This window comes from Treponema ruminis (genome assembly GCF_014201975.1).
In the GTDB taxonomy this organism is placed as follows: domain Bacteria; phylum Spirochaetota; class Spirochaetia; order Treponematales; family Treponemataceae; genus Treponema_D; species Treponema_D ruminis.
Genome location: NZ_JACHFQ010000010.1, coordinates 57,672 through 115,342 on the forward strand (window position 1 = coordinate 57,672; position 57,671 = coordinate 115,342).

Genomic DNA, 57,671 nt, shown 5'->3' on the forward strand with positions numbered 1-57,671 from the left:
CCCTGCACGGATGCAGGGTAAAAGCAAGAACAGAATTTCGCAGAAATTCTGTCGAAGTGAGCAAAACAGGAGGTTTTGCGAACGAAGGTGTTTGGGAAATAAGATCTAAATCTTCACCATACACAGGCCGCTTATATTCTCAAAATCACTGTCTGCGGTCACAAGCTCTAAATCGGCGGCAAGGGCAGTGGCGGCAATCCAGATGTCATTTTCGGGAATTGGGCGACCTTTTGCTTTTAGATTTGACTTTATTTTTCCGTACATCTTGGCAACTTCCAAATCAGGCTGCAAGATTTTCATCTGCTCACAAAAACAAAAATAATTTTGCCGGTTAAAATCTGATTTTTTAGACAGCTCCGCACCGTACATTAATTCCCCGACACTGATTGAAGAAACATAAAGTTGTTCCATATCATCAAAAAGAGAAAACAGTTCTGTTTCACCCTTAAAAAAGCGGATTATGACATTTGTGTCGATCAACTTACCATTCATTCAAATCGACCTTGCGGCAATCCCTGACAGCCTCTTCCATCTGGGCAGCTGATTCGGAATCCAACGTACCGAAGAAATCTTTAATTGACTTTTGAGAAGCTTGTTTTGCACTTGTGACCAATCTTTCATATTCCGCGACTGGTAAAACCACGGCTTCCATCTCATTATTGCGGACAATTGCAATTTTATTTAAGGTGCGATTTGAGAGTTCTGTTAAAAATGTAGAAAACTGCCTGACAAGCTGTGTCGCTGAAATTATTTCTTTTCGCTCGAATGCAACCATAATCTCACCTCTACATATTATTATACATCTTATTTTACACATTTCAAGCTATTCATCTCCCAATCTAGCTTTTTCCCTATTTTTCTGATATTCTTCCATATTATCGCATGAAACCTAGAATCTACGACAACAAGCCACTCAAGTCATTTAATCCTCTCGTTGCCTACGCAGGTGTGCTTTTTGGGCCGCCGAGTTTTATTACCAATTTCAAATGTTTTGCAACGATTCTCAAAGAATTTTTCTTTTTGCAGTATTTTGAGAAATTCCATATCCTGCATATTCCGGTCGTGCATGTTGATCATCCGCTCGACAAAAAGATTCCCTTTACGCCCGCGAAAGTCAAAATCTACCTCGACTTCATCAATCTCTGGGTTCGCCCCCTTGCCATGCTGGTCAAAAAGTTCGGTTTCTGGCACGCCAGCCGCCTTACAAAACAGTGGATGCTCCGCTTCCGAAAGCTTTATCAGTGCTGCGGTAAGATTTATCATTTCCGCCTTACAACTACTGACCGGCCTAAATACAAGGAAATGCGAGAGTTCAGGCAGATTCATGCGCTCGACCCTCATTTTTTGTGCGTTCCGAGCCTTCATGTCGCCACAGTTTTTCTTGCGTTCGGATTTTACCGCCATATTTTTGGTACTGAAGATTTTACCGAGACTGAAAAGGCCCTTTGGAGCGAAGAACTTTACAGGGGCGCGCTTGAAATCACTGAGACTGTACTTTATGTTAAGCAGCACTCGGTCAACTGCATTCCGGCAGCCCTTTACCTTGTGACTCAGAATTTTCCTGAATGGATAACACTTGATGATGCCCGCAAATTTATCAGCGAATTGTTTGTGAAACCCGAAGGTTTTAGCGAGGAAGAAGCTTTTCAGGTTCGCGAGCATATCCGTGCAACTTTTGAGCAGTATCTTGTCGACGGTCAGAAAGCCGCAAACTGGTACGAGCCAATCTGGGAATTTCTTGTAAACTACGAAGCATAGCCTTATATATAGAATTTTCTTCAAAAATCGGGTAAACTTTTCTGATGAAGTATTTTTTTGAAACTTACGGCTGCGAAATGAACATCGCAGAAAGTGCAAGCGTCGAGCAGCTTTTGATTTCCCGCTCCTGGGAAAAGGCCGAACGCCCCGAAGAAGCAAATCTCGTTATTATAAACACTTGTTCAGTCCGCGGAAGTGCCGAACAGCGAATCTTGGGCCGTTTGGGCTATTTTGAAGGCGTAAAGAAAATCCGCATGGGCGACCTCAACGCAAAAATCCGCCTTGATGACATGAAATATGCCGCTGAGTTTTTCAAAAAGAACGGTGCGGTTTCACTCACTCTTGTCGTAATGGGCTGCATGGCTCAGCGTTTACTCGACGACCTCAAAAAAGAATATCCTGTCGTTGATTATGTCGTCGGAACTTTCGGAAAATACAAATTCGGTGAAATCATTCAGGCTGTAGAAAAAGGCAATGATCCTTTCAAAATCGAAGAAGAAGAAACTTACACCTTCGCACCGATTTCTTATGAGCAGGGCGCATTCTCGACTTTCGTTCCAATTATGCACGGCTGCAACAATTTCTGTACTTACTGTATCGTTCCTTATGTCCGTGGCCGCGAAATCAGCCGCCGCGTTGACCAGATTCTTGCCGAAATCGACTTTTTGAGCAAGGCAAACGTTAAGGAAATCACGCTTTTGGGTCAGAACGTAAACGCCTACAAGGGCGAAGACGGAACAAACTTCCCCCAGCTGCTCGAAAGAATCTGCCGCCACATCGACGAGACAAAATCTTCTATTAAGTGGATTCGCTTCGAGTCTTCAAACCCTAACGACTTCTCAGACGAACTTATCGAAGTAATCAAACGGAATCCTCATGTCTGCCGGGGCTTCCACATCGCCGCCCAGCACGGAAACAACGAAATCCTCAAGCGCATGAACCGAAAGAACACACGCGAAGAATTTGTTGAGCTTGCCCGCAAATTGCGCGAAGCAGCCCCGGGCACTCAGCTGATTACTGACTTGATGGTAGGCTTCCCGGGCGAAACCGAAGAGCAGTTCAAGGACATTCTTTCTTTGATGGAAGAAGTCAAATTCGAGTCCAGCTTCATGTATTTCTACAACCCGCGTGAAGGAACTCCGGCTGCAAAATACGAAAACCAGATTCCGGTCGAAGAGAAAAAGGCCCGCCTGCAGAAAGTAATCGATTTGCAGTCAAAGCATACCACTGAAGTCATGTCCAAGCGAATCGGCGAAGAAATCGAAGTCCTCTGTGACATTGTTTCCCGCCACGACGAAACCGAGCTTCTGGGCAAAACCGAGCAGAACGAACGCGTAGCCTTCAAGGCCGACAAAAAGCTGATTGGAACTTTCGTAAAAGTAAAATTAGTTGCTTTAAACGGAAATACATTTAAGGGTGAACTATTATAAAACCCCCACAGAGCGATGGAGAGCACAGAGAGTCTTTCTTGTTATGAAAATCTCTCCGTGCAATCTGTGTACGCTGTGAAAAATTTAGAGGAGCGGAAAATGCCAGTAAAATTAATCGGAACAATAATTCTTTTGATTCTCGTTACAATTTTTGCAGGAATAAATATTGATAACAAATGCATCATTGATTTTGGTTTCTACAAGACCCCGGAACTGCCGGTCTTCATAACGGTTATAGCGTCTTTTGTGCTTGGCCTTATCGTCATGTTTCCCTTCACTCTTGGCCGCAAAAAATCAAAAAAATGCCCTAAGAACGAAGAAAAAGCCGATGCAGCTGGCAGGGAAGCTCCTAAAAAAGCCCCTGCAACTGAATCAAAGACTCTTTTTGACTTCAAAATCAAGCGCGAGGCAAAGTCCGCTGATTCCAAAAAAGAAAAAAAGACTCTTTTCGGCGGCAAAAAGAAAGAAGATGCGGCTGCCAAGTCAGAAAACGCAAATTCTTCTGATGCCGAAAGCACAGGCGCACCAGTATAATGCCACGCTGCGTAATAATCGGAGCCGCTCCGATTTCAAACTACAAGAAAATCCGCTCGGTTTTGCGTGATGATGATTTTTTCATTGTCTGCGACGGCGGATTAAATCACATTAAAAAACTAAAAGTCACACCAGATTTAATTACCGGCGACTTCGATTCCCACAAAAATCCCAAACTCAAAATCGAAACGATAGTCCTGCCCCGCGAAAAAGACGACACTGATTCAGTTTTCGCGCTAAAAACAGCAATTTCCCGCGGCTTCAATGACTTTCTTTTCATCGGAATGCTGGGAGCAAGGCTGGACCATGAGCTTGGAAACCTCTACATGCTGGTAAAATGCCACAAGGAAGGCCTTTCCGCCCTAATGATTGACGATTATTCAGAACTAGAGATCGTAGGAAAAGACGAAATTAAAATTGAAGACCGTTACGCCTATTTTTCCCTTCTAAACATCACAGGAACAGCGCGCGGAATCACAATCCGGGGAGCAAAATATCCGCTGGAAAATGCTGAAATCAATCAGGAATACCAGTTCGGAATCAGTAACGAAGTCCTTCCCGGCCAAACCGCCACAGTTTCCGTCCAGGAAGGATGCTTGCTTCTGGTAAAAGTGTGGTAAAGAATTCTAAGCTAAGGACATAAAAAAAAGACGGTCGGAGTCGGAGTTCTGGCACGAAATCGCCTGAGCTATGCTCACTGCGATGTTCGGGACAGGTTTCCGACGGGAGACCGTCTTTTTTGCTTTATCAAATAGACTAAAACTCGATATTCGATCTGCTAGAACTTTGCTTTTCGCAATCGAACTTCTTCAATATTCTCACTGAAGAGCTCGCGCAAATCGTTCAAGCCAAGTGCCATGAGAGCCATTCGGTCGATGCCCATACCCCATGCGAGGACAGGAACGTCTACGCCCATTGATTTTGTAACTTCCGGACGGAAAATACCAGCGCCGCCAAGCTCGAACCAGCCCAAAACAGGGTGCTTGATGTGAACTTCAACAGACGGCTCCGTGAACGGGAAGTAGCCTGGAACGTATTTAACTTCTGTTGCACCAGCGATTTCCTTTGCGAACATCTCAAGGAAGCCGAGCAAAGTGCGCAAGTTTACATCGTCACCAAGAACGATACCTTCTGTCTGGTAGAAGTCGCTCAAGTGTGTCGCGTCTACTTTGTCGTAGCGGAAACAGCGGGCGATACCGAAGTATTTGCCAGGAATTTCTGCCTTGTGGAGCTGGTGTGCTGAAAGGACTGTGCCCTGTGAGCGCAAAACCAAGCGGCGTGTGAATTCGTGGTCGAAGTTGTAGTTCCAGCCACGGCTTCCTGTGTTGCCGCCGTTTTTGTGTGTATTTGCTACATTTGAAAGCCACGGCTCTTCGATTTCTTTTGCGTGAGTCGGGTTTTTGATTCGGTAAACGTCGTGAATATCGCGGGCAGCGTGGAACTGAGGCATGAAGAGTGCGTCACCGTTCCAGAATTCTGTCTCTACGAGAGGTCCGTCGAATTCCTGGAAACCGAGAGAGCAGAGCTTGTCCTTAACGTGCTCCAAGAACTGAACGTATGGATTTGTGCGGCCCGGAATGATTCGTGCCGGAGGAATTGCGATATTGTAACCACGGAATGTGCCGTTTTTCCATTCGCCGGAAGCAAGCATCTGTGGAGTAACTGCACCAAGCTCTTCGCCTGTGATTCCAGCATTTTTGAGGGCTTTTACAACATCAGCACTTGCTGCTTCGAGTTTATAAACAACTGTTTCGCGTTCGATGATTTTGAAAGGAGAATCAGCGGCACCGCGTTTTTTAGCATAGTTTGTGATGACTTTCTGTTCTTCGGCATTCAAAGAAGCATTGTCGAGCTGACCGTTTTCTGCTTTTGCAGCGCGCTCAAACAATTCTGTAGCGATTTTGATGTTTGCCGGAACTTCTGCGCCAGAATATTCAGCCTTCTTTTCGGCATTCATTTTGAGGACACCAGCCTTTGAAAGCTGACCGAAAGCAGAACCAACGTCCTTCTGCTCCAAGCCTGTGCCGGCTGCGATTTCCGGCAAAAGTTTTGCACCGTTTTCCTTTACAAAGTTGATGATTCTAACTTCCGGGATTCCGTCTTTTGCATAAGCGCGGCCGAGTTCTGTAATTTCGTAGAATGTGTGTGGAGTTTTGCTCACAACAGAAAGAAGCTCTTTGCCACCCAGCCAGCTGAATGCCTGGTTTGCGTGACCTTCTTTGTAATCCAATTCTTTCTGGAGCTTTTCTGAAGTTAATTCATCTTTTGCTGTGTAGTTAAGAAGAACCTTGATTTCAAGCGGGTGAAGGTTTTTAATGATGTTTTGAACGTCCATTTTTATATAATCCTAATAAATAATTTGAGCCAGCTCTTATGAACTGGCTCATTGCTTTGCGGTTTGAGCGTTAGCGGTTGAACTTTACATAAGAATGATATGTGGCCCATTTCAGGTTTTTATCATCCTTAAAGTATTTAACCGAATCTTTGCGCATGTATTTGTAGCTGTAGTACTGATTTTCCTTTTGGAAATCCTGAAGGCAGGCAAGAACAGTGTTCATTGCTTCGCCCTGATCGTATGAAACAGCCATACATGTGTAATAGACATGAGCCTCGTCTGTGAGAGGTGTGTATTCAATCTGAACTTTTGCAGTTTTACTTGTTGTATGCTGATCCTCTGGAATGATCAATCGTGTTGAAGTGTCAACAAAATTCGGGTCTTTCTGTAATTCTGCCAGCTCATCAGCAAATGCGAATCCTGCAAAACAAAAGAGTGCTGCAACAACAGCGATAAATTTCTTCATAAAATCCTCCTTGTTTGAGACGTTACCAGAAAGCAACTCTCTGCAAGTAATTTATACTGTTTAGTTAAGACCAAAAAGCTGCAAAACTTTTAAAAAGTCTTATACTCTACTATTTTATCCGTTTCCATAAAAAAATCAAGGGTAACTTTATATCTGCCGGCATCTACACCGATTTTCGGAGGCTGACTCATAAAGACGGTTCCGCTGATTTCCTTGGGCTTGGTCTTAATCCACTTGCGCTCGTAATTGCGGACGGCGTACTTTAATGCCTCTGCACAGGCCTTTTGCAAGCCCTCAAAGCCTTCTGAAAGCGGAGCATAGCCCTCTCCCTTGATTCTCGGATGCAAGACTGATGCCCAGCCCTTGTAAATATGAAGCTGAGGATCCGTGCGGCGGTATTCAACCCAGCAGTTCATAATCGATTCTTTTATCCAGGGCTTTTCATAGTTCACGGCCTGCATTTCTTCTTTTGAAAGCTCATGAACCGGAGTAAATTCAAAATATTCCTGAACGCCACGGGCCTTGTCATAGGGAACATATTCAAATTTCCAGCCATAAACCATGCCAGAAAGAATCAGCGGCGTTATCTCACGGATTTTTTTAACAGGAAGGGCGTAAGCGTCCTTTTCAACCTGCTCAATTCCAGGAAAAGCTTCCATCGAAGCCCAGATGGCAAAACGAACCATCCTCTCCTGGCTGACGTCCTGGGGCCATAAGGGGAGAAGAATCGACATCAGAAAAAGTAAAATTATCTTCTGTAAGCGTCTTTCCATACCCTGATCGGATGCACTCCCATGCGAATCACAAAATAAAGCCAGGCAAAGGCAAATCCAGCAAGATGAGTCATGTGGGCAACATTGCTTGAACCGACAAACTGACTCACGAATTCAATTACTGCATATCCGAGGACCATAAGAGGAGCCGGAACAGGAATAATTCCCCAGATGAAAATCATTGACCGCGGAAAGAAAACCGCGTAGGCAAAAAGAAGACCGTAAATCGCGCCGCTGGCACCAATCAAAGAAATGTAAAAAGTCCATGGCTGAATCTGATTTGCCATCAAAAAGCGGCCAAATCCGTAATAAACGCCCAGTGAAAAAAGTCCGCTGCAAACTCCAATCACAAAATACATGAGCAGGAATTCCCGCGAGCCGATTGCCTTTTCTATGGCCGTTCCGAAAATCATAAGGGCCAGCATGTTAAAGAAAAGATGACTTAAATCACCGTGAACGAACATGTAAGTGAATACCTGCCAGAAATAGTGGCTGTAGACAAAGCCGACGACATTTAAGGCAAAGAAATTCTTGTTGAGGCCAAGGAAGCCAAGACCAAAATGAACTGCAATATTGATTAAAACAATGGCAAAGGCTGCCCTGACAAAAGAATAAGAAAAGGGTTTTCTCAAAAAATTCATTATTTATCCAGTGTTACGTCAGAAATTACCTTTGAATCAGCAAAGGTAACGCGATTTCGGCCGCTTCGTTTTGAAACATAAAGGGCCTGATCTGCCTGATCGACGAGCAATTTTGGCGAGGTCACAGGATTGTGCTGGGAGTCAAAAGTTGCGACACCGATAGAAATGGTAACTTTTACATGCTGGTCTTCGTAGCAAAAATCAAACTGCTCTACTTTGCTGCGGATTCGCTCTGCAACAATCATGGCGTCTTCCATGCGGGTTTCGTTGAGCAGGACTGTAAATTCCTCGCCACCGTATCGTGAAGCCATGTCTTTGTCACGGATATTAGATTTGATGATTTTGGCTACTGTCTGAAGAACATAGTCACCACAGGCATGGCCATAAGTGTCGTTAAATCGCTTGAAAAAGTCAATATCGAACATAATGACCGAAAGATGGCCTTCACTCGCCAGAGCATTATCGAGCTTATCTGTAAGTACATTATAGAAGAAATATTTGAGTTTAAGATGGGTCATCATGTCTGTTGAAGAACGTTCAAGAAGAGCCGCATTGTTGATTGCAATAGAAGCAAGTGAAGCGATTACACCCAGCTGTTCCTTTTCGTAGTCGTTGTAACCGGCATCATCAGAAAGAGTAATACGCTCGCCAAGCAGAAGGATTCCGTTTAAATGGTTATGCTGAACCAGAGGAATGATGAGGGATGGCTTGAGGGTCGTAATCATGTTCAAATCTGTTGAATCAGGAAGCTCGGCAACCAGTTCATCAACTGTATAAACCTTGTTGCTGCTTTCAAGAAGGGAAACGACAGGATTTGAAGTAGGAATTATGTAGGCAATGTTTGGATTTGGATCAATGCCATTGTAGTTTGAGTCAAGATGAAAAGAATCAGCATCAAGCGCATTGAGGACGAAAATTCCGGCACCGAGGACGTGGAACTGGCCCATGCATGTGTAGAGGATTGATTCTATCAATGTAGAAAATTCCAGGGTTGAACAAAGGGAACGCGAAATCTCAAGAAGCTGATTCAAATCGAAAATTCGCTTCTCGTATTCGTTTATCAGATTTTGAGTCTTTTCGCCCTGCGTAACTTCTAGGATTTCATCACTCATGGTCTTTATCAATCTCGCCGATTATAGCATAATTCTTCATAATTTTAAGGAAGAGCTTCCAGTTTTCCTGCTGCTGCTCAATCATTCCAGCACCATCGTGATTTCGTGCTGATGAAAGCAATACCTTAATATTAGAAACCATATCAGACTTGGATTTTTTTGAATCAATAATCAATTCACCAATCTCAAGATAGAGCTGATACAAGGTTTTTGATGTTTCCTGAATCAGCTTATGAGCCTGATTATTTATATTATCGACCATTGTGCCGACTTTTTTTAGGAAATCTGCATTTGTACGGCTGTCCTGAACAAGACCACGAAGTTCAGCCTCATTGTTTTTGCCTCCGCGACCAAAACTTTCCTCAAATTCCTTAATCTGATTGTCGATTTCGTTGAGGGCATAAATGGTAGAAGAAAAATCTGCCTTGTAGTTCTGATTGTTGAAAAATCCTTCGATTACGATATTGTTGAGAACCGTCCTGACTGATGAAGTCATAAAGACTGACATGAAGGTTTTAATGACCTGAAGAGGCGTAATCCAGACGAAAGAATATGGAGTGTTTACGCGCAGGAATTCGTTTGTGTCGGCATTGTAGACATGAATCAGCTCAAGCGGCTCATTTCCGAACAGCTCTTTAATCTCAAATGAAACGGTATAGTCCTTGACTTCGCCCTTGATTCGCTCAGTGTCAGAGGCAAAGCGCTTCTGCATGTATTCGATGAAGTTTTTGAGTGAATTTGAGCGGTATGTTGCAAACTGGAAAGTGATGTTGGTGTCTTTCCGGCCCAGACAGATGAGTTTTTTGAGCACGTCTGAAGTGAGGTACTGTGAAAAGACAGAATTGATCATCTTTAAATTTTTGGAAATGCTTTCCTTTTCGGCTTCGTCCAGACGCTTGCCGTGGAGGATTTGCTTTAAGGCACAGACCGCCCTGACCTCTGCCTGATTGATGTGGAAATTGCCGGTGAGGTAGTACAAGTCCTGCAGGATAGGCGCAAGCGGCTGAGGTGAAACAAAGCCGACAACTCCAAGCGAAGAAGAAGTGAGGCCGTCAAAATCCTGGTCGAAAAGGCGGACGATGTTGATGTAGTTAAAATGACAGATGTCAGCCAGCTGCTTTAATGAACAGAGGGTGTCGTCGATTTTAATGAAGCCCGGAGAATTAAGCTGTTTGAGCAGGGACTCAAGTGAACGCTTTTGCGTTTCAAGAAGCTTGTTCATAGCCGTGTCGGACTCCATGATTTCGCTCTTGCGGTTCTCGTATTCGAGCTTTTCCATTTTGTCCTGAGACTCGGCGTCGAATCCCGTCAAGATAAGCTCGTTTTCAAAGCGGGCGTTTCGCTGAATGTCCTCTGAGCTGATTGTTCTGGAAAGAATGTCGTCGATGGGCTTGGTATTTTCGTAAAGAACACGGAAAATTTCCGCAAAATTTGGCTGAAGCAAGCCATTCTTAATGATTTGCGACGGTAAGATTTTTAACTCGTTTTCAATTTTGTGCATCTCCATTCGTTTTTTTACCTCTGGAGATGAACTTAAAAATATAGATTCAAATAATTCCTTTAAAGCCCGCAAGAATCCCATATAACTATTGTATTCTCTAAATCTAATTTTTACAAGAAAAGGATTTAATTTTTTCTATTTTATGTAAATTCCGGGCCAATTTTAAGGCTCCTGACATGTGCTCACGCGTTCGTTTTGCTTGCTTTTTAAGGATTTCAGACTTATCATTAAAATATGGAATTATATGAAAACATCGCCGAGTACTATGATGAATTATACTCCGCCGGTGATGATGTAAAAAAATTTTATGAAGAAGAAACAAAATCTTTTGCAGCCCCGGTCAAATATCTCAGCATAGGTTGTGGCACCGGTACTTTTGAACACTATCTTGCAAAAGGCAACGCTGACGTCACCGGCCTTGAAACCGTAAACCAGCTCATTGAATCTGCCAACCGCAAAAGACGCACTCAGCTCATGGCACTCCGTTTTTTTCAGATGTCCAGTCTGGAAATGTGCCGCTTTTTGGGCAAGGCCTTTTATGATGTAATAACAATTCCCAACAACAGGATAATTTACACCCACGACACAACCCTCATGGCCAAGCTTTTCTTTGACTGCAAGCAGCTTTTGACTCCAAAGGGCAAACTGATCATAAAGCTTCCAAATTTTGAAAAATTCAAGATTGAACCGTCGGTAAAACTTCCAGTCCGCGAAAGCATCCGCGTAAAACTTTTTACAGGAATCAAGACAAGCCCGGACGGCAAAAAAATTGTAAGCCAGGAACTTGAAACAGGAAACGGCAAGAGGCTGACGGTCACTGAGGGAGCAGAAATCCTTCCGCTCACCAAAAATCAAATCGAACAATACGCAAAAGATGCGGGATTCACGAAATTCACTTTCTACGCTGATTACAAGCGCAACGAATTCACGCCAAAATCAGACGACCTGATTGTTGTGATTTCCTAAAAACTAACTTCTCTTTCAGCAGCTGATTATTTGATGCTCCACTTGCCGTTGTCCTTTACAAAGCGGCTGGCAGGAATTTCGAGCAATCTTCCGTCCTCACTGAGCATGCGCACAATCTGCTTGATTGGATTTACGTCCGTGATTCTGAAATTTGAGCCGTCATAATAGATGTGGAGGCCTTCGCTCGGGAGTTTTTTGCGGGCTTCGGCATACCAGTTGTATTCATAGCTCAAGCAGCAGAGCAGGCGGCCGCACTGACCGGAAATTTTTGTTGAATTGAGGGAAAGGCTCTGCTCCTTTGCCATTTTGATTGATACAGGCGGGAGTTTATCGCGAACGGAATGACAGCAGTAAGGACGGCCGCAAACGCCGAGTCCACCGATAATACGGCTTTCATCGCGCACGCCAATCTGACGCAATTCGATTCGCATCTTGAAAACGCTGACCAAATCTTTGACCAGCTCACGGAAATCAACGCGGTTTTCACTTGAAAAGAAGAACAAAGCCTTTGCTTCTTCAAGAAGGAAGTGGACTGCAACCAGCTTCATGTCCAGTCCGTGCTCGGAAACCTTTTCCTTGAAGACTTTTGCGGCATCAATTTCCTTTTCTTTGAGTTCTTCGATTCTGTTTATGTCGTCGTCGTTTGCCTTGCGCTCAACTTTTACGATGTCACTTGGCTTGAGTCCGACCGGATGATTGGTTCTTCCAAGTACAAGGGCGATATCCTTTCCGTAGCGGGTCGGAATTATGATTCTGTCGCCGCCCTTTAATTCTTCGAATTTATCCGGAACGCTGACGTAAACGCCCTCGCTTGAATATTCCAGACGCACGAGGTAGAGGATTTTGGGGTAAACAAAGTGCTCTTCGCCTTCTTCTTCGTAAGGCTTAAAATCTGCATCTTCAAGTTTTGAGATGTCTTCTTCGCTGTCGTTTATATCCTGTTCAAAAATATCGCTCATTTTTTACTCCGCCAATAAGTCTACTACTAAACCGTTGATTTCTTCAAGTTTCGCAAGAAGCCTTAGATTCGATCCGTGCAAAATCAACATTTCCGCCGCCAGCTGATTCAATTTTTGGTCTATAATTTGAACCTGACAGTATGGATCCACAGGTCTGCCCTTTCTGTTTCTGCCAAATCTCTTTTTCTTTATAAACTCAAAATTGTTCTTTACTATGAATTTCATGAAATGGCCGACTTTTTTGCGGTAATTTTCCATGGAGGCCAGATCCTGCCTGGCTTTAAGCTCATCGCCGGCCATATCCATCTGGTCTTTTAGGAAAACAACCGCTTCCTCGTCAGTCATTCCGGCGAGTTCAAGAGGAAGCCCCTCTGAAAGAAGCTGGGCCCTTTCCTGATGTGCGCTCAAAGATGATGCAAAGGAAGTTTTCTGCTTTTTTTCTGTTTTTTTTGCCTGTTGTGCTAGTTGCTGGGAAGCCGCTTGAGTCGCTGCGAAATAGAGTGACTGGGAGTTTAACTGCGTATTTACGGATGAAAGCTCAGCCATCAAACTGCCTTGCTCCGGATGCTCAGTTCATTTGAGAAGCGTTCCGAAGCCTGATTGAAGTCTTCTTCCTTTTTTAAGGCAATACAGTGTCCGTGGAAAATTACGTTTTCTTCGATTTCGAGATTGCGGGTAAAAATGTTGCCGATTACAGCAGAAGAAGAAAGGAGTTTGATTTGATTGGGAGCATAAATATCACCCAGGACAATTCCGCCCAAAACAACTGACTGAGCCGTGATGTTTCCGTTGATGCGGGCCTCTCGACCAATATCAACATGACCTGTCGATTCAAGATTTCCGTCCACGTCGCCTTCGACGCGGATAAAACCATCGGCATGAACGTCGCCAGAGATTGCAGAACCAAGTCCGATAATTGTTTTGATTGAAATATTATCCGTTAATAGAGCCATATTTTATTTTGAGACTTTGATGTTTACGTATTTTGCAGGGTCAACAACGTCAGAACCAATGTGTACTTCGTAATGAAGGTGAGGACCAGTTGAAATACCAGTGCTTCCGATGTAGCCGATTACGTCACGCTGAGAAACGAACTGACCTTTTTTGACTCGGGTTGAAGCCATGTGACAGTAGCGTGTGTAAATTCCGTGCTTGTGCTTGATGATGACGTAGTTGCCGAAACCTGAATCGTATGCAACCGTTACAACCTGACCGTTTGCCGTAGCAAGGATTGGGTCGCCGCTGCGCCATGTTGAAATATCAAGACCTTTGTGAATGTACCAGTTGCCTGTGATCGGGTGGGTTGTCTGACCGAAAGGCTGTGAGACATGACCGATGCCGCCTCTTACCGGCCAGATGTTAGGAATGTCTGCGAAAAGAGTTTCCTGGCTTTCGAGCATTTTACCGATCTGCTCGATTGGCTGGATTGCGCTCTCCAAATAAGAAGAAAGCTGGCGCATATCAGAAGCTTCTTTTGTGGAACCAGAAACTGAATCTTTTGTATCGAAGAGGGAATTCAAGTCGCTGTCAGAAACCGAAGCTTTTGCAACAGATGATGACTGATTGATTCCGAGCAGGGAAAGTGTCTGTGAAAGTGATGAGCGGAAACGTTTGGCTGTCTGAAGGACATTGTTGTTTTCGTCACGGAGTTCGTCGAAGCTTGCGAGCAAGTCGCGGTTTTCACGCATTGAGCGGGCAAGTTCCTCACGGATGCCTGAATCCTGTTTTTTGAAGTAGATAAAAGAAGAAACAATTCCGACTACGAGGACGATTCCGAAAGCAAGTGCAAAAACATTTGTGCGGAAGTTGATTACCTTACCCTGAGAATGAGGAACGATCATGATTGTGAGCTTGCTGTCACAAATTTTAAAAATTTTTACAAAAATCCGGCCAATACCGTTTGCGAGACTCTGCAGTCCGTGAAGCAAAGCTGAAACTGCATTCTTTTCGATCTTCTTATAGTGTCTGCTTTTTGCCAAGTTCTTACTCCAATATCCGGCTTTCTAAATATTTCTAGACAATCCATAGAAATATATCACACAACACAAACAAGGTCAAATATTTTGCTGATTTTAGAGATTTTTTATCCCCATTTTAGTGCAAAAAATTTGACAGTTGCTATTTTCTCTGTTATTCTATCGGAGTAAAAGAAAAAAGAGTTTAATTCTCTTCTTATATTCACATCTATTTGGAAGAAAGCCATGCAGTTTTTTGATACTCACGCCCATATCGGGCTCATTTATGAGGACCCGATTGAACAGTTACGTGTAATTCAGAAGGCTAAATTAGCCGGAGTTACACGTATTGTAAGCATTAATAATAGTCTCCACGACTTCAAGAAAGTCTATCCTAACATCAAATCTATTCCTGGTGTTTATCATGCCGTCGGTGTTGCTCCGGTTGAGGTCATGAACCCGGGCAAAGACTGGATTAAAACTATCGAGGAAGGTCTCAAGCTGCCTAACGTAATTGCCGTTGGTGAATGCGGTCTCGACTACTACAAGCAGTTCGGTGACAAGCGAATGCAGACTGAGCTTTTCATCACCCAGCTCGAAATCGCCAAAAAATACGACAAGCCTGTAATCATCCACAGCCGCGAAGCCGGAAAAGACGTTTTCGACATCCTCAAAGAGCGAATTCCGCCAGCAGGAGCAATCTTGCACTGTTACGGAGAAGACGCAGCCTATGCAAAAAAGTGTCTCGAAGCAGGCCTCAACGTTTACTTCTCTTTCGCAGGAAATTTGACTTATCGAAACGCACGCAACCTGCATGAAACCGTTTTGAATATTCCTGTAGAGCGAATGTTGATTGAAACCGAGAGTCCTTTCATGGTTCCGGCCGAATTCCGCGAGCGCAAACGGGCTATGCCTGAGTACCTGCCGTCAACAGCACGCTTCCTTTCAGAAATGCTCGAAATGGATTTGGAAGAACTCAGCAAGATTTTGTGGACCAACAGCTGCAAGATTTTCAGACTGCCAGAGTAATCTGAAGATGCCGCTCTATCATCCAGTTCAAATCGGTAAACTTTCTCTATCCGGTAACCTTTTCCTGGCTCCTGTAGCGGGATATTCTGATCGCGCATTCCGTTCAATCTGTGCGGAGTGCGGGGCTGATTTTGCCTACACGGAAATGGTCAGTTCCGAAGCACTCACGCGAAACAACGAAAAGACTGAAAACCTCATGTCACGCGCTCCCAACGAAAAGGCCTATGCCGTCCAGATTTTTGGCGGAGTGCCGGAAACAATGGCAAATGCGGCAAGGATTGTTCTGGAGCGAACAAGTGCTGAATGCATCGACATAAACGGTGGCTGTCCTGTTCCAAAAATCATCAAGTCAAACGCAGGAAGTGCCCTCACCCGGGACCCGGATCATCTTTATAAAATCGTAAGTGCCGTAGTTGAGGCTGTAGAAGGCCGAGTACCTGTCACAGTAAAATTCCGACTCGGCTGGGATGCAGAGCACATCACATGGAAGGAATGCGCCGAATCAGCACTTAAAGCCGGAGCGGCCGCAATCACGATGCACGGAAGAACCCGCGCCCAGGGCTACGAAGGCAAATCCGACTGGAATGCCCTTGCCCAGCTTGTAAAATTCGTTCACGAAAAAACTGACTCAAAAATTCCTGTGTTTGGAAGCGGAGACGCATTTACGCCGGAAGATGCAAAACGCATGCTGGAGCAGACTGGCGTTGACGCCGTGATGTTTGCCCGCGGAGCAATGGGTAATCCGTTCTTGTTCACAAAAACACGTGAATTCCTCACAAAAGGCACAATCACAGAAATTCCTGTGGAACAGCGCATTCAGACCGGCTTCCGGGAACTTGCCTTGCTCGTAGAAGACATGGGCGAACTTGCCGCCTGCCGAGACGCACGCAAAAGATTCTGTGCCTATTCAAAGGGCTTGGAAGGTGGAGCCGCCCTCCGAAAAGAAATCGTCGCAGCCGAAAGCGTTGAAGATTATAAGAAGATTTTTGGCAGCTATTTGGGCTAGGCTATGGAACCCCGAAGTTGCTGCGTTGGTTGAGCGGAGTCGAAACCAATGCAGCAATGAGCGTTAGCGAAGGGTGGAACAGCCGACCCGCTGGCCGTAAGCATAGCTGAAGGCAGCGGGAAGCCCCGGTTTACTATGCCTTGCTAAAACGATTATCCTGCACGCACTTTATTTCACTCACAACCTTGTAGCCGGAATATTCGCTCTCAAGGATTGTTTCGGCGCGCTCGACTGTGGCATGGAAACTTGTGACTCCGTGCAGCGTGATGTTTTTATCACGAACAATCACCCAAAGCTCGTCGATGTGCAGTCCGTGCTCGAAAATCAGCTTGTTTGCCATTTCCTGGGCCAGAATCAGCTCTTCGACCCGCTGCCTGCCCGCCTCTTCGACTTCCGGCGTGATGTTGTTCTTTATAGCGGCAACAATCATTTCAGCAACCATGTCAGGATGTACCATTCCGGTGTTGATTGAGGCATGAATGAAGTCCATGCTGTGCAAATCGTACTTGAAGCAACTCTTATAAAAAGCAACTTTTCGCTTGTCAGACTTTTCAAGCAGAATCTGGGTGGCCTTTTCCGTTTCGATATTCTTGATCTCCATCATGTGCTTAACCCTCACGTCAAAAGGCGCAAGGAATTTAAGCGCTATATGATTTGGAACGTCCCGCAGGAAAAGGAAGGCACCGCGGCCAATGATTACGCAATTTCCTTCCTTTGCGATTTCAAGAACAACCGAACTGAGGAAGTTCAGATATTTATCGCGGTTTTTGGCGAATCGCGCAAGGAAAGTCGGCTTTCGCTCATCGTATTTGAGGAATTCCTCTTTTGGCAGGCCTTTTGCGATAATCCGCCTTTCAATTTCGTGCTTGTCAAAGAAGGTGTAGCCGAGTCTGCGTGCAATAAGCATTCCGATTTCGTCACCGAAGGAGCCGGACTGTCTTGTAAGCGTGACTATTGCCATACCCTACACCTCCGTTGATTCACTGACGAAGCAGGCGATTCCCTCGCCCATGTACTTTTCACGCAATTTTTCGACAATCGCGATGATTTTGCCGCAATCTTCCTCGCTGCAATAAATGATGTACATCATGTTGAGCTGAGGCCAGATTGCATCGCCCAGGCGGGGGTTTGAAAAGCCTGCGCCCATGACGTTGGCCAGTTTCGTGTATTTAAGTCCGACCTGCTGCTCTTTGAATTCAGCGACAAAGTCTTCTTCTACGGCCTGAGAGAAAATGATTTCAACCCTTTTCTGCACGCCGGCATGAATTTTAATGTTCTCAAGATAACCCATTTTTAAACTCCTCCAGGTCTTTAGCCGCTTTTGCAGCCTTTGCTTCGAGTTTTGCGCGTTTCTTTTCTTCTTTTATACGCTGTTTCTCTTCGCTCTTTGTGATTTTTCCTTCCTTAATGAGCTGCTTTCGGCGTTTTTTCTCTGCTTTCTTCAATCTTCGGTTGTTGAAGATGAAATAAATAGTCGGCATGATGAAAAGTGTCATCAAAGAACCGAATGTCATACCGCCGAATACAGTGAGCGAGATTGGCTGCATTGACTGTGAGCCTTCACCCGGGAAGAATGCCATTGGAGCAAGGGAAATTACTGTGGTCAAAGTTGACATGAGGATTGGTCGGAGTCGGTTTCGGGCTGCCTCGACACAGGCCTCTTCAAGTTCCATGCCTCGCTTTCGAAGCAGGTTTGTGTAGTCAACAAGAACGATACCGTTGTTTACGATTGTACCGACCAGAACCAGCATACCCATGATTGTGATGACGTTGAGCTGTGTGCCAGTAAGTCCGTAAATCATGATAACGCCGATAAATGAGAGCGGAATCGTAAGAAGGACGATAAAGGGGTCAAGGAGCGACTCAAACTGAGAAGCCATGACGACGAATACAAGGAAAGCCGCCATGATGATAATCATACCGAAGTTTGTAACGGCCTCAACCATGTCTTCCATTGAACCACCAAGCTGAACCGTAACGCCGTCTTCCTTTGGAATATTGTCTGCCAAAAGCTGGCGGACACCCTGCTGACAGACACCGAGAGACATTCCGTCAACGCGGCTTGCAGTAACGTGAACGACGCGGGCCTGGTTTTCACGATAGATTGTAACAGGGGCAGTGGTCTCGTCGTAGCGGGCAAAGCTTGAGAGCGGGATTCTCTGACCCTGTGAGTTTACGACCGAAATTGAATCCAGGTCATCCAGGCGTTTTTTGTCCTGGGCAGAAAGCCTTACTACAACATCGATATCCTTACCGCGTTCTGTGTAGCGGCTGGCAGTAGTTCCGTTGATGGCCCCGGAAATTTCCGCACCGACTGTGTGGATGTTCAAGCCGAATTCATACATCTTTTCGCGGTTTACGGTAATCGTTGCCTCCGGGAGACCTTCTTCCTGGTCAGAGGTAACTTCCTGAACATATTCCGTGCCCTTTTCCTTGAGCATTTTTTCAACGATTGAAGCGTACTCACGAACCAGGTTCAAGTCGTCAGACTTAACCATGATGTTGATGTCGCTTGAAGATGAAGCGCTGTTTGCATTTGCGGCAAATTTGAGGTCAGCGCCAGGGAAGTCATTGAAATGCTTTCGGAGCTTTGCCTTTGCTGATTTTTCATTGTCGTAGCCCGGCTGGCGTTCTGCTGGAGGATAGAGGGTAAATGTGATTTTACCTTTGTTTGTTTCTGCACCTGAAGAGAACATGCTGGTTCCGCCGACCGTCATGGTGACGTATTTTACGCCGTTAAGTTCCTGGGTAGCGAGATTTTCAAATTCGTGCATCGTGTCATCAGTGATGTCCAGTTTGGTTCCCTGTGGAAGGGTGAATTCAACTGAAACTGTGTTTGCAGCCGAAGCAGGCATGAAGATGAAGCCGATGAATTTAATAGAAAAAATCGAAACGAAGAAAAGGCCGACCAGTGAAAGAAGGGCAATTTTTCGGTGGTGAAGAACAAAGCTGACGCCTTTTGCATAATTTTCATCAAGTTTGGCAAAGAAGTTGTTGAAGGCGCCGTTAACTGCATAAATAAAGCCGGCAAATTTACCCTCGCCCTTCTTGCTTGTGTCAATTTTATCAATCATCAGGTATTTTGAAGTCAAAACCGGAACGAGACACATTGCGACGAGAAGAGAACATGTGAGCGAGAAGATGATTGTCCATGCCAAATCGTTGAACATCTGGCCCATGATGCCCAAAGTCTTTTTGAACATGAGCATAGGAGCGAAGATACAGATTGATGTGAGCGTTGAGCCCGTGATTGACATGACCATTTCCTGAGAACCGAGGACCGAAGCCACGCGGGGTTTTGCATCTTTCTGGCGGTAAGCGTAAATATTTTCGAGGACGACGATTGAGTTATCGACCAGCATACCGATACCCAGCAAAAGACCTGCAAGGGAAACCATGTTGAGCGTGAGTCCCTGGAAGTACATGAACATGAGGGTAATGAATACTGAAATCGGGATCGAAAGACCGACGATGACAGTCGATTTAATTGAGCGGAGGAAGATGATCAGGACCAGGATTGCAAGCAAGGCACCCTGAACAACCGATTTTACAACCTCATTGATTGTCTGCTCGATGATGTCAGTTGTGTTTGAAGTTTCAATCAGCTCAACGTCGGCAGGAAGCTCGGCTTTAATAGTAGGAATTGCCCTTCGGATGTTGCGGGCAGCCGTAACTGAGTTTTTGCCAGACTGCTTCTGAATCGAAAGAACGACACAAGGCTGGCCGTCAAGGTAAGCAAGGGTTGTCTCGCGCTTGTAGCCGTCGTAAACATCAGCGACGTCACGGAGACGGATTGTGCGGACCTGACCTTCCGAAGTTGCCTTGTATGAGATTACGGTATTCTTCAAGTCATCGAGTGACTGATATTTACCGCTTGTTTTAATAGTATAGTTTGTATCACCTGAAGTGATTGTACCGCCCGAAGACTGAATGTTCTGAGCACCAATCAGCTGAGCCACTGTCGAAATTGAAAGACCGTAAGCTTCAAGTCGGTCGCGGGGAATATCAACGTTGATAGAGCGCTCTCGTCCACCCATGACATTTGCCGAAGCGACACCGTCAAGCTGTTCCAGTCGTGGCTGAACGACGTCTTCTGCGTAAGTTCGAAGTTCCTCAGGAGTTCGGCTTCCCTGCAATGAAAGCGACATAATCGGCATCATCGAAGGGTCCATCTTGATTGTCATCGGAGAATTTGCGTCATCCGGGAGATAACTTCGGACAATATCGATTTTATCTCGGATTTCATTGACCGCGGCATCCAGGTTGGTTCCGTAGTTCATTTCGAGAATAATCAAACTTGTGCCCGACATTGAGCGCGACTGCAATTTTTTGAGGCCGGAAAGACCGGAAAGCTGACCTTCGAGCGTTCGCGTAACACTCTGCTCTACTTCCTCAGGACCTGCACCTGAATAAGTCGTAATGACGATCATGTAAGGCAAGTCCATATCCGGGTACATGTCTACCGGCAATTTAAATACACAATAAATACCGAGCAGAACGGACATCAAGAAAACAAGGAATGTCGTCGTCGGTTTATTAACACATCTTTCAGAAATAGTCATGAATCACCTCTTATTTTGTAGAAACGATATTGACCTTTGCACCGTCGTTCAGCAAAGTCTGACCTTTGATAACGACTTCTTCGTTTGCCTCAAGGCCTTTTGTGATTTCAACCTGATTGTCAACCAAAATACCCTTTGTAACCTGACGGATGCTTACAGCGGCCGCATTCTGACCTGACTTCGGAGTAGTTACGACAAAGACATAATCCTTTCCGTCGCGGGTAACGAGGGCTGAAACAGGAAGAACGATTGCATTCTTAACGCTTTCAGTTACAAGCTTGACCCGGCCATACATTCCGACCTTTACGCGGCTGTCTGGCGGATTGAGACGGAGCTTTACGCCCATTGTTCGGGTTGAAGTGTCCAGAACCGGGCTGACCTCAAAAATCTTTGCTCCGAATTCAACGCTTGGATATGCATCGAATGTTACGGTAGCCTTCTGACCGTTAGAAATACGGCTGATGAAGCGCTCGGCGATATTGATTCTGATTTCAAGTTCATCAGTGCGGGCAACTTTTGCAACCAGAGAAGACTGGGAAACTGTTGAACCGACTGTGACCGGGAGAGAGGTAACCCTTCCGCTGATTGGAGCCTTTACCGGGCTGTCGTTATAGACAACGCCTGCTCGGAGAGGGTTTACATAGGCGATTGTGTCACCGAGTTTTACCATGTCACCGACTTTGACCAGAATATTGGTGATTTTTCCTGCCTGATCCGGCAAAACCATGACTTCATTGACCGAAGCCACGTCGCCGCCGAATTCAAGGTAGTCGTCAAGGTTTCCAGCGACTGTTTTGTATGTTGAGACAGCGTAAAGAGTCTCTACTTCTTCAGGATTTGCTCCCTGTCCAGGCTTTTTGGGACCACAGCTCATGAAGGTAAGAACTGCCGCCATTGAAGCGAGTGTGATTGCAGATTGTACATATTTTTTCATATATTTCCTCCAGTTTGTTTACTTAGTAAGGTTTGTGTTCAGTGTATTTTCCAGATCCATCAGAGCAGAGATATACTGGAATTTCTGATTTACGAGACCAAGCTTAGCCTGATCAAGTGAAGATTCAGTATCACGCAAATCAAGTCGCTCAGTAGTTCCGTTTCGGTATGAGCGGACCGTCATGTCGTAAGCTTTCTGTGCAAGAGTAACGTTGCGGGCCATTGAATCAATCTGCTCGCGTGCCTGATTGAGGGTATCAACAGCCTTGCGGACCTGAACTTTCTGATTCTCCTTGAGAGTCTCAAGGGAAAGGTCGAGCTGAACCAGCTGCTGCTTGTAATCCTTTACTTTCTGGCGGTTTGAAGACCATGGAAGCATGTTCGTGATATTCCATGCCAGGGTAAGCGAAAGGCTTCCTGAGTTGTACCATTTTTCGTCCGAACCGACGTCACTTGCAAAGCCGAATGCCTTGGCGTTTGCCGGAAGACCCATTGTTGAGCCGTTAACATACATCGGCTGCCAGCCATAGCTCAAAGAAAGTGTCGGAATCCATGTCGCAAGGTCAGATGCGGAAATTCCCAGTTTGGCGGCAAGCTTGTTTTTTTCGAGGGCCTGAATCTGAAGGTCATTGTCAGAATATTTTTCAAGCAGCTCTTCTGCCGTAACGTCGATATAAAGTGGCTCGATTGTGCTTGTCAGTTCGATTGGAGTTCCAACCGGCATACCAATCATAAACTCGAACAAATCAATCTGCTGATTCAAAGACTGCTCGGCTGTATCAACCTCAGGCTTGGAGTTTTCATAGTCAACCTGTGCCTTCAAATACTGAAGCTCTGGAATCGAACCGTTCTTGAAGTTTGTAGCGGCCTGATTCATTCGCTGGCGGGTATTTTCAAGGGAAGTCTTTTTGATTTTGAGGCTTTCCTGCTGCAAGATAAGGCCGTAATACATCTTTTTGATGTTTGTTGTTGTCTCGCGGAGATTCTGTTCCCAGCTGATTTTTCCGGCCTCGTACTGAGCCTTTGAGATTTTAATCTGAGCGATGTAAGCAGGAGTGAAATTCCAGCTTGCAGAAAGGGCGCCGATTACATCCCAGCGAGATTCCTCGTCAGGATAATCGTTAAGGCCTGCAGCCGCATACTGGGGACTGATTTCTGAAGCCCTTTTCATGGTTCCGCTTGCAGTAACGCTTGGCAAAAATACGTTCCAGGCATTCTTTGAAGCCCTTTCCTTTAATTCCAAATCGATGTCCTTGCTCTTGAGGGTACGGCTGTTCTTGATAGCGTAGTCAACAGCATCATCAATTGAAAGCTTTACGACTTCCTGCGCGAAAGACAGGGCTGTCGCAGTAAATCCAATCAAAATAATTCCAGCAATTTTTTTCATCTATAGTTCTCCAAGTTTTTCACTAATATCTTCGAACGTTATTTTATTCCGTTCAGAATATAATCTATCATCAGCATGTAGCCGTCCATGCGTTTTTCCTCGCTGATATTCTTGCCCTTTGCCTCAACAAGAAAGGCAACCGGAAGACATTTTATCCAGCCGGTAATCACGTCGCTTGCGTAAGGGAAGCCCAGGTCAGGGGCAGTCACTCTTTCCGGAAGCCGTTTTTCCCAAGGGGAAGCTTCACCTTCTTCCTCGCAATCTTCCATCTTTTTTTCTGAGATTTCTTCATCGCCCATCAAAAGCCAGCCGCAAATCGGAATGATGGAAGGGCGGTGAGAAAAATATTCCATTTCGCTCGCCATAAGGATGTAAACGTACTCAGTGAAGTTTTTCGCTTCCACAGAATTTTCGATGATAATTGTTTGAAGAAGCTGAAGCTCCTTATTAATAAGACACTTAATCATCTCGTTTTTGTTACCAAAATATTCATAAAGTGATGATTTTGCCATATTAAGTTCGTCCGCAATCCTTTCGACCGTAACGCCGGGGATTTTGTACTTTTCGATGACGTTTGCAAGAGCCGTGAAGATTCTGTTTTCTTCCGGGAAAGTTTCATGTGGGATTTTACAAAGCTCGAAAATTTCCTTTTTGCGTGATTCTGAAATTGACTCAGGATGAAAGGCATCAGAAGGCTGGGTTGTACCGGAAAGGCCTTCGAGCATGAGGGCAACGACTTTATCACCGAAATTTTCTGAAGGCTTTGTGATTTTGCCCAGATTCATCAGGCGCTTTTGCATGCTGACAAAGAAAAAAATCGACATGCCGCAGAAAACATGCCTTGAAAATTTCTGCATGTCGTTCCGGAAATCCTTGAGGTAAAGATTTTTATCTTCGTGTTCCAGAAATGCAACGCCCCGGTCAAACAATTTGTCAAAAAGACGCTCTTCGTAATTTGGGGTTGATGACATCTGGGCGATAAAGTAATTGACGTGATTGGGATTGGAACCGAAATAATCAACGAGCTCAGCCAGTGACTTTTGTGAGGCAATTTCGTTCTGACAGGTGACGTTTTTCAAAAAGAAAGCCATGTTGTCGACGATGCGGTCTTCCATCGCTTCAAGAACAGCTTCTTTGTTCGTAAAGTGACGGTAAATTGCCGGCTTTGAAATTCCAACCTTTGCAGCCAGTTCGTTCATTGAGAATGAAGAAAAACCTGGCTTTTCCAAGAAGGAAAATGCGGCGTCGAGAATCAATTCTTTTGTTGGCTTTGTTTTTTCGCTTTTGAGCATAGTGTTACCGAACATACGGTAACTAGAATATACCGAACATTCGGTAACATTGTCAACAGTAAATCATGATTTTTGGGTTTTTCGGGCTTAGTCAACAAAATGGCTTCCCGTTGGCAACCTGTCCCAAACATCGCGGTGAGCAAAGCTCAAGCGATTTTGTGCCAGAACGCCAACTCCAGCCATTTTGTTGGTTTGTCGGGCAACTTAAAAAGCGTGATTTACTGTTTCTGCATAGAGGCTGCTCTTTCTTTGAATTCTTCTAGGTTTTTGCACTTCAATTCTTCGGCGATTTTGAATTCGGATTCGGATTCGGTGAGGTTTCCGGAGGCGGCGTAGGCTACGGCCAGGTTGGCGTGGATTACGGCTATTTTGGGTTCCAGGGTGGCGGCTTTTTTTAGATTTTCTGTGGCTTCTAGGATTTTGTTCTGGCCCAGATACATTGCTCCCAGGCTGGCGTAGGCTTCACCTTTCTGGGGATTTAAGTCTACGGCTTTGCGGTAGGCGGCTTCGGCTTCCTGGTCTCGGTTTAAAAGATGGTAAGTCATTCCCAGGGAAACCAGATTGCGGTATTCGGGATGAAGGTCGCAGGACTTTTGCTGGTAAATTACGGCATTTTCCAAATCTTCCTGCTTGAGATAAACGTTCGCGATAAAATTGTAAATCAGTTCGGGAGAATAATTTGTTTCTTCTTCCAGGGCTTCGTTAAAAAGCTTGAGGGATTCTTCGTAATCCTGAGACTGATAGAACTTCATGGCCCGCTGAATCGTCAGGTCGCCGGGCTTGGAGCAAGAGAAGCTTACAATAGAAAATAAAAGAATAAAAATTATAGAAAACTTACGCATAAATCAAAGCATAGCAAAAAATCATTGTAATTCCTAGGATTTGATTTTATAATATAATCTTAACGCACATAAGCAGGAATTCTGAATTCTTTGGAGAATATAAATATGAACGTCACTTCAGCTCTTTCACAAATCAGCTCAATCAACTCAAAGTTTGAATCCATTTTTAATCAGCTTGAGTCGCTTTTCCCGCAGATTGAACATCACAACAGCCATACAAGTTTTAATGAACTGAAGGAAACAATCTCATCAATCGGCGTTTCTCTTTCTTCAAAATCAGCATCCAGCATTACGGATTTCAGCGCAAAGTACACGCCGATTTTTGACAAGCTCAACGAAAAAATCAAGGACTTGAAAGAACTCGACAAAATGATTGCTGAAGTCAAGGAAGACTCCGAGCAGATGGAGCTTATCGCCCTCAATGCAATGGTCATTTCCGTAAAATCCGGCGAAAAGGGTCTGGCATTCAGTAAAATCACCGAGAATTTGCAGCGGCTTTCAAAGGACATGTTCGTTTATTCAGACAAGCTCAGCGGTGAGGAAGCCCAGCTTTTGGAACAGATCAACTCGCTCAAGTCAATTTTCTCGGCCATCATCGAGTCTCAGCGCTCCATTTCATCAAAGGACTCAGAATGCAATTCCGACATTTCACATATGATTTCAAACGTAAATCCGTCAATTTCTGAGCTTTCCGGCAAGGTCAATTCAATTATCCCTGCTATCGAGCGCACAAAATCAGTCCTCTCAAGCAAAAATCAGATTTCAGGCGGCTTAACTTCCATCACAAAAATACTCAGCGACCTCAATTCGGCCTCAGAAGCAGAAGTAAACGCAGGCCGCCAGCGGGCCCTCGACTTAACAAATCAGATTTCAACAAGCTTCACGGAACTCTGCTCGAATTTCGCGGGCAACTGGCAGGAAGTCATCGAAATCATGGAAAACGCCGACACAATGCGCATGGATTTCGAGTCCCGCTTCCTCAACAACCACGCTTTCGGCAACAACAACATTGCCCGCCAGGTTTCCAACATCCTCGAAAAATACAAGGCAATGATTAATGAATTCGGAAATTATATTCTGGTTCAAAAAGACTTGCAGGGAACCTGTCAGAACATCACCAGCCGGGCAAAGACAATCTACTCTGTCTTCGAAAATCTACGCCCCGTAATGAGCCGCCTCCATCACGTCAGGATTTTGCAGCAGATTGAAGTCTCAAAGAACGACGCAATCACATCAGTTCAGGATTCCGTCACAGACATGGACAACCTGATCAACTCGGCAAACGCTTCACTCGACGGAATTCAGGCAATCCTCGAAAGCTTCATTCAGGAAACAGGCAGCATGCTCTCGAACTTCGTGGTTTCAATCACAAAGGACAACGACAGCATGATTACCCTCCGCAATGAAAAGGAAGTTACTTTGGGCGATTTGACCAACAGCCAGGGAATTATCGCCGGCGCCTTCAACAGCTTTGCGGTCTTCCCGGACGACTTCCAGAAGAAGTGCGTGCTCGTCCAGCAGAACCTTCAGGAAGTAATGCGCCTCAACGCCGAACTTTCAGCATTTGCCAGCGAATTGAGCAACTAAATAGTACGCTAATTGTAAAAAACCTAACAGTTTTTCTCATTGATTTTATCGGTTTTGTCCAATATCCTTAAAATATCTTTAGTTATTTGGGGGATTTCAAATGGCAGAATTCAAAATGAAAGATTTTGACCTTACTGGTAAAGTTGCATGGATTACTGGTGCTTCTTACGGTATCGGTTTCGCTATCGCCAAGGCTTATGCAGCCGCAGGTGCAAAAATTGTTTTCAATGACCGCGGACAGGAGCAGCTCGACCTCGGCTTGAAAAATTACAAAGAAGCAGGCATCACTGATGTTCACGGATATATCTGCGACGTAACAAACGAAGAGCAGGTCCAGGAAACAGTCAAAAAGATTGAGAAAGATGTCGGCACAGTTGACATCCTCGTAAACAACGCAGGAATCATCAAACGAATCCCAATGATTGAGATGAAAGCAGAAGAATTCCGTCAGGTTATCGATGTTGACTTGAACGCTCCATTCATCGTTTCTAAGGCTGTTTTGCCAGGAATGATTGCAAAGGGACACGGAAAAATCATCAATATCTGTTCTATGATGTCTGAGCTCGGCCGTGAGACAGTTTCTGCTTACGCAGCAGCTAAGGGCGGTCTCAAAATGCTCACACGCAACATCTGTTCTGAGTACGGCGGAATGAACATCCAGTGTAACGGTATCGGACCTGGATACATCGCAACTCCACAGACAGCTCCTCTCCGCGAGAAGCAGGCTGACGGAAGCCGCCACCCATTCGATTCATTCATCTGTGCAAAAACTCCGGCTGGACGCTGGCTCGACCCAGAAGAACTCGCAGGTCCTGCAGTATTCCTCGCATCTGACGCTTCAAACGCAGTCAACGGACACATCTTGTATGTAGACGGCGGTATTCTCGCATATATCGGAAAACAGCCGTCATAAGCTAAAAATCTTAATATAATGCCTCGCTTAAATGCGGGGCTTTTTTTTAATAAGGAAAAAGTCATGAACGGAAATGTAATTGTCGGGCAGTCTGGAGGCCCAACGGCGGTAATCAATTCTAGCCTTGCGGGCGTATTCAAAACAGCAAAGGACCGCGGCGCAAAAAAAATCTACGGAATGTGCAACGGAATCAAAGGTCTTTTGGACGAAAAATATGTCGATCTGACGGAAAAACTTGATTCAACAATGGCAATCGACCTTTTAAAGCGAACTCCGGCCTCTGCTTTGGGCTCATGCCGCTACAAGCTCCCGGAAGTTTCAGAAGGAAAGGAAATCTACGAAAGAATTTTTGAAATCCTCAAAAAGCTGGATGTAAAATTCTTCTTTTATATCGGCGGAAACGACTCAATGGACACAATCAAAAAGCTGTCCGAGTACGCAAATCTCGTCAAAAGCGACATCCGTTTCATGGGCGTTCCAAAGACAATCGACAACGACCTTGCCGTAACGGACCACACTCCGGGCTACGGCTCAGCCGCAAAATTCATCGCCGCCACAATGAAAGAAATCATCCGCGACGGTCATGTTTACGATTCCCCGACAATCTCAATCGTGGAGATTATGGGACGAAACGCAGGCTGGCTCACGGCGGCAGCAGCCCTTGCAAAATCAGACGACTGCGAGGGCGTAGACTTGATTTATCTTCCTGAGAAAGTTTTTGACGTGGATCACTTCATCAGCAAAATCAACGAGCTTTCAAAAAAAGGAAAATCAATCGTCGTGGCAGTCTCAGAAGGCGTAAAAGTTGCTGACGGAAGATTTGTCTTTGAGCTTGCGGAGCACGTTGAATTCGTGGACGCTTTCGGCCACAAGCAGATGAGCGGAACCGCAAAATTCCTCGCCAACAAAATCACAGCCGTTCTGGGCCTTAAGGCGCGGGCAATCGAGCTTTCAACCTTGCAGAGATGTGCGGCCCACATGACCAGCCGAACTGACATCACCGAGGCCTACAACGTGGGCGGTGCGGCAGTAAAAGCGGCATTTGAGGGCGAAAGCGGAAAAGTCGTGGTAATCAAGCGCGTTTCCGACGATCCTTACATGGTAATCACAGAAACAGCCGACGTAAACAAAATCGCAAACATCGAAAAGAAAATCCCTCTCGAATGGATTACCGATGACGATTATGTAACTCAGGAGCTGATTCACTACATCCATCCGCTGATTCAGGCAGAACTTTCGCCGATTATGGTCGATGGTTTGCCAAGGCACTTGAATCTGACGTTGTAGTAAAAAGAAAAATGTTAAGGACTTAAACAAGTTTTTCCATCAAGAGCTTTATCGTCCTTGCATCTTTTTCTTGAACCCCCGCCTCTTCTGCAAAATTCAGCCATTTTTTGATTCCAGATTCAACTTCTGCAAAAATTGTGCTGATTTCTGCTTTTTTTAGACCTGCAATTTCTGCACATTTTTCGTAGTCTGATGGAATAAAATTTTCGCGTTTACCGTTGATTGTCATCTGGTGGCTGCTTGTCCATTTTCCGTTCGGATTGTAGGCAAAGGCGACATCATAGGCCGGCGAAAGGGACCATTTTCCGGTTTTATCCATTAAAAAGGAAATGTTTTTTACATGATCATCGCAATTTAGGGCCTTTACATTGAAAAGCATTCTCCTGAAGAATTCTTTTTTGTCAGAATGCGGCAGATTGAGAGCGTTCATTACCGTAAATGCCTGTTCGTAACTTGCGGAGCCAGCCTGATTGAAATCAAAATGTGCCATTGCCGCAAGTGACTGCATGTGAAGTTTTTGAGTGCGGCCATTTTTGTCAATGAACCTGTCGAAGCGCTTGGTCATGAAGTGCCTGTTTTTGCCATCGTCTAGCAGGCGGCAGGGATTCATGTTGATGCCACATTCCCTTGCCATTAAATAATAGGCGTACTCAACCAGACCGAAATCGCTTTTGTCGTCACCCTCTTTGTCCTTGTTTTTTGAAAGCCCGCTGAATTTTAAAAGCCAGTATTCAAAACCCTCGGAATTGTCGATTTGCCCCGAACGGACTTCATTTGTCTGAGGATTTAATGAAATTACAGCCTTTGCCCTGGCACCGCCCGCACTTGTTCCAAGCGTAATGATTTTTTGCAAGGATTCGGAAAGGCCTTTTTTGTCAGCCTCATCGAAAACTGCGAAAAGATTTTTGCGGTTGTTCAGGACGATTTCGGCCAATTCCGTTAAATCCTGAATACGGATTGCTTCCAAATCGGAAGAATTTGCCTCGCTCAAGGATGGCCGGTATTCCAAGGCTCCCATTCCCCGCGAGCCGGTGTAGCAAAGCCTCTCAACCGCATTAAAAGACTCCGGCAGGCGGCCCTGTTTTGCAAGATAAACAGAAATAAGCTCGTTACCGAATTTGTCCGGCAGAGAATCGCTTAAAAGCCCCGGCAAGCCATGAAAACTCTCGTAAGAAAGATTGGGAAAAGAAAAAACGCCGGGCTTTAAGGGCATCATAATGGGAGAGACTTGAATTCCGCTTTTTAAAAATGAGGGGCTGTATTCAAAAGTGGCAATTTTTTGCCCTTCATCAAGAGAAATTGCGCCAACACTTGTTCCCCAAAGAGTGATTTCTGCACTGTAAATCATTTATCCTCTCCCCAGACAAAATCTGAATCTGAAGAAGATGAGCCCTTCCGCTTTTTGTAGACCCGCTTGACCTGAGCAAAAGCAGATTTTTTATCTGATATTGCCAGATAATCCATGGGAGAAAGCTCGTAAAGAGGAAAAACGGTATCAAGCTGAGGAAGAGCGTCCAAAGAACGCATGATTTTTATGAGATTTAAAAGCTGGATGCCCTCGCCCTGCTCTGCACGCTCAATGGTACTTTTGCCGACACCGCTGGCAGATGACAGCTCTGCCTGAGTCATTCTTGCGCGGAGGCGAGCCTTTTTAAGTCTTTCGCCGACTTCCTTGAGGATTTGAATATCTGAGCTTAAAGAGTCAATTCTCATTAATGTTAGGATAAACCCATAGGGGAAGATTGTCAATTTAATTCCTCAAAAGTGAAGAATTATCACTATAAAATGCGTTTAATTCATCAAAAATAAAGAATTATTTTTCAAACTATAATTAATGATGCAGAAAACGTCCTATTTTTTTCTTTATAGCCGGGAAAGGACTTTGTTTTGTGTAAGCAAACGAAAGGTTTTGTATCCAGAATGTGAGACGTTTACTGACAGTAAATGAAATGCTTTCTGGCGTTTCTGCCCTCAGTTGTAAAACCCCTTGCAATTCAATAAAATATCTTCTATGAAAACATCTAAATTCTATCTTTCGACACTCCGCGAAGCTCCCAGTGAGGCTGTAATCGCCAGCCACAAACTCATGCTTCGGGCTGGAATCACACGCAAACTTGGAAACGGACTTTACACTTATCTTCCTTTGGGTGTCCGCTCTCTTTATAAACTTGAACAAATTATCCGCGAAGAACTGGACGAGTCTGGCGCACTCGAATTCAAATCAACTGTAATCGTTCCTGGTGAAATCTGGAAGGAATCTGGCCGCTGGGAAACTATGGGTCCTCAGATGCTCAAGGCAAAAAACCGCGGCGAGCAGGACATGGTTGTCTCTCCTACAGCCGAAGAAGCTTACACAGCAATCGTTCGTGACGGGCTGGACTCATACAAGCAGCTTCCTGTAAACCTCTATCAGATCAACACAAAATACCGCGACGAAATCCGCCCTCGATACGGCGTAATGCGTGGCCGAGAGTTCATCATGATGGACGCTTACTCAATGCACGCAACTCAGGAGTCATTGGACGAGACTTACGAAGAGTACGCAAAGGCTTACCACAAGATTTTCAAACGCCTCGGCCTCAAAATCATTCCTGTAAAGGCTGACTCAGGCGCAATGGGCGGAAGCGGCTCAGAAGAGTTCATGGTTGAGTCTCCAATCGGTGACGACACACTCATCATCTGCCCAAAATGTGGATACGCCGCAAATGCAGAGAAGGCTGCCTGTGCACAGGACAATCCTCCTTCTGTCAAAACAGATGCCGCTCCGGAAGAAGTTGCCACACCAAACGTTTTCTCAATCGAAGACATGGAAAAGTTCTTCAACGCTTCTCCAAAAACTTTCATCAAGGCGCTCATTTACAAAGCAACAAACTGTGCGCTTGACCTTACAAAAGTTCCAGGATGTGAAAAATGGGAGCGCGTAAAAGACCCGGCAGGCGATTACTACCCGACGGCATTCTTCTGCGTTCTTATCCGTGGTGATCTTGATGCAAACGAGGCAAAACTTGCGGGTCTTGTAAAGGCAAGCGAAGTAGAGCTGGCAGAGCCTGAGGAAGTTGTTGCAATGAGCGGAGCTTCTCACGGATTTGTTGGACCACGCAAAGTAAACTGCCCGATTATCGCAGACCTTTCAATCATGACTGCAAAAGAAGACGGCACTTTTGAGGCTCAGATTCACGACGCAATCGCAGGAGCCGGAAAAGACGGATTCCATGTAAAGCACATCGAGCCGGGCCGCGACTTTGTTCCATACATGGCAGCTGACGTGCGCCTTGCAAAAGAAGGTGACAAATGTGCATGCTGTGGCGAAACTTTCTACCAGAAAAAGGGAAATGAGCTTGGACATATCTTCAAGCTCGGTCAGAAATACACAAAATCAATGAAGGTAACTTTCCTTGCAGAGAACGGAAAGCCTGCAACCCCAACGATGGGCTGCTACGGAATCGGTGTTGACCGCACTCTCGCTTCAATCATCGAGGCAAACAACGACGACCACGGAATTATCTGGCCGATGACAGTGGCTCCGTTCCAGGTTTGTATCGTTCCAATCCGCTACGAAGGCGCAATGAAAGAAGAAGCCGACAAGATTTACGAAGCTCTCAAAGCCGCAGGAATCGAAGTCCTTCTTGACGACCGAAATGAGCGACCAGGCGTTAAATTCGCCGACATGGAGCTTATCGGAATCCCGCTTAGAATCACAGTCGGTGACAAGAATTTGCCGAACGTCGAGTTCAAGCCAAGAAGTGCCGAAAAAGCCGAGCTTGTTCCAGCCAGCGAAGCTGCCAAAAAGGCAGAAGAGTTCGTTAAGGCAGAACTTGCACGCTTGAACGGATAAAAAACTATAAATTAGACGCAGATTCACGCAGATTACTTATAGTTTATAAATCTGCGTGAATAGTTAGCAGTCAGGAGGGGGAATCGTATTACAAGATTCCACTCCTGTTAAAAATGGCTCCCAGTCGTGAAAACGACTTATCGGAAACGCATGCTAGCATGCTACACGCGTTTTGTGCCTGTAACTATATACGTTTGCCACTTGCGCGGCAGCACAAAACGAGTGTTTCCGTAAGCCGTTTCACTCCATCGCGCCATTTTCAAAATAATATGACTTATAATGAGCTTGCCCTGATTAAAGTAAATTTTTCTTGAATACGTCAAAAATTTATTCTCACACTTTCAGCGAATATTTTTTTAAATCCAGACAGGCCTTTCCATCAGCGATGAATGAGATTCCTTCTGCTTCTTGCGGAGTATAAATTGCGCAAGTCATTGCCTGCTCGCCTCCGTTCAAAAAGACTTCAACGCTGTTCTTGTCAAGGACGATTCTTAAATTCAAATCTTTTGAATCATTCAGGATTTTGCATACCTGAGTGTGCATAAGAGCACGCCGAGTCCCGGAATATCTTCGGTCAATCGTAAGCGTATGCTCGTGAATGCGATAAATCAAATCTGTGTGAAAATTTTTGTCTTCAGCAAGCCTTATCGTGCAGGAATAGCAATCTGCGTCTGGCGAGATATTGACTTCCATATCAAGCACGCGGCCTTTTACCCCGTCAAAACTCATCTGCTTTGAATCCATGCTGATATTATTGAAAGAAACCTCATCTTTACGAAGATTATCAAATTCCACGGCTGGTTTTTGCCACATTCTTCCGTTCTTTACAAAAACTTCGCGCGGAACCGACATTTGTCCTGCCCACGGAGAACCGGCTTCCCTTATGGAACAAGTATCCCAGTTCTGCAACCAGCCAATCATTATTCTTCTGCCGTCTGGTGTCTGAACGGACTGAGGGGCGTAAAAATCCATGCCGCCATCGATAATCTGCTTTCCTTCCTCGCAGAATTTTCCTGTTTTTTCATCAAATGTTCCGATAAGGCAAAGCGTTCCGTTTCCGTTATTGAATTCACCTTCAGCGAGCATATCCTGCGGGCTTACGAGAAGCAGGTATTTTTCGCCAAGCTTGAAAAAATCAGGGCATTCCCACATTTTTCCGAAGCGATTTTTGTTTGAGTCAAGGACAGTCCAAAAGGTCCAGTCAAAGCCGTTGGAACTTACATAGAGCAGAATCTGACCGCTGCCGTCAGAAGGCCTGCTCGCAACCGCGCAACAAAATCTTCCGTCTGAGAGTTGCCAGATTCGCGGGTCACGGAAATCCGCCTTGCTCGCTCCTTCCGGCAATTTTGAAGCATCAATCACAGGATTTTTTTCGTATTTGCGATAATTCTGTCCGTCACCAACGGCCAAACACTGAACCTGAGCATCTCGCAGAGACCCATCCGGCAATTTATGCTGTTTTACGCCAGTATAAATCAGCAGATGAGTTTTATCTGAAAGCTCAATTGCACTTCCAGAAAAACAACCGTTGCAGTCATAGCTCTCATCTGGAGCAAGGGCAGCCGGGAGGTACTCCCAGTGCAAAAGATCCGAACTTACCGCGTGCCCCCAGTGCATTGTATTCCAATGAATATCATACGGATTATACTGATAGAAAAGGTGGTATTTTCCGTCGTAATATGAAAATCCGTTCGGGTCGTTCATCCAGCCGCAAAGCGGGGTCAGATGAAAAGCCGGTCTGTCCTTGGCCGCAATGGAAGCAGCAGCCTTGCTCTCATAATTTCGTGCTTTCTGCAACAGTTCGCTCATAAAAATCCTCTGCTAGTTTTCAATATTTGCGTAATATGAATCGAGATATTTCTGGAAAATTGAAAGAAGCTTGTCCAGTTTGTAAGATTCAAGCTTTTTCTTGAAATTTTCCCAATCCTGATCCGTGAATCCGTTCATTACCCAGTCAGATTTTGCAGTGTTAATTGCCTTACTGACATCAGCCTGAATATTTGAAACTTCTTCCGTATCTTCACGAGTCATAAATACATTCGGATAGACATATTTTTCGTTCACATCCGGAGTGAAGTAATCTTTTATCCAATCAAGTCGGTATTTTGCATCGTCCGGGCAAGTAACATAAACACCATAATATTCATCAAGAATCGCAAGCGGGCCGTTTACGCTCTCTGCCTCACGAACTTCAACAGGAGAAGCAGTTCCCAACGGAGCATGTTTAAGCATATCTTTGCCAGCTTTGTTTTTTCCAAGAACGAAGATGTCGAATTCATCGTCCTCGCCATAAGTTCCCCAGTTGTTCTGTGGAGACTGGAACGGATCGTACATCTGATCAAGCCAGGCACAAACTAAAGCCGGATTTTTTGCAACCGCAGTAACGACGCATCGACCACGGTCAAAACCACTGGTGAATGAGCCGTTCTGAGCAGTAAGATTTTTGACATCAGCTTTAAGTACCGGAAGAGGAACCCAGTCGGCAAGGTTCGCAATGTTTGCGACATCCCAGCTGAAGCATACACCGTAACGGCCAGATTTTCCTTTTGAGACATAAGTTGACCATTCCTGTGTGAATGCCTCAGGGTCAATCAAGCCCTGCTCGTACAATTTGTGAAGCCATGCTGTACCTTTTTTGAATCCTTCCTGTGTCGCGCTGCAAATAACCTTGCGGTTGTCAGTAACTGCGATATGACGACCTTTGTCTGCATCACCGTAGCCCTCGCCAAAACCGTTGATAAGGACATAAGGATCCTGTCCGCCATCGTTCATGATGAAAGACATCGGGATTATGCTTCCGTCGATTTTAAATTTGTTTTGAAGAAGACTTGCTTTGTTTTTGAATTCAAGCAAAACCTTTTCAAATTCTTCTATAGTATTTGGTACTTTCAGCCCAAGAGCATCGAGCCATTTTTTGTTGATGAAGCTCATGTTGTCGATAACCTGAATTGCTTCTTTGCCGGAACCAAGCTGCTCAATCCATGGCAAGCCCCAGATGTGGCCGTTTGAGTCAGTACACATTGCACGGTATTCAGGATATTTGTCGAAAACAGCCTTTAAATTCGGCATATACGAATCGATGTAACCTTCGAGCGGAATGATGATTCCCTGATCGGCATATTTTAAGAGGCTCGAATCGTTGAAGCTGGCGTTGAAGACGAAATCAGCAAGAGTCTTCGGATTTGCCATTGCCAGGGTGATTTTATCATTCCACTGGTCGCTTTGGATTGCAGTCCATTTTACCTCAACGTTTGTTTTTTCCTGCAAACGACGGAAAATCGTCCTGTTATTCGGATTTGATTCTGTGTTTGGCGGAAAGCTCGTAAGGCCTGAAATCACAGTTTTTTCTTTAAGAGGAAAAGCGAGTTCATTCGGGTCAACTTTCTGAATATCACCGCTGTTCAAAGACACATTTTTGTCTTTACAGCCCAAAAAAAGACTCGTACCAAAAGCCAGTGCCGCAAGAGCAAAAGCCATTTTCTGATTTTTTTTCATTTTTTCTCCTTTTCTTGATCAGCCCTTGATAGAACCGATTAAAATTCCTTTATTAAAATACTTCTGGAAGAACGGATACATCACGAGGAGCGGGAAGCTCGAAACGATGATTGTCGCGTATTTCAGAAGCTCGGCAAGCTGTGCACGTGCCGCAGTGCTCTGCATGTCAGAAATCATGCCCGACTCAGGCTGGTTCTGAATCAAAATTGAACGAAGCACAAGCTGCAACGGCTGTTTTGCCGAATCATTCAGATAAATCATCGCATCAAAGTAGCTGTTCCACATTCCGACGAACTGCCACAACGACAGAACCATTATCAACGGAGCACAGACAGGCATCAAAACCTTGAAGAAATATGTCACCTCACTGGCACCGTCAACAAAAGCCGCTTCCTGCAATTCCTTTGGAACACCCTTGTAATATGTGCGGGCAATAATCATGTTCCATACGCTGAATGCACCTGGAAGAACGACAGCCCAGATTGTATTAACCATTCCGAGATTGCTCACAAGAAGGTAAGTAGGAATCAGACCGCCGCCGAAGAACATCGTAATCACGAAGAGGATGTTGAAGAACTTCCGTCCCTTGAAATCCGGCCGTGACATCGGAAAAGCAACAAGCAATGTGATGAAAACAGACAGGGCCGTGTAGACAACCGAATACAAAATCGCATTGCCAAAGCCAGTCCAAATCGCCTTGTTTGAGAGAACCCGCTCGTAAGCCGTAAGCGTCCATTTGTCGAAATCAAAAGTGACGCCTTTATTCTGCAAAGTCACGGGATCAATGAACGAAGCCACGATTATGTAGAGCACAGGTACAATTATTGAAATCACGAAAGCCGCAAGAAGCAGATAACCGATTCTGATAATTGCCCTGTCATGGTATGTAAGCTTGATAAGATGATTTTTTTCCATGACCAGCCTCCTTACAAGCCCTGCTCGTCATTCAATTTTGAGATTGTCTTGTTTACAATCAAAAGCATAATTACATTCACGACAGTGTTGAACAATCCGACCGCCGTTGAAAAACTGTAATCGCCGTCCAGAAGACCTTTTTTGTAAACATAAGTCGCGATGATTTCCGCAGAAGGAAGGTTCAAGTCAGTCTGCAAAGCATAGGCTTTCTCAAAACCGATGCTCATTATGTTTCCAGCCTGCAGGATGAACTGAATCAATGCGATGTCCTTGATTGCAGGCCATTCCACAACCCGAATCTCCTGCAAGATGTTCGCTCCGTCAAGAATCGCAGCTTCCCTTGTCTCCTGATTAACATTCGCAAGGGCCGCCGTGTACATAATCGAAGCCCAGCCTGCTCCCTGCCAGATTCCGCTTGCAATGTAAATAGAACGGAATGCTTCTGGAGCAGCCATGAAATTAATCTGTGTTCCTAAGAAATTATTCACAGGACCAGTCACAGAAAGCAAGATTCGCACGATACCGCAGACTACGATTACCGAAATGAAGTTCGGCAGATAAAGCACAAGCTGAACATTCCGCTTGATTGAAGGGCTCTGCACTCGATTGAGCAAAAGAGCAAGAATAATCGGAACAGGGAAGCCCCAAAGAAGCCCGTACACACTCAATTTAAGCGTGTTTGACAGATAAGAAAGAAAATCTGGTGATGAAAGAAAACGAGCAAAATGCTTGAGACCTACCCAACGGCTTCCCAAGAGACCGCGAATCGGGTTGTAATCCTGAAAAGCAATCAGTATTCCCCCCATCGGAATATAGCGGAAGATTATCGTAAGCGCGAGAGCCGGAAGAAGAAAAACGACATACAACTGCCAATGGTCACGCACATACAACATAGTCTTTGATTTCATGTGTGTCTCCTTTTTGTGCATTTGTAAAACTGATTTTACAAATCTACTAACAGTGTAAAATCAGTTTTAGCATTTGTCAAGCAAATTTGTGCATTTTTAATTCGTTTTGTTACAATTTTTTACAAAATCTTCACTTTTCCGACTTTTGCACAATACGGAAACCGACATCACCCCAGCCTTCATGAGCCGGAATATCCCAGCGGGTTGAAACAGAAAGCTGATCAGTCCATTCAGACCCAAATGCTCCGCCTCGCCGAACGTGCTTTCCGTTATCCATGGTCTCCCAGCACAATTCCCAGAGATTTCCGCTCATGTCGTAAAGTCCATTAGAATTAGGAGATTTTTTTGCAACCTGATGTGTTATTCCATCAGAATTTCCACCATTAACGTTATTTTCGCCTTCAAAACGAGCTTTATACCAGGCATATTGTTTCAAGTCAGCTTCACCTGTAGCCCCTGCAAAACAAGCATTGTCAAAACCAGAAAAATTTTCTGCTTTATCACCGAGAGCCGCAAACATCCATTCCTTTTCGTGAGGAAGCCTGAAGCCGTTTGCATTTTCATCCTCTGTTACAGCATTCCACGTGTCATCATTCGCTGTCGGAATAGCTCCCCATGTACTTGTGTCTGCACTATCTCCAATCTTATAGACTGGTGTGAGACCTTCTTTTTTGCTGAGTTTGTTACAGAATACCAGAGCCGCATAGAAACTTACGCTGTCAACCGGACGTTTTTTCTGAGCCTCACCTTCGGAAGCATTTTCCTTAAAGCTGCTTGGATTTGTTTCCATTACAGCCTCATACAATTCTTGTGTTATTTCAGTATCTGAAATCTTGAAAGCAGGAAGCTCCACATCTTCCGCAGTATCATCTGCTCCATATTTGAATTTGAAAGTTCCCGCCGCAATTTTTTTCATTGTCAGATACTTTGAGACAAAACTTTCAGGCTTGTCATCAGCAGGCTTATCCCCGCTCCCTTCTGAAGGTTTTGCAGGAGCAGGTTTAGGCTCCTCATACTTAGAGTCAGTTGAGCAAGAAACAAATCCGATTGCCGCAGCAACAGCCAACACACCAAACAAAGCTTTTACTTTTTTCATATTATTTTCCTCCATTAAAGACCAAGCTTAATAATTACATAAGAGCCAAGGGTAATTTCATCCTTGATTCCGTCATATTTGTTTCCATTGATTTTCTTTCCGTAGTCGCCGGTATTGATATGGTGATACCATGAGCCGCCAAGAGAGAAGCCCGCACCATTTACGACCCACCAGGTCCAGCTACCCTTTACAGTAAGGAAGTTTTCACCCAGCTCAAAGCCGTCGTTGTTATCCAAATCGCGCCAGTAAAGTCCGCCGTCCAGATTGAGAGTTCCGTAAGGCAATGTGTACCCAATTGAGCTTACAACATAGAAGCCGTTTTCAGCCTTGTTTCCTACGGTCTCACCTTTGTAATTCTTGTAGTGATAGACGCTTTCACCAAACTGCTTGCTAATGTCGTTTGTGACATTGTTATCGCCCGGCATAACCTGTGAATAGTTAAGGAAGAGCTTTGCGCGGAGTTTTTCACTGAATTTGTACTGAACTCGTGCATCAAAGGCAAAGGCCATGAATTCATTTTCACGTTTATTGTATTTTGAAGATCCATCCGCAACGTCATTCGCAAATGTAACGCCCACTGTTCCAATCAGCTTGTCGCGCATAAGACGAGGCTGCCAGAATGCGGCCAGCACATTGTTTCCGAAATGCGGAGCTTTATAGATTAATTCCACGCTGCCACTTCTGAATCCGTATCCAAGTCTGAACTGAGGTTCTGGAACCCATGAAACGCTGTTGTCCGAATCTTCTTTTCCCCAGCTGCTGTTTGTCCATTCAACAGTTTTTGTTTTGGTACTGAACGGAGCATAGTTTCCAACAAGAACAGCCGACGCGAACAAGCCCCTGTCACCTTTTGAATAGATGAACTGAAGATTTGTTCCCTGACCTTCAACGCCGTTTCCAAGCTGAGAAGAAGACCAGCCGTAAGAGCGATCCCATCGGATTGAGCCGGCTTCGTGCCCCCAGACGAAATTTTTATCCCATTTTCTGGCTGCAAGAGGGTCTGTAATCAATCCGTAATAAACGCCAAGCTCGTTGTCAGCATGGCAGTCAATAATCGTAATCTCACCGAATTTTTCCAAAAGACGCTCCTCGCTGCCCTTGAAATAGTGACGCTCGTCAGCAGTACCCGCAACGATTTTGAGCGATTCAGTCGGTTTGAACCATCCGAAGTAAGTGTCGAGCCTACACTCCCCGACACCGCCATCCTGCTTAATCTGTGGTTTAAAGTTGATTTCCATTCCTGCCCGACGATCAGTTTCCAACTTAAAGCGGAAATCATCATCAACCTTATCCCACTTCGTCACCTTTCCAAGCTCGGAAGTTGTGCCCGAATCCTTAGAAACCACATCCGCAAAGGCAAAAGGAACTTTTATTCCCATGTCCAGCATCAGGTGCGTCTCCGCAAAGACAGAACCAGCCGCAAGCGTTCCCGCCGCAAGCAAGGCACCCATCAAACGTTTTTTCATACGTCCTCCTTCTTATTGTGCATTTGTAAATATCACAATCTTGAGTATGATTTAAATGTAAATCCTTTTCCTCATTTGTCAAGAGTTATTTTGCATTTTACCTCGAAAAATGCATTTTTTTGCACAAAAAAATGTCTGAATAATAAAAAATACAATAAAACTTGACATATTCTGCATCATGATTTATAACCAATAATGTAACTTATGCACAAATCTTATTGTGCATAAGCCAAAAAGGAGGAAAAATATGAAAAAAAGAAACGTCGCCTTTGCTTGCTGCGCGGGTGTACTGGCATTGCTTGTAAGCTGCGCGAGCACAGACGAAGCAGCAGAGGCAGAAGGATTCAAAACTGTGGAACATGTTCTTTACCCTACCCCTGATGACGCATTCGTTGCTGACGTAATGCCAATTGAAAACAATGGAAAGCTTGACTTGTACTATCTTTATGAAACCACCCACAACATTCAGGCTTATCACCCTATTCACAAATTCTCCACCGACAATTTCTACAAATATGAGGACGAAGGTCTTGCAGTTCCTACAGGTATCGCAACAGAGCCGGATGTCGCAATCGGAACAGGGTCTTTTTACAAAGCAAAAGACGGCCTTTTCCACTGTTTCTACACAGGACACAATGATGCCTTTGCCGCTCAGGGAAAACCAAAGGAATGTATTCTTCACGCTGTCAGCCGGGATGCAATCACTTGGGAAAAACGCAAGGATGAAGTTCTCTACGCGCCGGAAGGATACTCAAACAACGACTTCCGCGATCCTCAGCTTTTGTGGAGCGATGACGAAAACTGCTACTGGCTTCTGGTCGCAACACGAGAGGAAGCAAACGGCGGAATCGTGGCAAAATTTACCTCAACAGATTTGAAAAACTGGACTTTCAAAGGTCCTCTCTACGCACCGCACAAACAGTGGATGCTTGAATGTCCTGATTTGTTCAAAATGGGAGATAAATACTATCTCTTTTTCAGCTGGGACTGTGTGACCTACTATGCCGTTGGAAAAACAATGAACGGACCTTTTACAGCTCCAAAGGACAACGTGCTTGACGGAACAAATTTCATCTTCTATGCGGCAAAAACAGCTGAACTGAAGGGCAAACGCTACCTCTGTGGCTGGCTGGGTCGATCTCAGGATGAGAATTTTGACTCTGGAAAATATCAATGGGCAGGAAACATGCTCATTCACCAGCTCGTTCAGCACGAAGACGGCTCGCTCGGAGTAAAAATGCCGGAAAGCATTGCAGATTATTTTTCTGTGAAAAAAGAATTTACTCCGGGTAAAACTGAAGGCAATGTCATTTCAGGAAACAATTCTTTCCAGCTCTCAGCAAAAAAAGGTGAGAAATCTGCTGTGAGCCTGGGAAACCGGGAATCAACAATGCTTTTGGAATGTGACGTGACAATCGGAGACAACGGGATTGCAGGATTCGCTTTCGGAAACCCAAAGAAAGCATTCAAGAATTACTATGCCCTTGCCCTTGATGCAAAAAGAAACTGCATCCACTATGAAGGCTACAAACTCGGCGGATTCGAAAATATCGTTTCTTCCGATCCGATTGCACAGACAAAATTTACATTCAAACCGGGCGAAAAGCATCATGTCACCATCGTTGCCGAAAACGAAATTGTAATTTTGTACATTGACGATGCAAAAGTTCTGAGCAGCCGAATTTATAATTCTATAAATGGTGCAGACTTAGCCCTGTTCACTGCTGAATCTGATGCGACTTTTGAAAACATCAGTATGAAAGTTCCACAATAATAATTGTGCATTTGACACAATGAACATTGTATATTAAATTTGACGGTATGCCAAAAGTAACGATACAAGACATAGCAAATGAATTGGGGCTTTCCAGAAACACGGTTTCAAAAGCCATAAATAGCACAGGCGTTATCGCAGATTCAACTCGCGATACTATTCTCAAAAAAGCGGCGGAAATGGGCTATAAACTCTTTGCCATCCAGAATACCATGACCAAAGAAAATGCCCCCGTACAATCCGAGAAAAAAGAGCTTGTGCTGCTCACAGGAGCCGTGTTGGGAAGCTCACATTTTGCGGCTAAAATGCTTGATGAAATGCAAACTCAGGCATTAAGGCTCGGCTACGGCTTCACGATGTACAGAGTAATGCCTCAAGAGCGGGAAGAACTTCGTCTTCCTGTGAATTTTGATGCGAAAAGAGTCGCAGGCCTTTTCTGTGTCGAAATGTTTGATATGGCATACAGTCAAATGCTTTGCTCTCTCGGTATTCCGATTTTGTTCATTGACACTTCTGTTCCTTTTGAAGAAAAACCACTTGCTGCGGACGTTCTTCTTATGGAAAACAGAAGCGGCATTTACACATTCATCAAAGAAATGGTTTCTCGGGGTCAAAAAGACTTCGGCTTTGTTGGAGAAGCCTTGCACTGTATGTCATTTTATGAAAGATACGACGCTTTTATGGGTGCTATCAGATTATTTGGCATGGAACATCATCCAGAATGGTGTTTTACAGGCAATTCCCGCGGCTTGAATTATCCTTCACACAGCGATTATATAGCCTATCTTGAAGAAAAATTCACAAGCTGCAAGTCTTTCCCGTCAGTTTTGATTTGTGCCAATGATTTTGTTGCGACGGATGTAATTCAGGTTCTGAAAAAGCTAGGAAAAAACGTACCGAATGATGTGCTCCTGTGCGGCTTCGACGATTCGCCAGAATCCCGCATCATAAGTCCAAGCCTCACGACAATCCACATTAAGGGCCAGGCAATGGGATGCGCGGCAATCGAAATGCTTTTTTCACGAATCAAAAATCCTAATTCTCCGTTCCGCACTCTTTACATAGAGACCAACATCGTTTATCGGGAGTCTACTGAAAGATAAGGAAAATTTATGAAAAAGAAAATTGATGTAACTGCTCTTGGAGAAATTCTTATTGATTTCACTTTTGCCGGAAAATCATCTGCCGGGAAAAACATATTCGAAGAAAATCCGGGCGGTGCACCTGCAAATTGTGCCTGTGCAGTTTCAAAGCTTGGCGGAAAATCAGCATTCATAGGGATGACAGGCGAGGATTCTTTTGGCAACGACCTTCGCACAGTCCTTGAAGAGCTGAATGTCAACACAAAAGGAATGTGCACGACAAAAAATCAGCACACAACCCTCGCATTCGTCACCCTCGACCAGAGCGGAGAACGGCATTTTTCATTCTGCAGAAATCCTGGCGCTGACACACAACTTTCGGTCTCTGATTTGAATCAGGAAATTCTTGAGGACACAAAATTCCTTCATATCGGCTCGCTTTCACTCACTGACGAACCGGCAAAATCAGCAACAGAGGAAGCCGTCAGAATCGTCAAAGAGGCAGGCGGATTTGTTTCATACGACCCGAATTATCGCGAAACTTTATGGGGAAACCGCGAAGATGCAATCCCGACCATCAAAAGCATGATTTCAAAAGCGGACATGGTTAAAGTCTCGGAAGAAGAACTTGCATTATTATATGGGAAGAATCTTTCTTACGAAGAGGGAGCGGTTCAAATTCTCTCAGAAGGAGCAAGTCTCGTTCTTGTGACTCTTGGCTCAAAAGGCGTTTTTTATGCTGCCAGAACACCAAACTTCACCGAAAACGGAATCGTTCCTGCAAAAAAAGTGTCTGTCGTAGACACAACGGGAGCGGGCGACAGCTTCAACGGCGGCCTTTTGTACCGTCTTTCACAAAAAGAAAATCCGTTTGATTTCACAAAGGAAGGGATTGAATCTGACCTTAGTTTTGCGAACGCAGTCGCGGCATTGTGCGTCACAAAAAGGGGCGCAATTCCTGCACTGCCAGCTCTTTCCGAAGTGGAACTTTTTCAACGCAAAGAATCAAAATAGCTCGCCGAAAACAAACGCATTATAAAATGTTTCCTGTTAAAAATTGCTCCGGTCGTGAAACTGGCTTATAATGCGTTTGCCATTTTCTATGGAATCTTTTGGGTAATAGGGCTATAATTGAAAAATGAAAAAGATTTGCTTTTTGTTTTCAATTTTCATTCTTTCAATTTTCGCTTCTTTTGCTTTGCCTCACGTAACTCAAGATGTACCGGATTTTTCTGGCCAGTATGTTTACTACAAAGACAAAAGTTTTGAGCGCGAATCTTACATCGGTATCGTTTACTACGACGAATCAACTTACGGATTGCGTTATTACGCTCCTGCAAGCGGAAACGGCTCGAAATTCAAGCCGGAGAAAAATATCCACATTCTGTTCACAATTGACCCGGACATGGAAAACCTTGAGCTTACAGGTGAGCGAATTCTAACGAGCATCACTCCGGAAGACACAGATCTGGTCAATTACATTCACGATTTTTTCTACGAAATGACAAAACGCCGTCAGAATGCCGGAGAAGTCAGCGAGAAAAAGTCTGAATATCAGAATTACGAGCAGTTTGGCGGAAACGTCAGGATTTATTTTGATCCGCTTGTTCCAGTCTTTAATGTTGAACGGATTGATACCGTCGATAAAAAGACAGTCCTTCAAATCGTTACGGCAGGTCAGCTTGTTTCTTCAGAAGACCAGAGTTTTGCAAAATTCACAGGCTTTGCCGAAAAGTTCAAGGATACAAAGCACAAATTCAAGAAGGATAAAAAATCCCGCCCTCTCGAAGTAAGCTACAAGGCAAATGAAAATTCAAATCCGCTGAAGGCCCAGCTTGATTCTTCATGGAATTCCGCCGCTGAAAATTTCTACACACTGAATAATGTTGCAGTCTTTACAGTAAATGAAGTTTCATCGCCACTCGAAAATCAATTTGACGTTCTCAAACGCCGATTGCTTTTGGGCACAGAGCTTGTTCATCCAAACTGGACCAGCCAGAAAATCGAAGAAAAAGAAAACGGCACGCTTTTTACGCAGGTTTCATACCATGCAGAATCTGACAGCTACACCTGTGACTTCAAATTCCTGCGCGAAATCGACTCAAAAACAGCCGGCCTCTATACGCTCACAGTTTTTGCGGGCGCATACACAGGCAACAAAAAATATTTCGACGCAATCGTAAAATCTTTTAATTAAAACGAACTTCTGTTCAGGGGGCTGCCTATCCAGACGCCCTCTGTCAGATAATCTTTTTTCTGACCTTCAATCATAATCTGAACGCTTTTGACCGTGCTGAATTCAGTGGCCGTGTAAACGACCTGCATGAGCTGGGCAAGGGAACCTTCCGCACCGAACTGGTTGAACTGGAATTCCTCGCTGAAATTCAAAATCGCAACTCCGTTTTTGATGCTGGCGCTGAGCAGGCGTGTTCCGGCTGGAATGAGAGTGCGGCAGCCTGTGCTGGACTCGCCTGAACTTGGGCCCTGGAGCAGCTGATTCAAGGCGTCGCCCATCGGGGAATCCTTGTGGACTGTACGGCTGACGATTTTCCGAACTACAGGACCTTCGCTGTCTATTGCCACGAAACAAATCTTGGCCTTCGTAGTGTTTGCAGGCGGCTGGGGAGCTGCTTTTGGCTCTGGCTTGGGCTCAACTTTGGGCTGCTGTGCTTGATTTTGAGCAGGGCTTTCACTTTTTGCCACGCTTTTACTTTCTTGCGGCTCGCTTTTCTTTTCAGGCTTGGGACTTTCAGGTCTTTTTTCTTCAATCTTTGGCTTTGATTCAGTCTTTTCGTCTGATTTCAGAGTCACCTGGGTCTTTTTTTCTTCGGTTTTTACAGGCTGAACGGACTTTTCGGCTTCAGCCTTCTTTTTTGAGGACTTTTCTTCTGCTTTCTTATCAGATTTTTTATCCTGTTTTTTGGCGGGCTCTTCCTTTTTCTCTTCGGCCTTTGCAACAGGCTCTGTCTTACGCAGATTTTTCGTCAAATCAATGACGATTTCACCTGTCTCTTCGGATTTTGGAGAGTCCTTTTTATCTTCAAAAATGTCTTTTCCGATTTTCTTTTCGATTAAGGCAGTTGCGCCCGATTTATCAAAATTTTCCTTTATTTCTTCCTGCTTGACCAAAAAAACAATCAAAATTATCAAAAAAAGAAGAATCCAAATGGCAAGTCCAAGCCCGGTTTTCTTCTTGTTCTTCTTTCCCTTTTCACTCATATCTTAATTATCGGAAAATAAAGGCGTTTTTTTAATAATTCAAGGCAATCATTTACATTGTTTGCGGGTCTTGAAGAGGCTAAAATATAATCGGGAGTTAAAAGGAGACTTATATGGAAAACTGCAAAGAATTTGATTTGATTACATTTGGCGAAATCATGCTTCGTCTTTCACCTGGAGTGAATGAACTCATCAGCAAAAGCGATTCTTTCAAAAAACATGCGGGAGGAGCGGAACTTAACGTTGCTTCCGGAGTCTCACTTTTGGGCTTGCGCACAGGCGTAGTCACAAGACTGCCAAAAAATCAGCTGGGAACTTTCATCAAAAACCGAATCCGTGCTTCAAGCGTGAGCGATGACTACATCATTTTTGACGACTCGCCAGAAGCCCGCGTTGGAATCTACTATTACGAAAACGGAGCCTACCCGCGAAAGCCGACCGTTGTTTACGACCGAAAATTCTCTTCAATCACAAAGATTTCACCGTCAGAAATCCCGGAAGACATTTACGGCAAGACAAAGATGTTCTACACTTCTGGAATTACCCTGGCCCTCTGCGAAAACACCAGAAAGCTCGCAATCGAAATGATTAAAAAATTCAAGGCGACAGGAACAAAAATCGCCTTTGACGTAAACTACCGGGCAAACCTCTGGGACGAAGAAACAGCCCGCAGCACAATCAAGCAGATTCTGCCTTTCGTGGACATCCTCTTCATCTCCGAAGAAAGCTGCCGCCGCATGTTCCAGAAAACCGGCTCCCTTCAAGACATGCACCGCGAATTCTGCAAGGACTTCCCAAACATCCAATTCATCGCTTCGTCAATGCGCGAAGTAATCAGCCCGAAAGTTCATTCTTTCACATCGCTGGTTTATTCTAAAAAGGAAGATAAATTCTACACGGAAGAGCCATACAAGGACATCGACGTAGTTGACCGAATCGGAAGTGGCGACGCATACTGTGCAGGCGTTTTGTTCGCCCTGCTCAAATACAACGATCCGCAAAAAGCCGTAGAATTCGGAAACGCCACATGTGCCACCAAAAACACAATCTTCGGCGACCTCCCCCTTTCCGACTTCAACGAAATCAGCTCAATAATCGCCGCCCATCAATCAACCGGCAAACAATCCGAAATGAATCGCTAGTCGTGTTTTGAAAATTACAGGCTGTATCAAAAAGCGGCTCCCAGTCGTGATAACGGCTTAGCGAAACCGCAGGCTAGCCTGCTACACGCGTTTTGTGCTTGTAACTATATACGTTTGCCGCTCACGCGGCAGCACAAAACGAGTGTTTTCGTAAGCCGTTTCACTCCTTTGCGCCGTTTTTTGCAATATCCGGCAAGTTCAAAAACCGACATTTAACTTATCTAGTTAATCTCCTGCATTCATACAAAACAATCGCTGCAGCCTGCGCCACATTCAGGCTCTCAATCGGCTGCACCTGCCCCTGCTCGGGATTTCCACAGAAAGGAATCGTTACAAGCTCGTCACAGTTGTCGCGCACGATTCTGGAAATTCCGTGCTCTTCGTTGCCCAGAACAATCAGGGCAGGCTTTTTCTTTTCATTGCAAAGCTCCGGAATCTTTTCGATTGGAGTTTTGCCCCGCACGTCCGTTCCAAAGCGAATCATTTTGCCCTTCATTGAGGCTAGAAGTTTTTCAATCGACTGAATCGAATAAACATTGACGTATTCCATGCCGCCCTGAGCTACGCGGTAAGAACTTGTCGTAATCGAAGATTGAGCCTCGTCACGCGGAATAACGATGTTCTTAAAGCCAAAAAATGCCGCGCTGCGCACTATTGCACCCAGGTTGTTTGCGTTTCCTACCCGGTCAAGCAGAATCGCGCTTTCCTTCTTGTGGAGCCATTCGTCTGTAATTTCAGTGTTGAGGTGGGGAATTTCCTCGTTACGGATCATTGCGACAACGCCCTGGTGATGTGGCGTGCCGCTGAGTTTTTGAAGTTCTCCTTCAGGAATATTGTTGTAGGGAACCTTTCGCTCCGCCAGAGATTTGAACAAATCCTTAAAATCCATCATTCGGTCGCGTGTGTAATAAAAACGCGTAATTTTCTGGGGATTGCATTTAACAAGTGCTTTTACTGCCTCAAAGCCGCATACGGCGAGTTCATTTCTAATGTCATTCTTCATAAGGAGTTATTATATCTCAAAAAAGCAAAATTGTATATGGAAGGAAAATTTTTGTCGACAAATTGTGGAAAAGTCAGCAGAATTCCACAAAGTTTTTAACAAATTTTCCCCACTTTCCCACAAGTTTTGCACATTTTGTGGACTTTTTGTGGAAAACTCAGGCATTTATCCACAAGTTTTCAATCAAAATATTTTTAGCCCTTTCCGAATTTCCTTCGTATAAATAAGTAAGGAGACATCTATGACAAACGAAGAATTCAAAAGCGTACTTGCAAAAAACGGAGTTTCTGCAGAAGACATAGAAAAAGCTACGGCAAAATTCGACATTGAAAAGGTCGAGGGCATCTTTGACGCAGCCAGCACACCAAGAGAAGCCTTTGAAAACTGCAAGAAATTTTATCCCCAGCTTGACGTTGAAGAAGCCATTAAACAGATGGACTTCGTTATGAGTCAGTTTGAAGCGGCAACAAAAGGCGAAATGACCGAAGGCGCGGTTGAACTTTCTGAAGAAGAACTTGATATGGTTTCAGCAGCCGGACTTTTTGGCCTCAACTGGAAAAAAATTGGCGCAGGAATAGTCGGAGGCTTATTGGGTGCGGTTCCCGGTCTCGTAGTTGGCGCCCTGGCCGGTGGTGTAACCGGATTCTTTATGGGAGGCCCTGCAGGCGGTTCTGCCGGCTTAATCGCTGGAGCAAGTCTTGGAGCTGCAGCAGGATTTTTCATTGGCTATAAAGCCGGTGTAAACGTTTATGAGGGCAAGGACTGTTTTGACTGGTCTTCCCTCCAGGCATAAAAAAACCTTCGGGCAAGCCCGAAGGTCAAGATGTTTTGCTATTTAATTTTATTTTATGAAGTTCTTTTCTTTAGCGAGCTGAACACCAGCATCATTCCATTCTTTACCGCCGATTTTGTTGAACTCGTCGAGGAATTTCTGCCATTCTGTTGGGTTGAGTGCGCGGTTTCCAGTCATGAACTCAACAACGCCCTGCTCGTAGAATCGTTTTACGTCTGCGTTTGGTTTTGGCATTTTGTCCTGACCGATACAAGCTGTCCAAGCTTTAGCCTGCATTTCGCGGAGAGTCTTAAGAGCAGACATCTCTTTGCCGTTCTTTGAGTACCATGTTGGGTAGCGTGAAGCCAACTCGATGTCGCCGTTGTAGTAAACCATGTTGCGGAGCTGTGTGAGCGGAATCATAGCAGACTCTGTGTAACCTTTTGATGGGTCAGCCAAACCTTTTGTTGTTGGAACGCCATTGTTCAAGATATAGTTCTCACCTTCTTTACCCCAACCGAGGAGATAGTAACCTTCGTCAGAAGACATCCATTCAAGGAGCTCTGCGATTTTGTCCATCTTGCCTTCTTTAGCAGCCTTTGCAGAAACTGCATACATGCGGTAAGCCTGTGAATATGTACCAGCTGAAGATTTGCCTTTTGGTCCTACAGGTGGCTCAACAACAATCCATTCGCCTTCTGGGAAGTTGTTATCGAATGGTTTGTAGTTTCCTTCGTTTGCATAAGCAGCGTTCTGCTCACGCATGATACCAAAGCGTCCCTGTTTCCAAGCAGCACGGAAGTCGTCTTTTTTGTAAGCCAACCAGTTTGGATCCATTACACCAGCGTCAACCATCTGTTTTGTGTAAACCATTGCGTCATAGTACTCTGGTTTGTAGAGGTTAAGACCAGCTGTTGCAGCAGATGAGAGATCCCATGTACCAGCTACGCCGAATGCACCGAAGATTGGGTCAAGACGGCGGCCGAGACCTTCGTTTGGAGCAGAAACTTCAAGGAATGCACCGTATCCGTATGTGTCATTCTTGCCGTTTCCGTCTGGGTCTTTCTCTGTGAAAGCTTTCATTACAGCCATGAATTCGTCTGTTGTTTTTGGAACTGAAAGTCCGAGTTTGTCGAGCCAGTCTTTGCGGATAAGAACACCTTCGTTGCGGACAATTGAACCCGGCTGAGCGAGTGCATAAGAATGTCCGTCGATTGTTGTGAATGCGCGTGAATCAGCATCGTACAATTTTGCTGTGCGGTTTGGCATTTTTGCATACATTGCGTCAACCGGAGCAAGCAATCTTTTTGAAACGAGAGTTGAGTAAACTTCGTTTGAAACCATGAAAATATCAGGCAATGTGTTTGCAGCACCAGCAGCGTTGATCTTTGTGTTTTGATCTGCTTCTGATGACGGCAAGTTTGTAAGCTTAAGATTGATGTTGAGCTTCTCTTTAATAATCTGGTAGCCAGACCAGTCAGCTGGGATTGGACCTGCTTCTGATGCTGCTGCACCATACCAAAGCTCAATGTCTACTGCGCTGCTCTTTTTTGAGCCGCATGATACCATAGCCAATGCTGCGAGTGCTGCAAGTGAAGCAACAACTCCTTTCATTAACTTCTTCATTCTTTCCTCCTTATTATTTGAAAGCATATGAATTCATTTTGATTTATTAAAACTTAGCCCTTAACAGAACCAAGCATTGTACCTTTTGTAAAGTATTTCTGGATGAACGGATAAGCGAGCATCATCGGAATAGCAGAAAGGAATACACAAGCTGCCTTGATTGATGCAATTGAAGCCGCACCGAAAGCTGTACCAGTATCCAAAGTTTCGCTCATTGAAGCACCGAGAAGGATGTTTCGAGTGAGGATTGGAAGTGGCTGCAAGTAAGCCTCTGTTAAGTAAAGGAGGGCGTGCATGAAGTCATTCCAGTAACCAACTGCATAGTACAAACCGATTGTCATGATGATTGGTTTTGACAATGGAAGAATGATTGAAATAAGAACATACCATTCTGCCGCACCGTCAATTCGAGCCGATTCTTTAAGAGATTCTGGGATTCCCTCGAAGAAGCCGCGCATAATCAGACAGTTGTAAGTACCGATTGCACCTGGCAAGAAGATTGAACACAAGTGGTTCGTAAGGTGAAGGTTTGTAACAACAAGGAACGTTGGGATAACGCCGATGTTGAACAAATATGGAATCAAAACGAAGTAGTTCAAGATTTTGCGGCCTGGCAAGTCTTGAACAGACATACAGTAAGCCATCGGAACTGTGAGCGACAAAGATGTCACAACACCGAAAAGCATGATTTTGATTGAGTTCCAGAAAGCAAGGGTAAATCCGTTGTTTCCGAGCAATGCCTTGTAAGCAGAAGCGTCCCACTTCCATGGCATAAGAATGAATTTGTCAAAAGTCGACCCAATGTAACCGTTTGGAGTTACAGAAGATGAAATTGTACTGATGATAGGGATAGCGATGATTACACCGATGAAAACAAGAAAGAAGTTTACGCCTGTGTAGAAAGCTCTGTCGCCTGATGTTAATTTTACTGTCTTTGGTTTTTCCATTTTAGCACCTCAACAAATTACAAGAGAGAAGATTCAGTCAATTTCTTGACGACTTTGTTAGAAACCATAACGAGCATCATGCCGATTACGCCTTTAAAGATACCAACAGCAGTTGCAAGGGCGAACTGGAATTCAAGAAGACCCTGACGGTAAACCCATGTATCGATGATGTCAGCAACTGAATAAACAGCTGGAGAATACAACATGAACATCTGGTTAAATCCGGCATCAAGAACTGTACCGAGTTTAAGAAGGACTACAGTAACGATGACTGGTTTGATTGAAGGGATGGTGATGTACCATACGCGCTGAACGGCAGAAGCACCTTCTACCATAGCAGCCTCAAACAAAGACGGGTCGATACCCATGAGGGCAGCGATGAAGATGATTGCGGCCCAACCCATTTCCTTCCATGCGTCAGAAAGGACGACCATAACAGGGAACACTTTTGTGTTTGTAAGGAAGTCTACAGATGTACCTCCGACACTTTCGATTACCTGGTTAACAAGACCGTCACCTTTCGCAAACAAAATAAGGAGAATACCGTACATGATAACCCAGGAAAGGAAGTGTGGGAGATAAGCTAAAGTCTGAACGATACGACGAAGGGCATTATGCGTACATTCATACAGGGCAACTGACAAGATGATAGAAAGAGGAACTGAAACACAGAGCTTAGCCAAGCTGTAAAGAATTGTGTTTCTCATAAGTTCGCCAAAATAGAACGAATGGATGAATGTGCTGAAGTTTTTAAATCCTACCCAGACACTGCCCCAAACTCCGTCAACTGGCTCAAAATCTTTAAAAGCAATCTGACCATTAACAATCGGACCATTAACAATCGGACCATACTTCATAATCGCATAGTACACGACTGGAATGACGAGAAGTGCATAAACCGAGAAGTGTCTCTTGATGTTCTTCCAGAGATCTTTCTTCGGTGCATTTAAAACATTAGTTTCGTGTGCGTTCATACCTAACCTCATGAGACAATAATAACGCGGAAAGCGTCAATTAGAAATTAAATATACTTTTGTCTTATTGGACAAAACCGAACATATTATAGTTATGGAAGCTTCTAAAATGCAAAGTTTTTGGAGTTTCCCACTATTATTTTGAGCGGATTTTTCCTGGCGGTATGCCATAGATTTTTTTGAAGACGCGACAGAAATATGCCTGGTCCTGGAAACCTGAATTTTCTGCGATTTCGTAGATTGTATCGTTGGTTTCGAGGAGCATTTTTGTTGCGATGTAAATTCGGTAGCGGTTAAGATATTCCCACAAACTAAGGCCGATTTCCTTGTGGAAAATTCGTGTGAGATAATCTTCGCTGACGTGAACCGTATCTGCAAGCTTCCAGCGGACAATCTGCTTTGAAGCGTTGCGGTTGAGGTAAAGAATTGCCTTTTTGACGAGTGCGCCAGTGTGTGGCGGCAGGATTTCGTCACCGGCAAGAATAGCCTTGATTCTGTCGTTGAACTGCTCAGACTCAGCGGCTCCCCGGTTACAGAGAATGATGCGGGGATGAGAACAGAGAAGCTCGATTTCTTCATCGGTTTCAACCGTGTCAGGAAGAACGATGATTGGTACGAGGACAGTTTTTTGATTCTGGCGGATGCGGCGGATGCTTTCTTCATCAACCTTCTCAAAAACAATCAGGGACGGCGTGATTTCAGAAAGGATGTCGTCGAATTCGTCCATTGAAGAAACGGTGACTGTATTTGACTCAGTTGCCCAGGTACCGTAATGAGTATGCTTTGTGTTTACGAAGAGAACAGGAGCCGAGCGCTGGGCGCGAATCTTCTGCTCGAGAATATCCGTAAAATTGTGGCCTACGAGATTGTGGCTGTAGCAGACCAGAGGCGCACGGAAAACGGAATCCTTTTTGCGCAGGCCGTAAATCTTAATCCATTCATCGATAGGAGCTGTGTCCGGCTCCCAGTAGAAGACGGCATTGTCAAAATCAGCTTCGAGATAGCCTTCCTCAAAGAGATATTTTGGATCAAGCTCGAATTTTGCCTTTGGAAGACTTTCCGTAAAGCAGTAAAGCTTTGACTTGGTGACGTCGTGGTTCTCCGGCGGAAGACCCGCAAGATTTGGCCACGGCAGGGTAACTTCTGCGTAACTGTTGGACTTTTCGACCTCTCCAAACTGAAGGAGAATGATTTTTTCGGCGAGAAGAAGCTCAGGCTTGTGCCAGTCAAAGCGGCTTGAATAGAATTCGATGTGAATTCCGTCGATTTTCTCTGAAATGCAGGGGATTTTCTCCGCGTAGTCGAAAATCGTCTGCAGGGCCCGCTTGAGTCTTTCTGCATCACCAAAGAGAAGAGGATATTCCTGATTGAGATTGGCCGCGATGCTTCCCGGAAGAACCTGACGGATTTCGAAGAGTTTTTTGTTCATCGGCAGGTCGTCAACCTGAGAACGGGTCAAATCAACCAGAGTTTCAGTCTTTTGCAGCTGGGCATTAATCTGCGAGCGGAGGAAAAGAAGCTGCTCGGCAAGAATTTCCTTGTCGATTACGCCTTTTTCGATATTGTCTTCCATTTGCTGGACTTTTGACGAAAGATTTTTGAGCGGATCACACAAGTCACTTCCGACATTGGCAAAGAATTCAGTTTTGGCGAACTCAGCCTGCTCAGCAATCTTGCGGGCTTCGTTTGTATTTTCAAAGAAAGTGATGCTCTGAAGGGCGCTGCTGACAGAAGAACGCAAATCTTCGTATACAATGCCGTGACATTTTGCGTAACCACAAATGATATATCCGTAAGCATGTTCGTCATCAAAAAGCGGCTGGACAATAAAAGTGCCGCTGGCAAAATCAGAAGCGTATTTGTCCGGAACAAGATTGCCCCGCTGGAATTTTACAGGCTCCGTGCGGGCTTCATCAGTGGAATTGTAGCCGCCGATGTAATTTGAATAGTTTTCGTCCTCATGAAGGACAAGAGCAAAAGTGCGGATTCCGATTTTATCAAGATATTTTTTGAGGACCGTAATCAGTTTTGGCCGGTCATAAACAGAAAGCAGCTCGTTCTTTAAAGCAGAAACCACCATGTTGACCTTGTTGGCTTCAAACTGCTCCTGAATGAGGACACGTTCCTGAATTCGAGGAATGGAAACGATTACATGACGGATGACCTTTTCGATATATTCCGGTGAAAGGTCGGTGATTCCGCGAAGGGCCGAGAGGAATGCGAAAACAGTGAGGGATTCGCCACCCTCTTCAAAATATTTTGTAATCCACTGAGAGAAAAGCTCGTAGAATTTTGGCTTGTCGTTGTCAAAAAGAGCCCGGAGCATGGGGTCAAGATTGGCCTGCTCAGGATTCATATGGAAGATTTTGAAAATTTCTTCACGGAACTGGGCTTCACTTCGGATTTTGTATTTTGATTCCGCTGAATTCCAGATTTTTGCACGGTTACAGCCGCAGCTTTCACGGACTACAGGATAGGCAGAAAGCTTTGTATCAGAAACGCCCAGCATTCCGTTGAGAATATTGGAAAGTTTTTCGTAAGCCTCAACGCCAAGCTCAGCAGTAGGCATGTGGACTGTTGAAAACGAAGGAACTGAAATCCGGCTTTCATCAGTATCATTGAAACCGCCGACCAGCAGGTCTTTTGGGATTCGGACTCCCCGCTTTTTCAGGTAATTGACGGCCGCAAAAGTCATGAGGTCGCTGGCACCGATTATGGCCTTAAAATCCTTGCCAGGAACAAGATTTCGTTCCTCACAAAGCTGAACCATTGCCTTTTCGCCGTCAGTCCAGCTCATTGCATCAGTTATGAGGTTTTGATTTTCATCATTGAGAAGACCTGTCTCTGCAAGGGCATCCTTAAAGCCCCGGAAGCGGTCTTCGGCAGAAGTATGAGTCTGAGGACCGCGCAAAAATGCAATCCTTTCGACTCCGTGAGTCTTTATAAAATGGAGGACAAGTTCCTTCATTCCGGAATAAGCGTCAAATTCAGAACATGGCTTGCCGTGAAATTTCTGACCGATTGTAACTACTGGAATTTGATTGAAGCGGTTGTGGAATTCCTCGACGTCCTGCAAAGAGACAGAGCCACTGATACTTGAAGCCCAGCTGACAAGGCCGTCGATGTTTGAGGGATTTGCCAGCTCATAGACAGAATTTCTCAGACAGTCATTAGATTTCTCAGAAGACAGCTTTCCGCCTGGAAATACAAAGAACGCACCTTTATCCTGAGATGCACGGGAAACTATTTTGTGCCAGAGTTTGAGTGCGGAACCGTTATATATAGTAGAAAGGATGAAACCTATTCTTCTTCCATTTTGAAAATTCTGCATTTTTATATTTTATAATGACATTCCTATTTTTACAAGTTTTATATGTCTTTTGCAAAGAGATTTTGCAAAATTTGTCTATTCCGTATATTGTTCGGAATTTTTCATATTTCAGCTTTTTTCCACGGTTTTTATCAAAAAGGTGTCAATAATCGCTATATGATTTTTCAGGTTTCGGGATTATAAAATTATTATAGAATTTATGGAAGTGCTTTTCACTTCTCCCAGAGACATTCGGAGGTTCAAATATGGCTCTCAAATCTATTAAAGACGTAATGAAAACAGTTCAGCGCCCGGAAAAAGTTCTTCAGTTCGGTGAAGGCGGATTCTTGCGCGCTTTCGTAGACTGGCAGATTGATATTGCAAACGAAAAAGCAGGCTTCAACGGAAACATCGTAATCGTTCAGCCTCTCGAAAAAGGCATGATTGACGCAATGAACGCGCAGGACAACCTTTACACAACAGTCCTCCGCGGCATGAAAGACGGCAAACCAACAGTTGAGACACGCTGCATCAACTCAGTAAGCCGCTCAATCAACCCGTACACAAACTATGACGAATACATCGCTTTGGCTTCAAGCCCGGACTTGCGCTTCATCGTTTCAAACACAACAGAGGCAGGAATCCGCTTTGACTCAGAAATCGACGGCGTTCCAGTTACACTCGACCAGAAGCCACAGAAAAACTTCCCTGCAAAAGTAACAGCCTTCCTTTACAAGAGATTCCAGGCTTTCAAGGGCGACCTTTCTAAAGGCATGATTTTGATTCCTTGTGAGCTTTCTGACCAGGCAGGCCTCAACCTCCGAATCAACATCCTCCGC

Annotated in this window: 51 protein-coding genes (1 of these 51 only partly in view); 18 read left to right on the top strand and 33 right to left on the bottom strand. The window is 44.8% G+C overall.

The window, feature by feature from the left end; translation table 11 throughout:
- Positions 1-105: 105 nt before the first annotated feature.
- Together HNP76_RS13525 and HNP76_RS13530 are read right to left on the bottom strand one after the other, a co-directional pair.
- Positions 106-492 (bottom strand): type II toxin-antitoxin system VapC family toxin, encoded by a 387-nt coding sequence (locus HNP76_RS13525; protein ID WP_184661451.1) that lies wholly within the window; start codon positions 490-492, stop codon positions 106-108.
- On the bottom strand, positions 482-775 hold the full coding sequence (locus HNP76_RS13530; protein ID WP_184661453.1) for a type II toxin-antitoxin system Phd/YefM family antitoxin: 294 nt from the start codon (positions 773-775) through the stop codon (positions 482-484). Before HNP76_RS13530 ends, HNP76_RS13525 begins: the two co-directional genes overlap by 11 nt.
- Before the next feature lie 107 nt (positions 776-882).
- Between HNP76_RS13530 and HNP76_RS13535 the strand changes: the two genes are divergently transcribed.
- The 4 genes from HNP76_RS13535 to HNP76_RS13550 all read left to right on the top strand — a co-directional run bounded on the left by HNP76_RS13535 (position 883) and on the right by HNP76_RS13550 (position 4,342).
- A complete protein-coding gene (locus HNP76_RS13535) occupies positions 883-1,758 on the top strand; it encodes a hypothetical protein (protein WP_184661455.1) in 876 nt (291 codons plus the stop codon).
- A 44-nt stretch (positions 1,759-1,802) separates the two neighbouring features.
- Positions 1,803-3,188 carry a tRNA (N6-isopentenyl adenosine(37)-C2)-methylthiotransferase MiaB gene (gene miaB / locus HNP76_RS13540; RefSeq protein WP_184661456.1) on the top strand — a complete coding sequence of 462 codons (1,386 nt, stop codon included), beginning with the start codon at positions 1,803-1,805 and terminating at the stop codon, positions 3,186-3,188.
- A 99-nt stretch (positions 3,189-3,287) separates the two neighbouring features.
- Entirely contained in the window at positions 3,288-3,722 is a 435-nt protein-coding gene (locus HNP76_RS13545; protein ID WP_184661458.1) for a LapA family protein, read from the top strand.
- A complete protein-coding gene (locus tag HNP76_RS13550) occupies positions 3,722-4,342 on the top strand; it encodes a thiamine diphosphokinase (RefSeq protein WP_184661460.1) in 621 nt (206 codons plus the stop codon). The genes HNP76_RS13545 and HNP76_RS13550 overlap by 1 nt, the downstream gene beginning before the upstream one ends.
- Positions 4,343-4,500: 158 nt before the next feature.
- On the opposite strand, the gene pheS is transcribed toward HNP76_RS13550, so the two are convergent.
- The 6 genes from pheS to HNP76_RS13580 form a co-directional block, all read right to left on the bottom strand.
- Entirely contained in the window at positions 4,501-6,057 is a 1,557-nt protein-coding gene (gene pheS / locus HNP76_RS13555; protein ID WP_184661462.1) for a phenylalanine--tRNA ligase subunit alpha, read from the bottom strand.
- 70 nt (positions 6,058-6,127) lie between these two features.
- On the bottom strand, positions 6,128-6,523 hold the full coding sequence (locus HNP76_RS13560; RefSeq protein ID WP_184661464.1) for a hypothetical protein: 396 nt from the start codon (positions 6,521-6,523) through the stop codon (positions 6,128-6,130).
- Between the two features lie 89 nt (positions 6,524-6,612).
- Entirely contained in the window at positions 6,613-7,296 is a 684-nt protein-coding gene (locus HNP76_RS13565; RefSeq protein WP_184661466.1) for a hypothetical protein, read from the bottom strand.
- Positions 7,272-7,937 carry a rhomboid family intramembrane serine protease gene (locus HNP76_RS13570; protein WP_184661468.1) on the bottom strand — a complete coding sequence of 222 codons (666 nt, stop codon included), beginning with the start codon at positions 7,935-7,937 and terminating at the stop codon, positions 7,272-7,274. Before HNP76_RS13570 ends, HNP76_RS13565 begins: the two co-directional genes overlap by 25 nt.
- Positions 7,937-9,061 carry a diguanylate cyclase DgcA gene (dgcA, locus tag HNP76_RS13575; protein ID WP_246462676.1) on the bottom strand — a complete coding sequence of 375 codons (1,125 nt, stop codon included), beginning with the start codon at positions 9,059-9,061 and terminating at the stop codon, positions 7,937-7,939. The genes HNP76_RS13570 and dgcA overlap by 1 nt, the downstream gene beginning before the upstream one ends.
- A complete protein-coding gene (locus HNP76_RS13580; RefSeq protein WP_184661470.1) occupies positions 9,042-10,550 on the bottom strand; it encodes a DUF5312 family protein in 1,509 nt (502 codons plus the stop codon). The genes dgcA and HNP76_RS13580 overlap by 20 nt, the downstream gene beginning before the upstream one ends.
- A gap of 234 nt (positions 10,551-10,784) precedes the next feature.
- On the opposite strand from HNP76_RS13580, the gene HNP76_RS13585 reads away from it, so the two are divergent.
- Complete coding sequence (locus HNP76_RS13585) at positions 10,785-11,516, top strand: class I SAM-dependent methyltransferase (protein WP_184661472.1); 732 nt, start codon at positions 10,785-10,787, stop codon at positions 11,514-11,516.
- Between the two features lie 26 nt (positions 11,517-11,542).
- On the opposite strand, the gene HNP76_RS13590 is transcribed toward HNP76_RS13585, so the two are convergent.
- From HNP76_RS13590 to HNP76_RS13605, 4 genes are read right to left on the bottom strand one after another with little or no spacing between them, the layout of a single operon-like run.
- Positions 11,543-12,475 (bottom strand): PSP1 domain-containing protein, encoded by a 933-nt coding sequence (locus tag HNP76_RS13590; RefSeq protein WP_184661474.1) that lies wholly within the window; start codon positions 12,473-12,475, stop codon positions 11,543-11,545.
- 3 nt (positions 12,476-12,478) lie between these two features.
- On the bottom strand, positions 12,479-13,021 hold the full coding sequence (locus tag HNP76_RS13595) for a YaaR family protein (RefSeq protein ID WP_184661476.1): 543 nt from the start codon (positions 13,019-13,021) through the stop codon (positions 12,479-12,481).
- Complete coding sequence (locus HNP76_RS13600; protein ID WP_184661478.1) at positions 13,021-13,428, bottom strand: bactofilin family protein; 408 nt, start codon at positions 13,426-13,428, stop codon at positions 13,021-13,023. Before HNP76_RS13600 ends, HNP76_RS13595 begins: the two co-directional genes overlap by 1 nt.
- Positions 13,429-13,431: 3 nt before the next feature.
- The gene (locus tag HNP76_RS13605; RefSeq protein ID WP_184661480.1) at positions 13,432-14,454 is read right to left on the bottom strand and encodes a M23 family metallopeptidase; all 1,023 of its coding nucleotides are present in this window, start codon (positions 14,452-14,454) and stop codon (positions 13,432-13,434) included.
- Positions 14,455-14,676: 222 nt separating this feature from the next.
- On the opposite strand from HNP76_RS13605, the gene HNP76_RS13610 reads away from it, so the two are divergent.
- Both HNP76_RS13610 and dusB read left to right on the top strand, forming a co-directional pair.
- Entirely contained in the window at positions 14,677-15,459 is a 783-nt protein-coding gene (locus tag HNP76_RS13610; protein ID WP_184661482.1) for a TatD family hydrolase, read from the top strand.
- Between the two features lie 7 nt (positions 15,460-15,466).
- Positions 15,467-16,465: a tRNA dihydrouridine synthase DusB gene (gene dusB / locus HNP76_RS13615; RefSeq protein ID WP_184661484.1), complete on the top strand. Its 999-nt coding sequence runs from the start codon at positions 15,467-15,469 to the stop codon at positions 16,463-16,465.
- Between the two features lie 133 nt (positions 16,466-16,598).
- On the opposite strand, the gene HNP76_RS13620 is transcribed toward dusB, so the two are convergent.
- From HNP76_RS13620 to HNP76_RS13650, 7 genes are all read right to left on the bottom strand, one after another.
- Positions 16,599-17,426, bottom strand: coding sequence for a cytidylate kinase-like family protein (locus tag HNP76_RS13620; protein ID WP_184661486.1), 828 nt, complete (start codon positions 17,424-17,426; stop codon positions 16,599-16,601).
- A 3-nt stretch (positions 17,427-17,429) separates the two neighbouring features.
- On the bottom strand, positions 17,430-17,756 hold the full coding sequence (locus HNP76_RS13625; protein WP_184661488.1) for a PG0541 family transporter-associated protein: 327 nt from the start codon (positions 17,754-17,756) through the stop codon (positions 17,430-17,432).
- Entirely contained in the window at positions 17,743-21,027 is a 3,285-nt protein-coding gene (locus tag HNP76_RS13630; protein ID WP_184661490.1) for an efflux RND transporter permease subunit, read from the bottom strand. Before HNP76_RS13630 ends, HNP76_RS13625 begins: the two co-directional genes overlap by 14 nt.
- A 10-nt stretch (positions 21,028-21,037) precedes the next feature.
- Positions 21,038-21,961 (bottom strand): efflux RND transporter periplasmic adaptor subunit, encoded by a 924-nt coding sequence (locus HNP76_RS13635; protein WP_184661492.1) that lies wholly within the window; start codon positions 21,959-21,961, stop codon positions 21,038-21,040.
- 18 nt (positions 21,962-21,979) lie between these two features.
- Entirely contained in the window at positions 21,980-23,347 is a 1,368-nt protein-coding gene (locus HNP76_RS13640) for a TolC family protein (protein WP_184661494.1), read from the bottom strand.
- Between the two features lie 38 nt (positions 23,348-23,385).
- Positions 23,386-24,654 (bottom strand): TetR/AcrR family transcriptional regulator, encoded by a 1,269-nt coding sequence (locus tag HNP76_RS13645; RefSeq protein WP_184661496.1) that lies wholly within the window; start codon positions 24,652-24,654, stop codon positions 23,386-23,388.
- A 203-nt stretch (positions 24,655-24,857) separates the two neighbouring features.
- A complete protein-coding gene (locus HNP76_RS13650; protein WP_184661498.1) occupies positions 24,858-25,481 on the bottom strand; it encodes a tetratricopeptide repeat protein in 624 nt (207 codons plus the stop codon).
- Positions 25,482-25,586: 105 nt separating this feature from the next.
- On the opposite strand from HNP76_RS13650, the gene HNP76_RS13655 reads away from it, so the two are divergent.
- The 3 genes from HNP76_RS13655 to HNP76_RS13665 all read left to right on the top strand — a co-directional run bounded on the left by HNP76_RS13655 (position 25,587) and on the right by HNP76_RS13665 (position 29,268).
- The gene (locus HNP76_RS13655; RefSeq protein WP_184661500.1) at positions 25,587-27,068 is read left to right on the top strand and encodes a coiled-coil domain-containing protein; all 1,482 of its coding nucleotides are present in this window, start codon (positions 25,587-25,589) and stop codon (positions 27,066-27,068) included.
- Between the two features lie 100 nt (positions 27,069-27,168).
- Positions 27,169-27,981 (top strand): gluconate 5-dehydrogenase, encoded by an 813-nt coding sequence (locus HNP76_RS13660; RefSeq protein WP_184661502.1) that lies wholly within the window; start codon positions 27,169-27,171, stop codon positions 27,979-27,981.
- A 63-nt stretch (positions 27,982-28,044) separates the two neighbouring features.
- Positions 28,045-29,268, top strand: a complete 1,224-nt coding sequence (locus HNP76_RS13665; protein ID WP_184661504.1) for a 6-phosphofructokinase — start codon at positions 28,045-28,047, stop codon at positions 29,266-29,268.
- Positions 29,269-29,290: 22 nt separating this feature from the next.
- Here HNP76_RS13665 and HNP76_RS13670 read toward each other — a convergent pair whose 3' ends face one another.
- Both HNP76_RS13670 and HNP76_RS13675 read right to left on the bottom strand, forming a co-directional pair.
- Positions 29,291-30,616, bottom strand: a complete 1,326-nt coding sequence (locus HNP76_RS13670) for a type II toxin-antitoxin system HipA family toxin (RefSeq protein WP_184661506.1) — start codon at positions 30,614-30,616, stop codon at positions 29,291-29,293.
- Positions 30,613-30,981 (bottom strand): helix-turn-helix domain-containing protein, encoded by a 369-nt coding sequence (locus HNP76_RS13675; protein ID WP_184661508.1) that lies wholly within the window; start codon positions 30,979-30,981, stop codon positions 30,613-30,615. The genes HNP76_RS13670 and HNP76_RS13675 overlap by 4 nt, the downstream gene beginning before the upstream one ends.
- 298 nt (positions 30,982-31,279) lie before the next feature.
- Here HNP76_RS13675 and HNP76_RS13680 point away from each other — a divergent pair, with 298 nt between their 5' ends.
- Positions 31,280-33,103 (top strand): proline--tRNA ligase, encoded by a 1,824-nt coding sequence (locus HNP76_RS13680; RefSeq protein WP_184661510.1) that lies wholly within the window; start codon positions 31,280-31,282, stop codon positions 33,101-33,103.
- Positions 33,104-33,436: 333 nt separating this feature from the next.
- On the opposite strand, the gene HNP76_RS13685 is transcribed toward HNP76_RS13680, so the two are convergent.
- The 6 genes from HNP76_RS13685 to HNP76_RS13710 form a co-directional block, all read right to left on the bottom strand.
- Positions 33,437-34,912 (bottom strand): glycoside hydrolase family 32 protein, encoded by a 1,476-nt coding sequence (locus HNP76_RS13685; protein WP_184661512.1) that lies wholly within the window; start codon positions 34,910-34,912, stop codon positions 33,437-33,439.
- 12 nt (positions 34,913-34,924) lie between these two features.
- Positions 34,925-36,598 (bottom strand): extracellular solute-binding protein, encoded by a 1,674-nt coding sequence (locus HNP76_RS13690; RefSeq protein ID WP_184661514.1) that lies wholly within the window; start codon positions 36,596-36,598, stop codon positions 34,925-34,927.
- Positions 36,599-36,616: 18 nt separating this feature from the next.
- Positions 36,617-37,513: a carbohydrate ABC transporter permease gene (locus tag HNP76_RS13695; RefSeq protein ID WP_184661516.1), complete on the bottom strand. Its 897-nt coding sequence runs from the start codon at positions 37,511-37,513 to the stop codon at positions 36,617-36,619.
- Between the two features lie 11 nt (positions 37,514-37,524).
- The gene (locus tag HNP76_RS13700; RefSeq protein ID WP_184661518.1) at positions 37,525-38,421 is read right to left on the bottom strand and encodes an ABC transporter permease; all 897 of its coding nucleotides are present in this window, start codon (positions 38,419-38,421) and stop codon (positions 37,525-37,527) included.
- Between the two features lie 130 nt (positions 38,422-38,551).
- A complete protein-coding gene (locus tag HNP76_RS13705) occupies positions 38,552-39,517 on the bottom strand; it encodes a formylglycine-generating enzyme family protein (protein WP_184661520.1) in 966 nt (321 codons plus the stop codon).
- Positions 39,518-39,531: 14 nt separating this feature from the next.
- Positions 39,532-40,983: a hypothetical protein gene (locus tag HNP76_RS13710; protein WP_184661521.1), complete on the bottom strand. Its 1,452-nt coding sequence runs from the start codon at positions 40,981-40,983 to the stop codon at positions 39,532-39,534.
- A gap of 247 nt (positions 40,984-41,230) precedes the next feature.
- On the opposite strand from HNP76_RS13710, the gene HNP76_RS13715 reads away from it, so the two are divergent.
- From HNP76_RS13715 to HNP76_RS13730, 4 genes are all read left to right on the top strand, one after another.
- Entirely contained in the window at positions 41,231-42,757 is a 1,527-nt protein-coding gene (locus HNP76_RS13715) for a family 43 glycosylhydrolase (protein WP_184661523.1), read from the top strand.
- 47 nt (positions 42,758-42,804) lie between these two features.
- Positions 42,805-43,860 (top strand): LacI family DNA-binding transcriptional regulator, encoded by a 1,056-nt coding sequence (locus tag HNP76_RS13720; protein WP_184661525.1) that lies wholly within the window; start codon positions 42,805-42,807, stop codon positions 43,858-43,860.
- A gap of 9 nt (positions 43,861-43,869) precedes the next feature.
- The gene (locus tag HNP76_RS13725) at positions 43,870-44,853 is read left to right on the top strand and encodes a PfkB family carbohydrate kinase (RefSeq protein ID WP_184661527.1); all 984 of its coding nucleotides are present in this window, start codon (positions 43,870-43,872) and stop codon (positions 44,851-44,853) included.
- Positions 44,854-44,977: 124 nt separating this feature from the next.
- On the top strand, positions 44,978-46,036 hold the full coding sequence (locus HNP76_RS13730) for a DUF7954 domain-containing protein (protein ID WP_184661529.1): 1,059 nt from the start codon (positions 44,978-44,980) through the stop codon (positions 46,034-46,036).
- Here the strand turns inward: HNP76_RS13730 and HNP76_RS13735 are convergent.
- Positions 46,033-47,058 (bottom strand): GerMN domain-containing protein, encoded by a 1,026-nt coding sequence (locus HNP76_RS13735; RefSeq protein ID WP_184661531.1) that lies wholly within the window; start codon positions 47,056-47,058, stop codon positions 46,033-46,035. The two genes, HNP76_RS13730 and HNP76_RS13735, sit on opposite strands and share 4 nt — an antisense overlap.
- Before the next feature lie 113 nt (positions 47,059-47,171).
- On the opposite strand from HNP76_RS13735, the gene HNP76_RS13740 reads away from it, so the two are divergent.
- Positions 47,172-48,200, top strand: coding sequence for a sugar kinase (locus HNP76_RS13740; RefSeq protein ID WP_184661532.1), 1,029 nt, complete (start codon positions 47,172-47,174; stop codon positions 48,198-48,200).
- A 217-nt stretch (positions 48,201-48,417) separates the two neighbouring features.
- Here the strand turns inward: HNP76_RS13740 and HNP76_RS13745 are convergent, their stop codons facing one another.
- A complete protein-coding gene (locus HNP76_RS13745) occupies positions 48,418-49,203 on the bottom strand; it encodes a TrmH family RNA methyltransferase (protein WP_184661534.1) in 786 nt (261 codons plus the stop codon).
- 241 nt (positions 49,204-49,444) lie between these two features.
- Here HNP76_RS13745 and HNP76_RS13750 point away from each other — a divergent pair, with 241 nt between their 5' ends.
- The gene (locus HNP76_RS13750) at positions 49,445-49,996 is read left to right on the top strand and encodes a hypothetical protein (protein WP_184661536.1); all 552 of its coding nucleotides are present in this window, start codon (positions 49,445-49,447) and stop codon (positions 49,994-49,996) included.
- A gap of 48 nt (positions 49,997-50,044) precedes the next feature.
- Here the strand turns inward: HNP76_RS13750 and HNP76_RS13755 are convergent, their stop codons facing one another.
- From HNP76_RS13755 to HNP76_RS13770, 4 genes are all read right to left on the bottom strand, one after another.
- Complete coding sequence (locus HNP76_RS13755; protein WP_184661538.1) at positions 50,045-51,601, bottom strand: extracellular solute-binding protein; 1,557 nt, start codon at positions 51,599-51,601, stop codon at positions 50,045-50,047.
- 53 nt (positions 51,602-51,654) lie between these two features.
- A complete protein-coding gene (locus tag HNP76_RS13760) occupies positions 51,655-52,548 on the bottom strand; it encodes a carbohydrate ABC transporter permease (protein WP_184661540.1) in 894 nt (297 codons plus the stop codon).
- Positions 52,549-52,565: 17 nt separating this feature from the next.
- Positions 52,566-53,522, bottom strand: a complete 957-nt coding sequence (locus tag HNP76_RS13765; RefSeq protein WP_184661542.1) for an ABC transporter permease — start codon at positions 53,520-53,522, stop codon at positions 52,566-52,568.
- A 136-nt stretch (positions 53,523-53,658) separates the two neighbouring features.
- On the bottom strand, positions 53,659-56,853 hold the full coding sequence (locus HNP76_RS13770) for a substrate-binding domain-containing protein (protein WP_184661544.1): 3,195 nt from the start codon (positions 56,851-56,853) through the stop codon (positions 53,659-53,661).
- 245 nt (positions 56,854-57,098) lie between these two features.
- Here HNP76_RS13770 and HNP76_RS13775 point away from each other — a divergent pair, with 245 nt between their 5' ends.
- A protein-coding gene (locus HNP76_RS13775; protein WP_184661546.1) for a tagaturonate reductase crosses the window boundary here: on the top strand, positions 57,099-57,671 show its beginning. The gene runs 990 nt beyond the window's last position; 573 of the gene's 1,563 nt are visible here — the first part of the coding sequence; the start codon lies at positions 57,099-57,101; the stop codon falls past the right edge of the window.

Bases quoted from the DNA above. Each gene is read 5' to 3' on its own strand.
- HNP76_RS13525 (WP_184661451.1), bottom strand. From the start codon at position 492: ATGAATGGTAAGTTGATCGACACAAATGTCATAATCCGCTTTTTTAAG.
- HNP76_RS13530 (WP_184661453.1), bottom strand. From the start codon at position 775: ATGGTTGCATTCGAGCGAAAAGAAATAATTTCAGCGACACAGCTTGTC.
- HNP76_RS13535 (WP_184661455.1), top strand. From the start codon at position 883: ATGAAACCTAGAATCTACGACAACAAGCCACTCAAGTCATTTAATCCT.
- miaB (WP_184661456.1), top strand. From the start codon at position 1,803: ATGAAGTATTTTTTTGAAACTTACGGCTGCGAAATGAACATCGCAGAA.
- HNP76_RS13545 (WP_184661458.1), top strand. From the start codon at position 3,288: ATGCCAGTAAAATTAATCGGAACAATAATTCTTTTGATTCTCGTTACA.
- HNP76_RS13550 (WP_184661460.1), top strand. From the start codon at position 3,722: ATGCCACGCTGCGTAATAATCGGAGCCGCTCCGATTTCAAACTACAAG.
- pheS (WP_184661462.1), bottom strand. From the start codon at position 6,057: ATGGACGTTCAAAACATCATTAAAAACCTTCACCCGCTTGAAATCAAG.
- HNP76_RS13560 (WP_184661464.1), bottom strand. From the start codon at position 6,523: ATGAAGAAATTTATCGCTGTTGTTGCAGCACTCTTTTGTTTTGCAGGA.
- HNP76_RS13565 (WP_184661466.1), bottom strand. From the start codon at position 7,296: ATGGAAAGACGCTTACAGAAGATAATTTTACTTTTTCTGATGTCGATT.
- HNP76_RS13570 (WP_184661468.1), bottom strand. From the start codon at position 7,937: ATGAATTTTTTGAGAAAACCCTTTTCTTATTCTTTTGTCAGGGCAGCC.
- HNP76_RS13580 (WP_184661470.1), bottom strand. From the start codon at position 10,550: ATGCACAAAATTGAAAACGAGTTAAAAATCTTACCGTCGCAAATCATT.
- HNP76_RS13585 (WP_184661472.1), top strand. From the start codon at position 10,785: ATGGAATTATATGAAAACATCGCCGAGTACTATGATGAATTATACTCC.
- HNP76_RS13590 (WP_184661474.1), bottom strand. From the start codon at position 12,475: ATGAGCGATATTTTTGAACAGGATATAAACGACAGCGAAGAAGACATC.
- HNP76_RS13595 (WP_184661476.1), bottom strand. From the start codon at position 13,021: ATGGCTGAGCTTTCATCCGTAAATACGCAGTTAAACTCCCAGTCACTC.
- HNP76_RS13600 (WP_184661478.1), bottom strand. From the start codon at position 13,428: ATGGCTCTATTAACGGATAATATTTCAATCAAAACAATTATCGGACTT.
- HNP76_RS13610 (WP_184661482.1), top strand. From the start codon at position 14,677: ATGCAGTTTTTTGATACTCACGCCCATATCGGGCTCATTTATGAGGAC.
- dusB (WP_184661484.1), top strand. From the start codon at position 15,467: ATGCCGCTCTATCATCCAGTTCAAATCGGTAAACTTTCTCTATCCGGT.
- HNP76_RS13620 (WP_184661486.1), bottom strand. From the start codon at position 17,426: ATGGCAATAGTCACGCTTACAAGACAGTCCGGCTCCTTCGGTGACGAA.
- HNP76_RS13625 (WP_184661488.1), bottom strand. From the start codon at position 17,756: ATGGGTTATCTTGAGAACATTAAAATTCATGCCGGCGTGCAGAAAAGG.
- HNP76_RS13630 (WP_184661490.1), bottom strand. From the start codon at position 21,027: ATGACTATTTCTGAAAGATGTGTTAATAAACCGACGACGACATTCCTT.
- HNP76_RS13635 (WP_184661492.1), bottom strand. From the start codon at position 21,961: ATGAAAAAATATGTACAATCTGCAATCACACTCGCTTCAATGGCGGCA.
- HNP76_RS13640 (WP_184661494.1), bottom strand. From the start codon at position 23,347: ATGAAAAAAATTGCTGGAATTATTTTGATTGGATTTACTGCGACAGCC.
- HNP76_RS13645 (WP_184661496.1), bottom strand. From the start codon at position 24,654: ATGTTCGGTAACACTATGCTCAAAAGCGAAAAAACAAAGCCAACAAAA.
- HNP76_RS13650 (WP_184661498.1), bottom strand. From the start codon at position 25,481: ATGCGTAAGTTTTCTATAATTTTTATTCTTTTATTTTCTATTGTAAGC.
- HNP76_RS13655 (WP_184661500.1), top strand. From the start codon at position 25,587: ATGAACGTCACTTCAGCTCTTTCACAAATCAGCTCAATCAACTCAAAG.
- HNP76_RS13660 (WP_184661502.1), top strand. From the start codon at position 27,169: ATGGCAGAATTCAAAATGAAAGATTTTGACCTTACTGGTAAAGTTGCA.
- HNP76_RS13665 (WP_184661504.1), top strand. From the start codon at position 28,045: ATGAACGGAAATGTAATTGTCGGGCAGTCTGGAGGCCCAACGGCGGTA.
- HNP76_RS13670 (WP_184661506.1), bottom strand. From the start codon at position 30,616: ATGATTTACAGTGCAGAAATCACTCTTTGGGGAACAAGTGTTGGCGCA.
- HNP76_RS13675 (WP_184661508.1), bottom strand. From the start codon at position 30,981: ATGAGAATTGACTCTTTAAGCTCAGATATTCAAATCCTCAAGGAAGTC.
- HNP76_RS13680 (WP_184661510.1), top strand. From the start codon at position 31,280: ATGAAAACATCTAAATTCTATCTTTCGACACTCCGCGAAGCTCCCAGT.
- HNP76_RS13685 (WP_184661512.1), bottom strand. From the start codon at position 34,912: ATGAGCGAACTGTTGCAGAAAGCACGAAATTATGAGAGCAAGGCTGCT.
- HNP76_RS13690 (WP_184661514.1), bottom strand. From the start codon at position 36,598: ATGAAAAAAAATCAGAAAATGGCTTTTGCTCTTGCGGCACTGGCTTTT.
- HNP76_RS13695 (WP_184661516.1), bottom strand. From the start codon at position 37,513: ATGGAAAAAAATCATCTTATCAAGCTTACATACCATGACAGGGCAATT.
- HNP76_RS13700 (WP_184661518.1), bottom strand. From the start codon at position 38,421: ATGAAATCAAAGACTATGTTGTATGTGCGTGACCATTGGCAGTTGTAT.
- HNP76_RS13705 (WP_184661520.1), bottom strand. From the start codon at position 39,517: ATGAAAAAAGTAAAAGCTTTGTTTGGTGTGTTGGCTGTTGCTGCGGCA.
- HNP76_RS13710 (WP_184661521.1), bottom strand. From the start codon at position 40,983: ATGAAAAAACGTTTGATGGGTGCCTTGCTTGCGGCGGGAACGCTTGCG.
- HNP76_RS13715 (WP_184661523.1), top strand. From the start codon at position 41,231: ATGAAAAAAAGAAACGTCGCCTTTGCTTGCTGCGCGGGTGTACTGGCA.
- HNP76_RS13720 (WP_184661525.1), top strand. From the start codon at position 42,805: ATGCCAAAAGTAACGATACAAGACATAGCAAATGAATTGGGGCTTTCC.
- HNP76_RS13725 (WP_184661527.1), top strand. From the start codon at position 43,870: ATGAAAAAGAAAATTGATGTAACTGCTCTTGGAGAAATTCTTATTGAT.
- HNP76_RS13730 (WP_184661529.1), top strand. From the start codon at position 44,978: ATGAAAAAGATTTGCTTTTTGTTTTCAATTTTCATTCTTTCAATTTTC.
- HNP76_RS13735 (WP_184661531.1), bottom strand. From the start codon at position 47,058: ATGAGTGAAAAGGGAAAGAAGAACAAGAAGAAAACCGGGCTTGGACTT.
- HNP76_RS13740 (WP_184661532.1), top strand. From the start codon at position 47,172: ATGGAAAACTGCAAAGAATTTGATTTGATTACATTTGGCGAAATCATG.
- HNP76_RS13745 (WP_184661534.1), bottom strand. From the start codon at position 49,203: ATGAAGAATGACATTAGAAATGAACTCGCCGTATGCGGCTTTGAGGCA.
- HNP76_RS13750 (WP_184661536.1), top strand. From the start codon at position 49,445: ATGACAAACGAAGAATTCAAAAGCGTACTTGCAAAAAACGGAGTTTCT.
- HNP76_RS13755 (WP_184661538.1), bottom strand. From the start codon at position 51,601: ATGAAGAAGTTAATGAAAGGAGTTGTTGCTTCACTTGCAGCACTCGCA.
- HNP76_RS13760 (WP_184661540.1), bottom strand. From the start codon at position 52,548: ATGGAAAAACCAAAGACAGTAAAATTAACATCAGGCGACAGAGCTTTC.
- HNP76_RS13765 (WP_184661542.1), bottom strand. From the start codon at position 53,522: ATGAACGCACACGAAACTAATGTTTTAAATGCACCGAAGAAAGATCTC.
- HNP76_RS13770 (WP_184661544.1), bottom strand. From the start codon at position 56,853: ATGCAGAATTTTCAAAATGGAAGAAGAATAGGTTTCATCCTTTCTACT.